A 57,671-nucleotide genomic window follows, 5' to 3' on the forward strand; every position below is an offset into this window, starting at 1 on the left:
CAACATCCTGGTTGTCTAAGCAACTCCACATCCTTTTCCACTTAACGTATACTTTGGGACCTTAGCTGGCGGTCTGGGCTGTTTCCCTTTCGACTACGGATCTTATCACTCGCAGTCTGACTCCCAAGGACAAGTCTTTGGCATTCGGAGTTTGACTGAATTCGGTAACCCGGTAGGGGCCCCTAGTCCAATCAGTGCTCTACCTCCAAGACTCTTACCTTGAGGCTAGCCCTAAAGCTATTTCGGAGAGAACCAGCTATCTCCAGGTTCGATTGGCATTTCACCCCTACCCACACCTCATCCCCGCACTTTTCAACGTGCGTGGGTTCGGGCCTCCATTCAGTGTTACCTGAACTTCACCCTGGACATGGGTAGATCACCTGGTTTCGGGTCTACGACCACGTACTCATGCGCCCTATTCAGACTCGCTTTCGCTGCGGCTCCGTCTTTTCAAACTTAACCTTGCACGGGATCGTAACTCGCCGGTTCATTCTACAAAAGGCACGCCATCACCCGTTAACGGGCTCTGACTACTTGTAGGCACACGGTTTCAGGATCTATTTCACTCCCCTTCCGGGGTGCTTTTCACCTTTCCCTCACGGTACTGGTTCACTATCGGTCACTAGGAAGTATTTAGCCTTGGGAGATGGTCCTCCCGGATTCCGACGGAATTTCACGTGTTCCGCCGTACTCAGGATCCACTCAGGAGAGAACGAAGTTTTGACTACAGGGCTGTTACCTCCTATGGCGGGCCTTTCCAGACCTCTTCATCTACCTCGTTCTTTTGTAACTCCGTACAGAGTGTCCTACAACCCCAAGAGGCAAGCCTCTTGGTTTGGGCTGTTCCCGTTTCGCTCGCCGCTACTCAGGGAATCGCATTTGCTTTCTCTTCCTCCGGGTACTTAGATGTTTCAGTTCCCCGGGTCTGCCTTCTCATATCCTATGAATTCAGATATGGATACTGCTCCATTACGAGCAGTGGGTTTCCCCATTCGGAAATCTCCGGATCAAAGCTTGCTTACAGCTCCCCGAAGCATATCGGTGTTCGTCCCGTCCTTCATCGGCTCCTAGTGCCAAGGCATCCACCGTGCGCCCTTTCTAACTTAACCATTAAAAAGAATCACTACAGAAAATTCTTGTGAATGTCTACTTTTCGTTATCTAGTTTTCAAAGAACACGTTTTGAAGGAATGATCCTTCAAAACTAAACAAGATCTAAACGCACCTGTCTATAAGACCGGTAAGGTCTTATATTCCGTATAATATCCTTAGAAAGGAGGTGATCCAGCCGCACCTTCCGATACGGCTACCTTGTTACGACTTCACCCCAATCATCTGTCCCACCTTCGGCGGCTGGCTCCAAAAGGTTACCTCACCGACTTCGGGTGTTACAAACTCTCGTGGTGTGACGGGCGGTGTGTACAAGGCCCGGGAACGTATTCACCGCGGCATGCTGATCCGCGATTACTAGCGATTCCAGCTTCACGCAGTCGAGTTGCAGACTGCGATCCGAACTGAGAACAGATTTGTGGGATTGGCTGAGCCTCGCGGCTTCGCTGCCCTTTGTTCTGTCCATTGTAGCACGTGTGTAGCCCAGGTCATAAGGGGCATGATGATTTGACGTCATCCCCACCTTCCTCCGGTTTGTCACCGGCAGTCACCTTAGAGTGCCCAACTGAATGCTGGCAACTAAGATCAAGGGTTGCGCTCGTTGCGGGACTTAACCCAACATCTCACGACACGAGCTGACGACAACCATGCACCACCTGTCACTCTGCCCCCGAAGGGGAAGCCCTATCTCTAGGGGTGTCAGAGGATGTCAAGACCTGGTAAGGTTCTTCGCGTTGCTTCGAATTAAACCACATGCTCCACCGCTTGTGCGGGCCCCCGTCAATTCCTTTGAGTTTCAGTCTTGCGACCGTACTCCCCAGGCGGAGTGCTTAATGCGTTTGCTGCAGCACTAAAGGGCGGAAACCCTCTAACACTTAGCACTCATCGTTTACGGCGTGGACTACCAGGGTATCTAATCCTGTTCGCTCCCCACGCTTTCGCGCCTCAGCGTCAGTTACAGACCAGAGAGTCGCCTTCGCCACTGGTGTTCCTCCACATCTCTACGCATTTCACCGCTACACGTGGAATTCCACTCTCCTCTTCTGCACTCAAGTTCCCCAGTTTCCAATGACCCTCCCCGGTTGAGCCGGGGGCTTTCACATCAGACTTAAGAAACCGCCTGCGCGCGCTTTACGCCCAATAATTCCGGACAACGCTTGCCACCTACGTATTACCGCGGCTGCTGGCACGTAGTTAGCCGTGGCTTTCTGGTTAGGTACCGTCAAGGTACCGCCCTATTCGAACGGTACTTGTTCTTCCCTAACAACAGAGCTTTACGATCCGAAAACCTTCATCACTCACGCGGCGTTGCTCCGTCAGACTTTCGTCCATTGCGGAAGATTCCCTACTGCTGCCTCCCGTAGGAGTCTGGGCCGTGTCTCAGTCCCAGTGTGGCCGATCACCCTCTCAGGTCGGCTACGCATCGTCGCCTTGGTGAGCCATTACCTCACCAACTAGCTAATGCGCCGCGGGTCCATCTGTAAACGGCAGCCGAAGCCGCCTTTTATGATTGAACCATGCGGTTCAATCAAGCATCCGGTATTAGCCCCGGTTTCCCGGAGTTATCCCAGTCTTACAGGCAGGTTACCCACGTGTTACTCACCCGTCCGCCGCTAACCTAAGGGAGCAAGCTCCCGTCGGTCCGCTCGACTTGCATGTATTAGGCACGCCGCCAGCGTTCGTCCTGAGCCAGGATCAAACTCTCCATGAAGTTTGATAATGACTACGCACATTCGCATGTGCGATTTATTTAATGAATTAACAGGTACGTTTGTCTTGTTTAGTTTTCAAAGATCATTTCCGCCTCTCAAAGAAGCGACTTTACTAATATAACATTCTAGTAAAGTGAATGTCAACAACTTTTTTCAATCTTATTTTAAATGCTGTTTTATAAAGCCGTCTTTTTAGGGACGGATATTAATATAACATCTATTTTTATTTTGCACAATAGTTTTTTTGAAAAAATAATAATCCAGATAAACGAAATCGCAAAATCTGACTTCACCGGGTCCTTGTATCAAACTTTTAACTTTCCACAACTCTGGCCGAATGCCGTTTATGCAGCCTGATGGGAAAGTTTTATCAACAGAGTCTCAATCCACTTTTCCGCTTCCTTCTATTGGATAGGCTTTTCGGACTTCTGTTTTGCAGAGTGCAACATCAGAGAGCTGAATGGAACAGCAGTCTTCCTGCAAGCTCCGCTTTGAGGAATCAAAACAGCAAAGCGCTGACGATATTGATCATGAGTTTCCTCTCATCGCCTCTTTTAAAGAGGTATGACCAAATGGCACATTGTTCAAGGAACGCCGTCTTCGTATAAAACAATAGAGAAAACAGCTGCTCCGCGCATGATGTTTTCGGTTGATTCTGGGGGTGAAGCTCTAATGAATGCAGCACTGTATGCGATCAGCACATCGTCCATTTTTTAAAACCTTTAGGTGTGCGATGAAAAAGATCACCATCATGACCATGGTGAATATCAATGACAGTGATCCCATTTTTCTTTTACACACCTGTACCCTTAAACGTGTTGCGTCCCCAAAAAATCACATATCGTTCAACTATTTTTTAACTTGGCTGTCGATTGTCTGACAATCAGTTCAGGTTTGTAAACAGTGGAATGCTCAAGCTGGTCTGCATTCCGGCCCTCTACTTTGGCGATCATCCATTTGGCCGCTTCGATTCCCAATTGCATTTTCGGATGGGTGACTGATGTCAGCTTCACTTCAGAGGCCTGGCTTAAATGTGAATCATCGTACCCGACAATCGATATGTCTTCAGGTACTTTCAAGCCAAATTCCCTTACCACATCAAGTACCATAAGAGCAACTTCGTCATTGTAGCAGAAAATCGCTGTCGGCCGTTCGGAAGAAGACAGCCGCTTTCTTACTTCGGATACCGTCTTTTCTTTTTTGTTTTCTGTCGTGTATGTAACGACCATCTCAGGATAAAATGACAAGCCGTTTTCTCTAAAGGCGCGGATAAAACCTTTCATTCTGTTGACACCCTGCATGTCATCCTGTTTAAAAAACCCAAAAACTCTTTCATGGCCGAGCTTGATTAAATGCTCAGTGGCGATAAAGCCGCCATGCTCATCATCCAAAATGAAATGCGGCGGATTTAATTCCTGATAAAACTGATTAATCATCAAATATGGAATATGGTGCTGTTCGAGCGTCAAATAATAGTTTAAGTTCGGATTAAAGCTTCCGGTTTTCGTCGGCTCTACAATCAGTCCGTCAATTTTTTTATCAAGCATATTCACGAGGCACTGTTTTTCTTTTTCAATATCATTATTTGTACTTGCCACGATCAGCGTATATCCTTCGCTCGACAGCGAAGATTCAATTCCCCTTATAATAGAAGGAAAGATGTAGTCGGACAGATATGTCGTGATGACTCCGATCATTTTATTTCTTTCCCTTCCTTTTTCCGAAAGCTGAAGACGGTGCGAACAATACGTCCCTGACCCCTGCTCTCTGTAAAGAAGGCCTTCATGGACCAGGTCGCCGATGGCCTGCCGAATCGTATGCCTGCTGACATCGAATATTTTCATCAATTCATTTTCAGAATGAATTTTTTCTCCAGGCTTAACCTTTCCCTCGTATATCCATGACTTAATTTGATTTTTGACCATGCTGTATTTTGTATGCTCACTCATCAGATCAACCCTTTACTGCATCTTGTACGTACGAATAAGTTCTATTATAAAGGAAAAGCCGATAGCATTGCTACATATTGGAGAAATTAAGCAATTTTTTTTGAAAATGAAGCTTGTCGTCCGTTTCGTTTTTTAGTATAGTAGAATATAACTAAATAACCGATGACCACAAGGGGAGCCTTCAGGCTGAGAGTGAACGAACCGTTCTGACCCTTTGAACCTGTTAGTTAACGCTGGCGTAGGGATGTGGCAAAGTCATTCTAACTTGCATCCAAAGCAGTGCGTGGAAAACTTTCCTACTCCTTCCCCGCATTGCTTTTTTTATTGGGAAAGAAGTCCAGTATCCCTTTGTTCATCAAAAGTGAGGGTAATCATGAATCAATCAAAACAACTTGTACGTCTTATTGAAATTGCGATCATGACCGGAATTGCCATCATATTGGATATGGTGTCCGGAATGTTCTTAAAAATGCCCCAAGGCGGTTCAATTGCCGTCATGATGATTCCGATTTTTTTGATCTCCTTTAGATGGGGGTTGAAGGCGGGGCTGACAACTGGATTTTTAGCCGGATTGCTCCAGTTTGTAAGCGGGGGGCTTTACATTGCTCATCCCCTGCAGTTTCTCCTTGATTATTTTATCGCGCCCACGGCCGCTGGAATCGGCGGGGCATTTGCCGTTCCGATCCGTAAAGCGTCCAGCGAGAAAAAAAAGGGCAAACTTGCTTCATATGTTACACTTGCCGTTTTTATTGGAAGCGGGCTGAAGTTTCTCTCCCATCTGATCAGCGGCGCCGTCTTCTTCGGACACTATGCGCCTCAAGGCACACCTGTCTGGATTTATTCATTAGTATACAATGGAACATACATGCTTCCATCTTTCATCATTTGCACAATCGTACTGTGCCTGCTGCTGCTCACGGCTCCAAGGCTCTTGGGCAGGCAGATGGAAATGAGATAAATATAAAAAACAGCGGATTGACATGGGCTTCCGCTGTTTTTTATCCTTTTATTAAATCTGCCACCAATACATACCGCTCCGGTGCAGCCCCAATGAAATCAAAGGGATAGCAGGTCGATACGGTCAACGTCGCTCTCGGCTTCGGGACAATAACCGTCCGGTCATCCGCATCTACGATTCGAACCTTTTTCACTTTGTATGTAAAAGTTCCATAGACAGCTTCAACAATTAACCGATCCCCTTTGCCCACTTCTCCGAGCTTTCTAAAAACCGTATCGCGGTGGCCTGATAAAACCGAATTGTCCTCTTCCCCAGGTAAAACAGAGCCGGCGAAATGGCCCACACCTTTTTGCAATTCATCTTCATCTGTCCCATGATAAATCGGAAGCCTTGCATTGATTTTCGGAATCACGAGATCGCCGATTTTTTCACCGGTTTCAAAAGTTTGATCTATTGCGATCTTTTCTTTTTTCGCCGTTTGAACGGGCGGTTTTTCAGTTGTTTTCTCTTCTTTCACCTGCTGAAATGAAAAAAGGGCGTAGCCATGTAAAAGCTTAAACACATTCGTTGTTATAAAATATAATCCAGCAGCTACCATAACAATGGCGAAAAGCCAAATGACCTTTTTTCGCAATGTCTTAATCTCGTTTCACTCCTTACAAAAAACGCCCATTCTAAACAAGATGAGAATGGGAAGTTACATTTAAGCCGCTTTGCGAAGCCTTCTGATCAAGAAAAATCCGCCTAGCATCAGAACAACACCAAGAAGTGACCATTCCGCATAGTGTCCGGCCGTTTTTGGCAGCTTTGCACCTTTAACCGTCTTTTTCACGTGAGATGTTTTTGTTTCATGTTTGACAGCAGTTTTAGTTTGCTTCACTTTTGCCCCTGTATCATGTATTAAATCCGATCCAATCATTTCAGGTGTCAGCAAAACATCCAAAATGAAATGGCCTTGCAAGTCATAAACTTCCACAAGGAGGCTTGCTCCCTTCAGATCGTCCGCACTGACCAGCGTCGTCAAAGTCACCGCTTTTTTCTTTCCGTCTTTGACGAGGTAATATTTTGTCTTCACTTCAAGCGTCTTCTGAACGTCATTCAAAACTGAAAGCATTTCAGCGATGTCTTGAGCCGACAGCTCTGACACCGACTCGAAAGCAGCGACCGCTTCAAGCCGCTCTCCAAGCGCCATCAGATCATTTTCAAAGTTTGGATTTTTGTCCCGCACATTGCGGAGGTGATCGACGAGCTTCTCCCACTCTAGGTCATCCACACCCAGTTCTTGAAATAAATTTCCGATCTCCAGATCGTCTTCTTCATATGTCACCATAAATAGAGCATCGTCCAATTCATACTCAAACACAAATACGTCGAGAATGTTTTGACCGCTTTCCATATAGCCATTTTCAACGAAAAGATCAACCGCTTCTTTTTCACTTAATCCGTATTCTTTTAAATATGATGCCAAAAGCTTTTCGGTCAGCCTTTCTCCCAAAAAGTCTCTTAACTCTTCTACTGAATCAAAATCTCTCAAACTTTCATCATATGTATCTTGTAAATAGGCTTCCATTTCTTTTTCTGTTATTCCTATTTCTTCAAGATACTCATTAAGCTCAGCCTGTTTCGGTGCGGCAAAAGCTTCTGCTGCAGGTGCTAAAAACAGGACGCAGACCAGCAGCGACACCAGCCTCTTTTTCATTGGATATCACCCCTAAATTTATCTTTCCTTTTGATTATAATGGAATTTTTTAAAAAAACATGTATTGTAATAGAAGTTTTTTTCATCTATAATATTCTGTCCTTTTGGCACTTTAAAAAGAGGCATAATGTTTGCTTCTATTGAATGTAATATAGTAAAGCGAGTTGGGAGGTATGAAAGTGAATCCTTATTATATGATGCTCTTATGTTATATCCTATCCATCATCCATTTTTTAATAGGCTATCGGGAAGCCCTGAAAATAAGCGGAGCTGACGGACTAGTCAACGGAACCGCAATGATCTCCTGTATTCCGCTCGGCGTGGTTTTTGCTTTTTTCGCGCACTTTTTTTGGAAAATGACAATTTAAAATCGGGCCTATTCAAAAATAAATTTTTGACACACGAAAATGAACAAACTTGGATTTCAGCGTTATTCACAGACGGCGTCAGTTTATGCTATGATTAATAGAACTTCAATTTACAAAAAATTCACAAAAGATTGGAGGGAAGAGAATGGCCAAAGCAGTGGCTTCGCAGGAAGTCGCCAACATGCTGAACGACTGGTACATACGGATGAAAAAACGAGACATTTCAGGTTCGATTGAAATGAAAGATGACATAGATAAAGCCATTGAGGAAATGGAAGAAGATCAGGACGTCCTTCTCTACTATCAAATGCTGGATTTTCGCTTAAGGCTCCTTCTTGAGGATATCTCCCAAACTTCCACCGAAAAATTGGAAGCGATCAGTTTTCATGACAAAGACCCGAAAAGCACAGATGACAAGCTGAATTATTATTTTTATCTGTTCAAAGGAATCTATGAAGACTATAAGCAAAACCACACAGAAGCGCTTAATTTTTTCAGAATAGCAGAAAAAAGGCTTGGAGCGATTCAAAATGAGATTGAGAAAGCTGAATTTCATTATAAAATCGGGGTGCTGTACTATAATTTAAAAGCGACATGGCTGTCGATTCATCACATTCATATTGCGTCCGGCATCTTCCAAGGGTATGGCGGATATGCCAAAAGAGTCATCAACTGCAAAATGTTGATAGGGCTTAATTATATTGACCAATTTAAGTTTTCAGAAAGTGAAGCTTTATTAAAGGAAGCGATCGAAAAAACCGAAAAAATCGGCGACCAGTTTCTTTTGCCTTGCACTTATTACAATATGGGCTTTTTGAAAAGCAAGGAAGACAAGCACGAAGAAGCGCTAAAGTATTACAGAAAAGCTTTTGCCATCAAAGATTTTGAAACGAAAACCAAGTATGCTTACCTTCTTTGCGTTTATGAAAACGTCAGATCTCTCCTGAAAACCAATGCATACGATCAAGCTTTTAAATGGATCGATGTGGGCTTTAAAAAAGCTCAAGAAATGAACAGTGAAATTTTCGTTTTGAAATTCAATATTTTATATACATTACATTCAAACCTTCAGAATAAAATGGAAATAATCAAGGACTTTGTTCACCAGTTAGAAAATAAAAAAGCTTGGGTAGATCTGGAGGAATTGCTGATGGACGTGGCGAATTATTACCGGGAGAAGAAGTTATATGATGAAGCCATCTATTTTTACATTAAAACAGATAAGGCGAGCAAACTCGCCGGAAGAGGAGGAGAATAGAATGAAAAAGCTTTTATTGGCAGCATTTGTTTTAGGAGCAGTATTCACCTATTCTTTAGCAGATCATGGAGCAGAAGCGGCTTCTAACAGTGAGCAGGTGCAGCTGGCATCCCGCGGATCTGGCGCCTGATACATGTCACCAATCAAAATACCCATTCAGCAGATGGCTGGATGGGTATTTTCATCCATGTCATAAAAAACGTATTTTCAGGAGTGAGTGATATGAAAAAGAAAGTGCTCCTCACAGGCTTTGATCCTTTTGGCGGAGAATCCGTCAATCCATCTTGGGAAGCTGTTAAACGGCTTAACGGAGAGAGAGTTGAAGACATTTTAATCGCCGCCGAGCAGATTCCGACCGTTTTTCATCAATCAGCAGACATTTTGGAAAAAGCGATCGCGAAACATTGTCCTGATATTGTCATTTGCGTGGGACAAGCAGGCGGGCGGCCCCATATGACACCGGAACGCATAGCAATTAATATCGATGATGCCCGCATTCCCGATAATGACGGCCAAGAGCCGATTGATGAACAAATTGCGGCAGCCGGGCCAGCCGCTTACTGGTCAGCTCTTCCGATAAAGCGCATCGTTAAAAACATGAAGGAGAGCGGCATTCCGGCATCTGTCTCCAACTCAGCCGGAACCTTCGTGTGCAATCATTTATTTTATCGGTTAATGCACTACATAGACCGTTCTTCATCAAGCATGCGCGGAGGATTCATCCACATTCCTTTTCTGCCTGAGCAAACGGTCGATAAAAAAGAGCCAAGCCTCAGTTTGGAAACAATCGTAAAAGGATTGCGCATTGCCGCATTAACGGCTGCCAATCATGAAACAGACATCCGCGAAACCGGAGGCTCGCTTAGCTGACACCCAAAAACAGCAGCGGCCCCAGCCTCCGTTACTGCTTTAGAAAGATCCTCCCCTCGTCGATCAAGATCTTCTTTTTACCCTGCCCTAAAAACGAAGCACCCTGCGGCGTGTTTTTCGCAAAAAAACGTAAACACTAAAAGAAAAACAGCCTAAAGGGTGAGCAGCATGCAGAAATCTTATGCCGTTTTCGGACTCGGCCAGTTCGGCGGCAGCCTTGTCAAAGCATTCCATGAAAAAGGAACAGAAGTCATCGGCATCGATAAATCTGAAGAGAAAGTAAATGAATATTCGGCCTATGCCACCTATACCGTTTGCGCCAATGCAGTTGATGAAAACACATTAAAGCAAATCGGCATTCGAAACATTGACCACGCGTTCGTTTCATTTGGAGACGATATCGAGGCCAGTATTTTAACTTCGCTTTTGCTGATTGAAATGGGCGTTCCACAAGTATGGTCAAAAGCACAGAATGATTACCACCAAAAAGTCCTTCATAAAATTGGCGTCAATCGGATCATTCATCCTGAAAAAGATATGGCAAGGCGAATTGCAAGCCATATTACTTCTGAAAAGATGATCGATTTCGTTGAGCTTTCGCCAAACTACAGCATCGTCGAAATTATTGCCACGAAAAAACTGGATGGCAGAAGTTTAGGAGATGTTGATGTCCGTGCAAATTTCGGGTGCAATATCGTGGCAATCAAACGGCAGGGCCATTTTATCATTGCCCCCAGTGCAGATGACATCATTTATGAAAAAGACGTTTTAATTGTGATTGGGCAAAATAAAGATATTGAAGCCTTTGAAAAAAAGGGTGATTAAACATGAAATTCAAACAGATTCAACTGAGCCCTTCTCAATTGCTTGTATTGGTTTTCTTATTTTTTATATTGTTAGGAACCCTTTTATTGAAGCTGCCTTTCGCAACACCTGAGAGCGTGAATTGGATTGACACGCTTTTTACCGCGACATCAGCCATGACCGTAACCGGTTTAGTCGTCGTTGATACCGCCGCGGATTTTACGGTGTTCGGCCAGGCCATCATTCTCATTCTGATCCAGATCGGCGGCCTGGGGATTATGTCGTTTGCAGTGCTCATTTTTATCATGCTGGGGAAAAAAATCGGTCTTAAGGAACGGCTGCTGATTCAGCAGTCCCTCAATCAGACTTCACTCGGCGGAATCATTCAATTAATCCGAAATTTATTTATTTACTCATTTATTATCGAAATGATGGCGATGGTGGTGTTAGCGTTTAGATGGGTTCCTGAATACGGATGGAAACATGGCGTATACTACAGCCTTTTTCACTCGGTATCCGCTTTTAACAACGCCGGATTTTCCGTTTGGCCGGACAGTTTGATGCGGTATGAAGGCGATCCGCTTGTCAATATTGTCATCACATCTTTATTTATCATCGGAGGAATAGGCTTTACCGTATTATCTGATTTATGGCATAAACGAAATTTGAAAAATTTAAGCCTTCATTCAAAATTAATGATATACGGAACTTTTATTATCAATATATCAGCCATGATCATGATCTTTCTGCTTGAATACCAAAATACGCTGGGGCCGCTGCCGTTAAATGAAAAACTTTTGGGAGCCTATTTTCAAGCCGTTACGCCAAGAACTGCCGGATTTAACACGTTAGACATTGGGAGTTTGCGTGAAAGCACGATCACGCTGATGCTGCTGCTTATGTTTGTCGGAGCGGGAAGCGCTTCAACTGGAGGAGGGATCAAGCTGACGACATTTCTGGTCATTCTCCTCTCAGTGATCACTTTCTTAAAAGGAAAAAAACATATTTCAATCGCGAGAAAAACGCTGAAAGACAAATTGATCATTCGTTCCCTCGCGATTTCGACCATCAGCGTGTTATTGATTTTAACAGCCGTTTTCATTTTAAATATGACAGAACCCAAACCCTTTTTGGATATATTGTTTGAGGTCGTTTCCGCCTTTGGCACGGTGGGGCTGTCGATGGGCATAACGGCTGACTTGTCGCCTCTTGGAAAGGTGATCATGATCTTTATTATGTTTTTAGGGAAGCTCGGGCCTTTGACATTGGCGTTTTCACTGGCCAGGCCCGAGCAGAAGAACATCCGGTATTCAAGCGAAGATATTCTGACCGGATAAAACGGCCTTCAGATCGTTCTTTTCGTCCCGCCGTTATGCGGCACCGCGATTTTTCGGGGCATGCTTTGCGAATCATGAAACAAATAATGCCCGCAAAGGGAAAAATAAAAAGCAGCCATAACGGCTGCTTTCCAATACTTCAGTTGACAGTAACAATAATAAAGTTTTATAATGAGCAAACGTTTAAACATTCGAACGAATCAAACTTAGGAGAGATATTATGAGTCAGCACACAATAAACATATTACGAGAATGTACGCCTATTTTCTCTATTTTGCGGGATAGTAATCGTCAAGAAATATTGGTGTTACTTTATGATGAAGGAGAAATGTCAGTCAGTCAGATATCAGATCGTCTCTCTCTTTCTAGACCAGCAATTTCACACCATTTAAAGCACCTCTTAGACGCAAAAATAGTTACTGTTCAAAAACGTGCTACTGAAAGATATTATGCCCTTTCTCTTGAACATTCTATTATGTTATTAAAAAAACTAATTGAATCGTTGGAAACCGATAACCAGTTGAAAAAATAATCAACAAATATATAGTAAAAATGATAAAAGTAGTATTTCTCAATGCTACTTTTTTTTGAAAAGTGTATACAAAATAGGTTAATTGACAAAAATCAAAGTATATATTAATATCATATAAGCATTATGTTCGAATGTTCGAACATTTAAATATTCGGATGAATTATAAACTAATTTTTAGGAGGAAACAAAATGATATACAGTAAACAAAGAGAATGGTTTGAGATTCAACAGTATTTACCAAAAAAGTACCACTTTACAAAAAAATATCAACCATCAGAAGAATGGTGGAACTGGAAAGGACACAAGGTTCACTTAGATTGCTTCCGTAATCAAAAAGCTCCTGTTAAAGTAATTTTATTCCATGGAGTGGGTACAAATGGTAGGCAGATGTCCATGATTTTAGGTGGCCCTCTTTCAAAAGACGGCTTTGAAACTATTGCTATTGACATGCCTACTTATGGAGTAACAGAAGTAAGAAAAGGTGCAGTTGTAAAATACGAGGACTGGGTTGATTTAGCATGTGATTATATCGACTATGAATTACAACGGGATGACAGACCAATCGTACTCTATGGCTTAAGCGCAGGTGGTATGGAAACCTACCATGTTGCTGCTAAAAATAAGAAAGTTAAAGGGATCATTGGTATGACATTCTTGGATCAAAGAATTAAACAAGTACGTGATGAAACAGCTAGAAACCTCTTTATGAGTCGCGTTGGAATTCCAATGGCAGGAATTACTTGTAAAATAGGACTTGGAAGCTTCAAGATGAAGATGAGTACAGCTTCTAAAATGAGCGCACTATGTAATGATAAGAATGTGATGAAAGTATTTAATCGTGATAAAACTTCTGCTGCAAATAAAGCAAGTATGGAATTCATAAATAGTTACTCTATTTACCAGCCAGCAATGGAACCAGAAGATTTTGATGTATGCCCTATTCTTTTAACACAACCAGAGAAAGATAGATGGACACCATTACACTTGAGTACACTTTTTTTAGATAGAATTAAAAAAGTAGATGTAGAAGTTGTACATTTAGAAAATGGAGGACACTATCCAGTTGAACAACCCGCGTTGGACCAGATGCATGATGCAATCTTAGGATTCATCCATAAGGTTACAAAATAACCTTATGGATTGTACTAAAAGGTTATGTGAAGAAATGTACTTAAACTGGGTGCTAGAATTCAATAAGAGCGAGCTAGCTTCAACAGCCTTTGATCTTCCACAATCGGGCGCTTTAATTGAGCAACAGAAAAAGCCTAATTTCTCAAGAAATTGGGCTTTTTAATATTGGAATTTCCTTAATGTTGTAAATCCGCATTTTCCTAACGCTGCCCCATGCTTATCAAGCTAACACTGAGGAATTCTTAGGGCGGAGCCATTTCTGCAAGATAACTCATGAATACTACAAAAGAAAGGTATGCCAATTTTTTCTTAAGCATATCTGAATATGATATAAAAACCGAACGCTTTTTGGTTATTTTTCCAGGCTTCATTATGGTAAAGTTAAAACAGGAGGGGATATTCATGAGCATTTTTAATGAGGCGAGAAAAGAACTTTGGAACGAGATTCAAGGCCTGCCGGATAACGATATCAATAAAAGGCCGGCAGAAAACGAATGGAGCATTCAAGAAGTGCTTGACCATTTGAAAAAAATCGATTTGATGGCGGCTCAGATGTTTAAAGAACAAATCCAGCACGCACCGATTAAAACAATAGAAGAAAAACCGGTCAAAGCCTCGGAAGACAGGAGTACAAAACGAAAAGCGCCCCCTTTTATAGAGCCGGAAAGGAAAAGTACGGATGTATTAACCATTAAGGCTGAACTGGACAATGTCAGACAACAGCTGACCTCGGTCATCGCCGCATTTCAAGAGGAGGATTTTCAGAGAGTCCTGCCTCATCCAATCTTTAAAGAGTTGACGGTCAGACAGTGGATCGATTTTATCGGCCATCATGAAAAAAGACATATCCAACAGATTCAAGACATTAAACAGAAAATATCATAATGGAATGCCGGAGACCCGTTTCCCGGGTCTCCCATCCGATTATGCAAACGATCTGGCATCTCTCACGGCGTTAGGTGAGTATGACCAAACTTCGGCTTGATCGCCTTGATTAATGAGACCCGGCCGTTCGACGACACAGACGATGCCTCTTCTCCCCATGGCATGACGGACAAAGCGGGACGCAAGCTTCGGCTTGTCCGGAAATTGTTCCTGAATGACCTCACCGGGCTGGATGCACGGTTCATTCTCGCCTTCGCATAAAAGAGCGGCACCGCTCGGAAAAATCAATCGGCTTCCTTCCCTCAGCGATGACAGATGAGGCAGGCCGCTCAATGCGATATTGGCTCCGAGCCATTCGGGAAGAACGGCGGGAACATTGAGCTTTTCGGCAACCGCCAGGCATTCTTCGACTGAGACAATCGAAATCTGCCTCCTGTTGAAAATTTCCGTTCCCCTTTTATACATCGGTTCCCGGGCTCCCGCTTTCTTTGTCAGGCCAAAATGCAGATCGCCCGGAATTCCTCCGTAATCGATTGAAATTTTCTCCTTTTTATCGGTCACAAATGATTGTGTTTCCGCTATGTATACATTCTCCGCTGCAGCAGTCCATCTTTTCCACATTCAGTCCATCCCCTTTATGAAATATGTGATTTATTTTACAACGCTTCCCTTTTTTTCTCAAATTAAGAAAACCCGCTGTGCGAGAAACACAGCGGGCCAAATCATTTTTTCTTATACAGTTTTCGGCGTCAAGTCAAAGCAGCGGTTGTAAATCCAATTGTACGCTTTTTCGTTCAGGTCTCTTGGATTTCCGACTGTTTGCGGATCTTTCATCGCTTCTTTTGAGAGGCGCTCAACCATGTCAGGCGATACACCTTGTTCTTCAAGGCTAGGAATCTCTAAATCTTCCACAAGCTGATACATCCAGTTTACTGAAGCTTTAGCCGCTTCTACTGTTGACATGCCGCTTGTGTCGATGCCGAATGCTTTTGCAATCCGCGCGAATTTTTCAGGATAGCCTTTCCAGTTGTATTCCATAACAGGGCCCATCATTGCCGCAACACATTGGCCGTGTGCAACAGGGATGATTCCGCCGAGTGTCTGACTCATCGCATGAGCCGCACCTGCTGATTCACTTCCGTAAGAAAGACCTGCAAGCATGGCAGCTTGAGCCATTCCATATCTTGCTTCAAGATCTTCTCCGTCAGCAAACGCTCTGCGGATATAATGTGCACCGTATTCAATCGCAAGCAACGCTACAGCGTCAGTGATCGGCTGAGCAAATTTCATTGTGTAGCATTCGATTGCGTGAGCCAATGCGTCCACACCTGTCATCGCTGTTACATGCGGAGGCATTGATACATGCAATTCAGGATCGATGACTGTCAGGTGAGCAGCGATCAGCGGGCCGCCCGTATTGAATTTAAATTCGCGCTCTTCATCTGTGATAACCGCCCATTGGGTCACTTCTGAACCAGTTCCGGCAGTCGTCGGAATGGTTGTAAGCGGAGGAATCCGGTTTTCAAGCGGTTTTTTTCCTTCTGCCGCTTCATAATCAAGGACTGAGCCTTCGTGAGTCGCTTCAACTCCGATCGCTTTCGCCGTATCCATTGAGCTTCCGCCGCCGACTGCTACAAGTCCGTTGCAGTTTTCTTCTGCAAAAAGCTTTGAGCCTTCAGCTACAAGACGTACAGGCGGGTTCGGTTCTACTTTATTAAAGACGACAACTTCAACGCCAGCTTCCTGTAAAGATTCAACGACAGGATTTGTCACACCCGCTTTGTAGATGCCAGGGTCTGTGACAAGCAGCGCTTTTGTGACGCCAAGATTTTTCACTTCATCTCCCACATGTTTAACGGCTCCGATGCCGTGCTTAATGACAGTTGGGATTTCAAACGTGTGGAATTTGTTCATTGCTTCTACTTTCATATTTAAAGTCATCAATTTCTCCTCCTTCTTATGCTTTAAACCAATTGACGGCTGCTGGTTTTGTATTGCGGTAGACATGCTTTACTTCCGTGTATTCTTCAAGACCCATGCGGCCAAGCTCGCGGCCGATGCCGGATTGCTTATATCCGCCCCATGGCGCCTGAGCGAAATAAGGGTGGAAGTCATTGATCCAAACTGTTCCCATCCGCAGTTTGGCAGCGACGCGTTCCGCTTTTTCGATGTCTTTTGACCAAACAGCGCCGGCAAGGCCATAGATCGTGTCGTTCGCAAGCGCGGCAGCCTCTTCTTCTGTGCTGAATGTTTCTACAGTTAGGACAGGCCCAAATACTTCTTCTTGCACGATTCTCATATCAGATGTACATCCTGAGAAGATTGTCGGCAGGTAGAAGAAACCGTTTGCGAGCTCCGGATCTTCCGGACGCTTTCCGCCTGTTTCAAGTTTTGCGCCCTCTTCCAGACCGATTTCCACATATTTTTCGACTTTGCTTCGGTGTTCAGCGGAAATGAGCGGACCGCTCTGCGTATCTTCGTGGAACCCATTGCCAAGCTTGATATTTTTCGCCCGTTTCACAAGCTCTGCCAAGAATTCATCATGGATGGATTCTTCAACAAGCAGGCGGGCCCCCGCAGAACAAACTTGACCGGCGTGGAAGAACACCGCGTTCAGCGCCTGATCAACCGCTACATCAAAATCGGCGTCTTTAAACACAATATTCGGATTTTTGCCGCCAAGCTCAAGGGCGATTTTTTTGACATTCGTACTTGCCGCCTGCATGATTTTCTTTCCGGTTTCAATTCCGCCGGTGAAAGAAATCAAATCGACATCTGTATTTCTGGCAAGCTCATCACCTACTGTAGCTCCAGATCCGAGCACAAGGTTGGCAACACCTTTTGGCACGCCCGCTTCTTCCATCAGTTTGAAGATTTTAATCGTTGTAAGCGGTGTAATTTCACTTGGCTTTACAACGATTGTATTACCTGCTGCTAAAGCGGGAGCTATTTTCCAGCTTGCTTGCAGGAGCGGATAGTTCCAAGGTGTGATTTGCCCGCAGACTCCGACAGGCTCTCTGACGATTTCGCTTTTTGAATCCGGAATCGGTGAAGAAATCACTTCACCGCCATCTTTATCAGCAAGCCCTGCATAATACTGAAACACGTTTGCGATATCATCCATATCGGCTCTGCTTTCTTCAACCGTTTTGCCAGTATCAAGCGATTCCAGTTCTGCCAGTTCTTCATGATCGCGTCTGATCAGCTCTGCGATCTTTAATACAATGTTGCCGCGTTCAAGTCCTGGTGTATTCGCCCACTCGCCGTCGTCAAATGCGCGGCGTGCAGCAGCAATCGCCTTAACAGCGTCTTCTCTGTCTCCTTCACTGACGGTTTCAATGTGTTCTTGATTATAAGGATTGATAATCTTGCGAGTCTCGCCTTTTTCGGCGCTCACCCATTTTCCGTCAATGAAAAATGTTTGACTCATAAAAAGCAGCCTCCTCATTACGCAAAGTTTGTTAAATAAAAATTTAACGTTTTGAACACTTTGAATTTATCATGCGCATTTTTCCATGTCAAAGGAAATCCGGCTGATTATTTTTTTTGAATTTTATGTGAACGCACTGCTCACATGGGCTGAGCCTGTTTTTAAAAAAAATTTGATTTTGACATTTAAATTTCTTTCGTTAACATAAAGAACATACAGAAATAACTTAACAAACTTAACGCGGATTTCAGATCAAATCCTGGAAACTGGGGAATTGATCGATATTGCTGATGTTCCGCTCCTTTGAAAGGAGGCAAGTTATGGACGAGACCCGTAATCTTTCTGCAAAAGAAGCGATCGCTCAAGCAAAAGATTTAGTCATTGATTCGATTGCAGAAACAATGGATCTGTATGGGATCACCCGAAGTGCGGGTATTCTTTACGGAACAATGTACCTTTCAGATGAAATGACGCTGGACGAAATGCGGGAAGAGCTGCAGATGAGCAAGCCCAGCATGAGCACGAGCGTGAAAAAGCTTCAGGACTTAAATGTCGTCAAAAAGACATTTCATAGAGGAAGAAGAAAACACAGCTTTGTTGCTGAGAAAGATTTCTTCAAGTTTTTCACAAGCTTTTTCCCGCAAAAATGGGAAAGAGAAGTAAAAGTCAATCTCATAGCCATTCAAGACGCTCAAATAGCGATGGAGGACATCATCGAAAACGATGCTGTAGATCAAAGCTTAAAAGAAGAAGCGAGAACTCTTTATGACCAGCTCGAACATTCAAAGCCATACTATGACTGGTTGCTGAGACTCGCCAAGTCTGTCCAATCCGGAGAGATTTTTGAGTTTATTCCAATTGAAAATAAGAAATAAAAAGGTTTTATCCGCTCTGAAGTGTGCTCATTTTTCTATACTTCCCAGAGTGGCGCAAAACCTTTTTCAAATTTTAATTTAAAGAAAATTCAAAAAATTTCGGAGGCGATGTGCATACATGAATTATACTGATAAGAAAAAAAACTTGGTTAAATTAGGGATATTCGCACTATTTGTGGGAGGCATCCTGGCATATATCGGCTTTTCCAATGCCGATATTCATTGGGGCGGCTTTATTTCAATGATGATTTTCTTTGCTTTCACTTATTATTTGGGCGCTTTTTACGCAGCAAAGAAATCAAATTCGTTTTCCGATATGGTCGTTGCCAAAAGAAGCATGCCATTTTTCATCGGAATGGTGACAATGGCGGCAACATGGGTCGGCGGCGGCTATATAAACGGAACTGCTGAATCAGCCTACAGCAATGGCATTGTCTGGGCTCAAGCACCATGGGGCTACGCTTTAAGCCTGATCATCGGCGGTATTTTCTTCGCGAGAAAGATGCGCCGCTATGAATTTATGACCATTATCGATCCTCTCGAACAGCGCTTCGGTAAGCGGATGGCAGGGGTTTTATATATACCGGCGCTGTTAGGAGAATTGTTTTGGAGTGCCGCGATTTTAACAGCGTTAGGCACGACATTCGGAATGATTCTGAATATCGATTTCCAGACTTCGATTATTCTCTCGGCAATGATCGCCATCGCCTATACGGTTGCCGGAGGAATGTGGGCAGTCGCCTTCACAGATGTATTTCAAATGATCATCATTTTACTCGGACTCATTTTAGTGGTTCCATTCGTCTTATCAAATGTCGGTTCATTGGATGTCGTATGGGCCAATTACAGGCACGATTTCGGCAGCAGCGCCAATCTGTTTCCGCCTTTGGACGGCTGGAAAAACCCGGATTGGGGAAACCTCTTTTGGAACTGGTGGGATAATGCGCTCCTCTTAATTTTCGGAGGTATTGCATGGCAGGTTTACTTTCAGCGTGTCCTTTCAGCAAAATCAGAAAACGCTGCCATGTGGCAGTCGGTTATTGCCGGCGTCATCTGCATCATCGCAGCCATTCCGTGCGTGATCATCGGAGCTGCCGCAAACAGTGCAGATTGGAGCCTATTCGGGACGACCGCTCCAGAAAACCCGGCGATGATTTTGCCGCAGGCGCTTGCTTATTTAACACCGGGAATCATTGCAGGGATCGGTTTGGGTGCAATCGCGGCAGCCGTCATGTCAAGCATGGACTCGTCCATTTTGTCGGCATCTTCAATGGCCGCATGGAATATTTACCGTCCGCTGATCAAGCCAAAAGCCACCCAAAAACAGCTGCAAAAAGTCGTCAAACGATCAATCATTTTGTTCGGGGCAGGAGCAGCCATCATTGCGCTAAATGTAAAAAGCGTTTATACATTGTGGTATTTGGCTTCAGATTTAGTCTATTGTATTTTATTTCCCCAGTTAACAATGGCCCTCTTTTATAAAAGAGCAAACTTATACGGGTCAATTGCTGGATTTGCAGTTGCAGTCATTCTGAGGCTCGGCGGCGGGGAACCTGCTTTCGGCATTCCTCCATTTCTGCCGTATCCGATGATGGAAGACGGTGTCGTCCTCTTTCCATTCCGGACACTGGCTGCAGTCACAGCATTTATGACGATCTTCGTTGTGTCTGAACTGACACAGCGCAAATGCCCTCCTAAACAGCTAGTACTCCCCCAAGAGAAAAAGAAAGAAGATCAAGCAGCTTAAGTAAAAAGGAAAAACGCCCGGAACCGGGCGTTTTTCCTTTTTAAAATGATACGCAAAGAGAAAGGCCGCCCTTCCTCTTTAAGGCATTATTTTTTAATGGCATGAATGTAGTGAATGGTTTCAAAGGCTGCTAGATAATCATTTCGATCTTTAAAATAAAGTTCATGAATTTCAGCCGGTGATAAATGTTCGACAATCAGCAAACCGGATTTTTCCAGCATTTTCTCCATTTCATGATAAGAATAGCACGATTTCATTGGTTCTCCGCTTGCTGCTGCCATTTTCACCATGTTTTCTACCCTATTGGAGATCCCTTTTTCTTTAAACAGGTTTTCGTCTGCATAATCAAAAACGATCGAGCTTCCTGAAGGAACGTCATCCATTACATGCTGCATCAATCTTGCATTTTCTTCTTTCGTTAAATAATAAGAAACGCCTAAAAGACTAAAGAATGTTTTTTTGCTGCAATGAAACCCTTTATCTATTAAATCTTGATAAGAAAAATTGTTGGTGAAATCCTTGGAAATCAAATGAAGATGACTCGGGATTTCAAAATGAGCTTCATCCAGCCTTTTCTTTTTAAATTCCTGTGTCGCAGGATGGTCAATTTCAAATATATCCAAGATGTTCTTCAATTCCGGATGCCGAAAACAAAATGTATCCAGACCGGCTCCAAGAATAACATATTGTTCTGCTCCTAATTGAATTTCATGATGCAATACTTTTTCCAGGTAAGCAGCACGCGCCAGAGGGGTTGGAGAAAGTTGAATCTGTGTAATCCATTTTAATATTTCTTCTTTATCCCACTTGAATTTTTCCGCGATATCTTTGTTGAAGAACTGTATGCCTTGAATCATATTCTCTTTGATGTCATGAAACTCATGCTGTGAAATGAAATCTTTGGCTATATGGTCATCAAAGATTTTAGGTTCATCGAATTGGCTATGATAAGCTCTGCCAAAAGCCGATATTAATGAAGTTAAACTGGACTCATCTTTTTTCAATGTAAAACACTCCTCATAGAGCAAAAAAATAAGATTCCCCCGGCCAGGAGAATCTTATTCTATAACAAAATATCTAATTAGTAAATTTTAGCATAAATAATTTTTTTTGTCAAGTTTAAAGCATGAAACTGTAACATAAAAGATCTGATCGAGAAAGCCGCTCTGAGCACCCCGAATTCCAAAAATGAGAATGTCTATTAGCCCTTAATAAGCAGACTTCATTACGAGTTTTTTCATTATTTTTCCTATTTCATTAACCGGGACAGACAGCAGTCGTTTCTCAAGCTCACCTAGCAACATATGATAAATGAGCAGACTGAAAGGAATATTTCACACCAAAGAGGAGTGTTGATATATGAATTTACACCAAATCAAAGGAGACTATGATGCTATATTCGGATTAGGGCATCTTTGTTTAACAGCCCTTCAACTTACAAAAAATAATTTAAGGCCTTATGCCGGACCTTTAGATTGGGTCGGAACCCGTTATCTGACAGACCTTAACCGCCTGTTAAAAAATCGTTTTTCTCATTTTATGGAACCCATAAACCTCAGAGTAACAGGCTACTCGACTGGAGTCTATAATAAAGAACGCTACATCTCATTAACAGATGATTATTATTCCATCGACTCTGCCCATGATTTTAAAGCAGACAAAAACACAATGGATGAAATTGTCACTTATCCAGAAGTAAAAGAGAAATTCAATAGAAGAATTAATAGATTTTTAGATAAAATGGCGACAGCCAACCGAATCCTTTTTGTCAGAACCAGCGGAACGTTTAAAGAAGCTCAGGAGCTTGAATCTGTATTGTCAGGTTTGGTCCAAAACGATTTCAGTGTTTTGCTTATCAATCATTCCGATGTAAACGGAATCGTTGAACAAAATTGGCCATTAAAAAGAGTATGCGCGGTCGAGCTTCCGGAAAAAGAAATATGGGAATCTAATGACCGATTGTGGCGGGAAATGCTTACTGGCGTGAATTATGTTCCGTATCTAACGAAAATGGGATAGATTCTATATGGGTGAGGATTCAGGCTCAAATTTTGAAATATGGTTTGGCCGCATATGGCCAATTTACTTAAAGAGAAACCCTTGACTTATCAAGGGTTGAGCATAGTGGCCTTGAACCGCTTCCTCTACACTGCCGGTTGTAGATGATGCCTTCTGAACGATAATGATGATTGTTGGCGCCAACAATTTTCTATTTATTTCATCGAACACAAAGAGAAAACCCCCCTTGAGAAATCAAGGGGTTCATCCAAAGATGGGCTGACATCGCGCCGCCCATTCCGCTGTTTATCGCATTCTTAAGAAAAACTTGGTATAAGCGGATTTGCGCAAAACCCCATCAAGGGATTATTTCGCGTGATTTCACTTTTTTTATGCTTTTCGTGATTTACTTGTGATCATCAGAACAAGCTCAACCGCTGCCTTCGTCAGGAAAGCGCTTTCAGATATGCTTAAATGGGCAACTTCCTACCTCTTGGGAGGGTGCTCAGCCGCGGTTACATACGGACATGTACTTGCTTCACAGTATTTGTTTCATCCTCTTTCACCATTGATTGATAATCTTTCTCCCAAAAATCAGCATCTTTTATCCCCAGTTTTTTTGGGTCAAAGACAGGGTCTTTCCCTTCTTTTTTTTGATCCTCATAATCTCTTAGCACTTTTAGAGCTGTTTTCGTCATGAATAAAATGGCTATTAAATTTAACCATGCCATGCTTCCCATCCCGAGATCTCCGAGAGCCCAAACGATTTTCCCTGATTGCACACTGCCATAAAAAACCGTCACGAGCAATATCAGTTTCAACATATGCAAAATCCATTCAAAGGATTTCTCTCGATTGCGATTAATAAAAGCTAAACAAGTTTCAGCTTTATAGTAATATGACATTAGAGTTGTAAAACCAAAGAAGAATAACGCAATAGCTAAAAAAGCAGTGCCAAAACCAGGAATGACTGATTCTACAGCGAGTTGGGTATACACAGAAGGATCCTCTCCAGCGGCAGCATTTGAAGTAATGAAGGCGCCGCCATCTGGCGAAACATTATACATCCCTGTTATAAGTATGGTAAAAGCCGTCGCTGAACAAATAACTAAAGTCGTGAGATAGACGGAAAAGGCTTGTACTAATCCTTGTTTTGCCGGATGTGACACTTCAGCCGCTCCAGCTTCAAAGGTCTCGCTGCCAATTCCGGCCGCATGTGAAAAAGCACCACGCTGTACTCCCCAGGTAATCGCTGACCCCACAACGCCTCCAAACACCGAATCAGCGCCAAACGCACTTTTTAAGATGAGCATGATGACACCGGGTAAATGTACTAGATTAAAACCTACTATGACAAGACATATTAGGACATAAATTATAGCCATCGTAGGAACCACTGTTTCGGCAACCCTTCCCAATCTTTTGACTCCGCCAAAAATAATAATGGCAAGAATGATAGCCAATATCCCTCCTGTGAAGGCTGTAGAGATGCCAAATGCTTGATGAACTGAAACTGCAATTGTGTTGGCCTGCAGGGTTGGCCATAAGACTGCCATAACAATGATTGTTACAAAAGCGAATAAATTTGCGGTTTTTCTCATCTTCAGCCCTTTTTCAATATAAAAGGGGACTCCTCCGCGATACTCTCCTCTAATTTTACTTTTATACACCTGTGTCAGTGTAATTTCAATAAACGAGGAAACAGCGCCAAGCAGTCCCATCATCCATATCCAAAAAACAGCGCCGGGTCCTCCGAAGGCAATAGCTGTTGCTACACCAGCAATGGTTCCGGTTCCAACACGACTTCCCAAAGACATTGATAACGCTTTAAATGGAGATAATCCCGCTTCTGAATCTTTTCCTTTAAACGTTAGAACCACCATATCTTTTAGGTGCCTGATTTGCAGAAAGCGTGTCGCTACTGTGTAAAATATCCCGATGATCAGAAAAAAAAATACTAAAGCCGGACTCCATATATAGCTATTTAAAGAATCCACAACATTTTGTATCATCTGTGTTAGCCCCTTTGTCCATCTTAACAGATGCTTATTTTCCGTCTCCCATTTTTCCCTTTGCTTGTTTGGTGTTTAGATTGAATATCCACTCATCACAATAGTTCAACCTATTATGCCTTCCTACTATGAGAATGGGTACCCCATTATTTCATTCGACCTATCCAACAATTCATATTTGGAAAATTCGCAAAAATTTCAAGTTTGTCTTCCCGGCCATTCGAAGATTCATCGATCGAATGATCATCTCAGGGACAAAATATTCGCTTTATCCCTGAGCACCATTCAACGTCGTCGTCCATTAATACGGACGAATAGCTGATGCTGATTTTTGATGGAACTTCTCTAAATAAAACTTTATTTTTACTAGTGAATATCCAGAATGGCTTCGTTTAGTAAACGTAATAGCTTTGTCCCGTTTGAGCTCCTAAAATACTTTTTCTAAACGCTAAACCCACACGCTTCGAAGAAACAGGTTCAAATCCTTGAAACAATGGACCATATTTCTCAATAGAGTCTTCCAGCATACTTGGACTCACATGGTTAATGCGAATACCTCTCGGCAATTCAATTGCCGCAGATTGAACAAAAGCACGAATCCCGCCGTTTGCCATAGCTGCAGAAGCTGCTTTTTCAATGGGATCATCCATTAAAATACCTGTTGTCAAAGTGATACTGCCCTTATCACGTATGTACTTCAATCCAAGCAGAATCAAATGAATCTGCCCAAGCAGCTTGCTGTTTACCGCAATGAGATTTTGTTCTGGTGTCATCTCATCGACAAAACCGAAGTGTGCAGCGCCTGCTGCGCTCGCGACGGCATCCACTTGTCCTACTTGCTCAAACATTCTAGAAATACTTGCTGGAGAGGTGATGTCTACCTCTACATCTGAATTCGATCGGCTTGCTGTAATGATCTCGACATCATGGCTCAGTTCTTTATATACTGCTGAACCAATCGTTCCATTTGCTCCTACAAGTAACAACTTCAATTGTTTTCCCTCCTAAATCCTCTCTGTTCATCAATTTTTCTTTAAGTTTAACTTCCTTCATATGATTTGTATAATTGTTCACGGGCCTTAGGGATATTCGGCTGAAATTGGATAAGCGCCTCAGCTCTTGTCTTCCTTACGAAGTGTATGGCCTGATGAATGAGTTCATCCAGCTCACCAGTACGATTGCTTATTTCAGCCGCAATGGTTAAGCCTGCGACTTTCCCTTGAGCCATTGCTACTTTAGCGCTCTCAACACCGGTAATGTTTCCTGCGACATAAAGATGAGGAATGTTCGTTTGCATGTTCTCACTGTGCACCGGTATGTGTCCGCCCAATTCAGGTACATATTGAAAGGAGCAGCCTATAATAGATGCTAATTCAGCCATTGGCGTCAGCCCGCCTGAAATACAAACAACGTCTGCTTCAACTATTTTTTCAGTCCCGGGAATCGGCGCACCAGACGCAGTTACTTTGGTTGTTCGCACTCCGGTTACTTGCTTATCTCCTAGTATTTCTAAAGCGGCCGTTTTCACTTTAATAGGAATACCAAACATTTTGATACCTGAAGCCGGGTAACATTTCGCAACAAGGGATGGCGGAAGAAGTTTTCCCGCCTTTCCTAACTGTCTTAATAACGCGTTTGGGGCAAGGTGAGTTAATTTTGCAAGCGATTTCAACACACTTGTTGGCTCTCCCGCTTCATTTGAAACGAGGCTTGACTTAGGGATCATGATTTCTTTCACATCTACTCCGCAAAGCCTCAGCTCGTTTGCAATAGCCATCGACAAGACATTTGCGCCAATAATCACACACGATTGACCAGGTTTCACTCGGTAAACATTCCCCATGACTTGTGCCGCGCCAATCGAAATAACTCCAGGCAGCGTCCATCCAGCAATCGGAATGGGCGTCTCACTGGCACCAGTGGCAAGCAGCAGCGCCTTCGACTTCAGGACTCCATTTGATGTATGAACACGCCAGCCAGCTTCGCGTTTTTCAATATCGTAAACAGATGTTTCACACTGTATATCAACACCCGCTGTTAAAGCGCGAATATGCAGCTTTTCTGATTCTGAAATTCCGTTCCACCATTCTCCATTAGGCTCTTGATGCAGCTGTCCGAGCAGCCTCCCGCCAACGCGGGGAAATTCATCAATGACACGAACATTTAAGCCCTGCTCAGCAGCTTCAATGGCGGCGCTCAAGCCAGCCGGACCCGCCCCCACGATCAACAGATCCCTCATGCTACTCACCCCCTTTTTTGCAGCCAGCTACAGAATGAATGACCATTCCTTGTTTTACTGGAGTCAAACAAGCTCGAACAACCTTGCTGTTTTCCAGCTGCACTCTGCACTCAAAGCAATGACCAATATTGCAATAAATGCCCCTGCCTGTTCCACTTACCTCATGTTGACGGAGTGTCCGTACTCCAGCCGCTAACATCGCTGAAGCAATCGTATCTCCTTCATAGGCTTCGTATGCTTCTCCATTAAAATAAAACGTAAAGGGCTGTTGTTTTTCCAAAGACCCAAGAACAGGATGATGTTCAACTCTCATTGTCATGAACGTTCCCCCCTAGTACTCCAAATGTGACTGGACGAACTGGAGGCCGATAACTAAGCTGAATGTCATTCTTTATCATCTCCTGATTCAATTCTTTTGCTATTTGGTCAATTGTGCACCGGCAGGTTCTTCCTCCACAAAACCCCATGCCTGCTCTAGTGCGTAATTTCACTTCTCGAGATGAACATTTGTATCGCTCTATTGTATCTTTAATCAACTTTAAGGAAACTTCTTCACACCTGCATACAATGGTATTCATTTCATCCATGTCACGAATCCTCCTGTTTAAATGAATCCCATATATGGTTTTTGAGCAGTTGCCATGTGGACCCATCGAATCATTGTAATAAAATCAAACACTGGCAATCCAACTGCCTGTTGAATCTCTGATGCATAAGGAGGAAGATCGCTGCACTCTAGCAAAATGGCTCCAATGTTAGGATTTTCATTGACTAACTCTTTTGCCGCTTGGACAACTTCCTGACGAACAAGCCCATTATTAAATCTTCCTCTGCTTTCCGTAATTGCTGAGAACTCTGGCAAATCCCCCAAATTTTTAACGACTACATCATCTTCATTATCAATACCGCAGCTTCTATACAATGAGGAAGTAATGCCATTGCTGTCAGCTGTCAGCATACCGACTTGCTGCCCATCTTTTAGACCAGTTTTAATCCATGGCAATTGAATGACGCTAGACATGAAAACAGGAATGTTCACGGCATCCGCCACTTCTTTTTGAAAGTTCCCAAAAAATCCGCATGCACCGCAAATCGCTTTTGCTCCCTCTGCCTCTAATTGTTTAGCAGCAGCTACCACATCATCTGCAAGAGTAGGATCTCCCACGTGGATACGCTCCTGTGTACAATGTGGGACAACTTTTAAAACCACCGGAAAGTCGTATGTTGATAGATTTGCCACATTTCCAGGCAAGGTAGGATACCAGCATTCATCTAAAAATAAGATTCCAACGGAATACCCTGATACATACTGCCCTTTTTTCATTTCAATGGTGGCATCCGAGTTTGATTGAATAAATCCATAATGTGAATTGTTGTACGTGTTCAGCGTCATTAACATTCCTCCGCCTGGGATTTGTTGTTGGAACAAGGAAGAATACCCTTATGGATATTCTTCCCTAAATATGTTTAAACGGGATTTACTTCATAGCCCAATTGTAAAAGTGTTTCTTTCATTTTAGAGGTCAGCTCCTCAGAGGCTGGCACTAATGGTGCTCGAACTTCTCCCCCATTGAGCCCTATTAAATCCAAACCTGCTTTGACAGGACCCGGCACAGGCTCAGCTTCCACATAGTCATAGAGAGGAAGAAGTCTTTGGTTCAAGGCAATTGCGCTATTTATATCTCCTTCTTCTTTAAAGAGGTTATACATTTTTACAATTTCCTTTGGCACCAAGTTATGAATAATACCTGTCGCACCGTGTCCGCCTACAGCCAACGTCGGCAGGATTAAATGTTCAAAACCTGTAAGGACAGAGAAATTTTTCTGGTCTTTCGTCAGTCCGATGACTTTACATGTATGTTCTTGATCTGTTGTGTTTTTCACGCCGACAATACCTTCCACTTGGCTCAATTCAGCAATCAATTCAGGTGAAAGCTCCACATTTGTAGCCGCTGGGTAGTGATAGATGACAATGCCGATTCCAGACTCGGCAGCCAGTGTTTTATAATAGTTTTTGATACCTTCTTCACTCGTCTTCATATAATACGGTGTAACGACCAGCGCACAATCAGCTCCAATTTCCGCTGCATATTTTGTCAGTTCAAGTGTATCCTCTGTTCGATGCGCACTTGTTCCGGCCATAATTGGAGCACGTCCATTGGCATATTCCACGGCCGCTTTTAGTACGCTTTTTCTTTCTTCCATAGACATAAGAGAGTATTCTCCCGTGCTTCCTCCCGCCAGCAAACAGTGCATTCCGCCAGCAATTAAATGATCAATTAGATTTTTATATGCTTCAAAATCAACATTTCCTTCCTTGTTAAAAGGGGTAGGCATTGCTGGAATCATACCGACTGGATTATACATTTTCATTCCTCCAATTTTGTTTTTGTTTAAACAGTTTGTTCTAATGAGGCGTTTTTGTACCTAGAAAAATTCAATCGATCGATATTAAAATCTGTTTCTTGGTTTGAGATTAACTGCGTAACCATTTTTCCTGTGATAGGAGCCATACTGATGCCGTCTCCCTCATGACCGCTTGCAATATAGAAGCCCGGGACTTCTTCCACTTCAGAAACGATCGGAAGATGATCCACCACCCAAGGACGTATTCCAGCGTAGGCTCTGATACAATTAATATCTTTTAATATTGGCAAAAAGCGTGTAGCACGTTCAGCAATGCCCCTCATCACATCATGTTCTGAACGGATATCATACCCTTTAAAGGCTCGATGCCCGCCAACCAAAAAATTATTTGCTTCCGTTGGTTCAATGGTAAATGCAATATTGTGGTCTTCTACCAATTGACTGACGTTACGTTTATAATGAATGTCTTCGAACTTTGACAACATGTAGCCGAACTCATGAACTTTCTGACTGACTACTTTTTTTGTCTTTTCCGTTATTAAAATCAGCCCTTTGCGAGGACGAATGGGGATATCAATTCCGACCATGTCCCCGATCTTGCTGGCCCATACGCCTGCACAATTCACAATTCTTTTCGTATGGATCGTCGTTCTATCTGTTTTGACCGACTCCACTCGACCGTCTGGCGCTTGAATAATCTCCCTTACTTCATGGTTTGTAAAAAGCGTTAATCCGTGTTTTTTAGCCTCTTCAATAAACGCATAACAGACAAGATAAGGATTCATGGTTGAATCCACTTCAGTCCATATACCGCCCTTTAAGTCACGAGCTAAATGAGGTTCAATATCCGGGAGCTCTTGCTGGTCAACCATACGCATGTCGTAGCCGGCCGCGACCTGCTGGGCTACATAACCCCGTGCAATTTCAAGCTCTTGATCTGTTTCACATACATAAAGGCTGCCTCTTGAGAAGAATTCAAAATCAAAAGAAAATTCTTTAGCCAGCTCTTTATAAAGCTGAATACTTTTAAAACCAATAGCCGTATCAATTCCAGGCTTTTTATCGCAAATGAGAGCAACCGCATCACAACGGCTTGAAGTTCCATTCGCGATATCACCTTTCTCAACCAGCGCTACACTGTATCCTTCTTTCGAGAGATAATAAGCAACACTTGAGCCAATGATGCCAGCGCCAATGACGACAATATCAAAACTGTTCAAGATGGTACCTCCCCAGAATAGCCGCTTTGTATCTTTAAGCTATTCTTTGTATGCTCCAGATGGTTGAACATTCAAAGCAATATTTACTTGTTTCTTATATAGATATTCTTCAAATCCGTACGTACCAAGATCGCCGCCAATACCACTTTGCTTATAGCCGCTCCATGGGGCTTCATTAAACGTAGGATGATACGTATTAACCCATGTAATTCCCGCTTGAAGTTCGCGAATCACGCGTTGTGCTTTTGCCCCATCGTTTGTAAAGACCGCTGCTGCCAAACCGAAATCAGTTCCATTGGCTAATTCAATGGCTTCCTCTTCTGTTTCAAATACTTGTATGACGAGAACAGGACCAAATATCTCCTCCTGTACAATTCTCATATTCGGCGTCGTATCTGTGAAAATGGTTGGCGCTACATAATTTCCGCTGGCCAGTTCGCCGCTGGTAAGCCGGTTGCCGCCGCACAAAAGCGTTGCGCCTTCTTCTTTTCCAATTTGGATGTAATTGAGCACAGTATCCATATGATCTTTGGATATTAACGGTCCCATTTCAGACGTCTCTTCCCAACCAGGGCCAACCTGAATGTTTTTCGCGCGTGCAACAAGTTCCGGGACAAATGTATCGTAAATCGACTTCTCAATGATAAGACGCGAGCCAGCTGAACATACTTGCCCTTGCCCAGCAAATATAGCTAACAGTGCATAGTCAACCGCTGTTTCAAAATCTGCATCGGCAAACACAATGTTTGGTGATTTTCCTCCCAGCTCTAAGCCGACTTTTTTTATTGTATCTGCAGCATCTTTCATAATTTGCTTTCCTGTAGATGTACCACCGGTAAAAGAAATTTTATCAACATCCGGGTGTGTAACTAATGTGTTGCCTATAATAGATCCAGAACCGAGTACTAAATTGGCTACACCCTTTGGAAAACCTACTTCATCAATGATTTCAAATAACCGGATTAAAGTGAGCGGTGTTTGAGTGGCTGGTTTCACAACCACTGTACAGCCGGCAGCCAGGGCAGCAGACATTTTTTGCGCCGCCATAACAAGCGGAAAATTCCATGGTACAATTTGCGCAACAACACCTATCGGTTCACGAATAACCATAGCTTGAATGTCGTCAGGCACTTCATATGTCTGACCATGGGGCTGCATCGCAAGCCCGGCATAATATTGAAATTGGTGAATCGCATCCTCAACATCTACTAATGAATCACTGTAGAGCTTTCCATTGTTCAATGTTTCAAGCTTAGCAATCTCTTCTTTCTGTTCTTCTAGTTTTCTAGAAACCTTCAGCAGCAGGTCTGCTCTTGTACGAGCATAAGTCTGTTTCCAACCGTTTTTGTAAAAGGCGTCTTTTGCAGCTTGAACAGCTTGATTGGCTTCATCTGCGCCGCCCTCTGTAACCGTTGCAATCACCCTGTTATTGGCAGGATTCAAAATTTCTCTCGTTCGTCCTGTTGAACTTTCGATCCACTCGCCGTTAATGTACATCTTTTGCGTTTCCTTTTTGTTTTTAAGGACCGCTTCAAATGTTTCTGAAGTACGAATCATTGTTCCACCTCCGGGATTTAAATGACTTGAAGACTTTCCTTCACTGTTTTCACAATAAATTGATAATCATCTTCTGTGAGATTGAGAGGCGGAGCAAGCTGCAAGATATTGTTATAACCTGCGACGGTATCGCCATTCTTCCCAATGAGCAAACCTTTCTCCTTGCAAGCCTTCATAACCGCATTGATTTTCTCCAATTCAATCGGTTCCTTCGTTTCCTTATTTTTGACCAATTCAATTCCCAATAACAGGCCTTTTCCCCGCACATCACCAACATGGTCATGTTGTAAGAGAACCTGGAAGTCTTGAAGCATCCTTTCTCCTAAAACTTTGGACCGCTCAAACAATCCTTCTTGCTCCATAATTTCAATATTCTTTAGCGCAACCGCACAAGAAGCAGGACTTCCGCCGTAAGTATTCACATGTCTAAAACGATTGTTTGTTTTCTCGCCGCTAAAGACTTCAAAGACTTCTCTGCGCACAGCTGTCGCTGATAATGGCATATACCCGCTTGTGATTCCTTTTGCCATTGTAATGATGTCCGGTTTTACACCATAGTTCATAAAACCAAAAGGCTTTCCTGTTCTTCCAAAGCCGCAAATCACTTCATCCACAATCAGCAGCGCACCATGATGCTCGCAAATTCCCTTCACTCTCTTCAAATAATTCTCCGGCGGCATTAATACTCCGCCTCCCGTAATAATTGGCTCCATGATGGCGCCTGCGATCGTTTCACTCAACTCCCAAGTCATGAGCTGATCGATCGCTTCTGCACTTTCCAACGTATTGGAATCTTCAGGCTTTCGATATAAGTCTGGCGGGGATACATGTAAAAAACCTTGGCCCAGCGGTTCATATTTATATTTTCTTTGCGCTTGGCCTGTAGCTGCCAATGCCCCCATCGTATTGCCGTGGTAAGCTCTGTAGCGGGAAACAAACTTGAAACGGTTTGCTTCTCCTTTTTGCTGATGGTACTGCCTTGCGATTTTAAAGGCCGTTTCATTTGCTTCTGAGCCGCTGTTCGAGAAAAAGAATACATAATCATCATCCAAATACTGATTTAGCTTCTCTGCTAATTTGATAGCCGGACCATGACTGTGGGATAGTGGAAAATAAGGCAGTTTCTCAAGCTGGTCATAAGCTGCCTGTGCGAGTTCCTTTCGCCCATATCCGACATTCACGCACCATAATCCTGACATACCGTCTAAATATTGATTTCCTTCCGCATCTGTAATCCAGGCGCCCTCGGCGGATTCCGCTATTAATAAACCAGGGTCTGGAACAGCGCCTTTCATCGCATGCCACACATATTTAGAATCTTTTAACCTTAACTCCTCTGTGTTGGGAATTGCTTCTTTCTGCAATTGAAAGACCTCATTTCTTATATCAATTTTCTTCCCAGTAAGAACGATTAGAAGGCCATAACTTTAGTAACGCGCAGTCACCATTTTCTTCCTTGTAAAAAAGTTCACTCCATCTTTCCCATTGGCATGGAGATCGCCATAAAATGAATGTTTATAGCCAGAAAACGGGAAAAATGCCATTGGTGCCGGGACGCCCAAATTAATGCCAAGCATTCCTGAATCGATTTCTTCTCTAAATTCACGAATTGCTTTGGCACTGTTTGTATATAAACATGCTCCGTTTGCAAATTCAGAACGATTGGCTACTTCAATCGCTTCTGCAAGAGTATTCACTCGAACAATTGATAAAACAGGAGCAAAGATTTCTTCTTTCCAAATCTTCATGTTTGTCTCAACGTGATCAAATATTGTCGCCCCAACAAAATAGCCTTTGTCATCTTTTACATCTTGTCTTCCGTCTCTTACAAGTTTGGCACCCTCTGCTTCTCCTGCGGATATATAAGACTGTGCGCGCTCTTTTTGCTCTTTGCGAATGACCGGTCCCAAAAACACATCTTTATTTAAACCATCACCCATCACAATATCGTCTGCACCTTTTTTCAAACGGTTTACGAGAGAATCCGCGACATCTCCTACAGCAACAACAACGGATGCTGCCATGCAGCGCTGGCCTGCCGAACCGAATGCTGCACCTAAAATATTTTTCACTGCCACATCAAGGTCGGCGTCTTCTAAAACGATACTGTGATTTTTCGCTCCCGCTAACGCTTGAACGCGTTTTCCGTTCTTTGCTGCCGTCTTATAAATGTACTCCGCTACAGGCTGTGAACCGACAAATGAAACCGCTTTAATTAATTCGTGCTCCAATAGACCGTTCACAACATCATGAGCTCCGTGGACAATATTTAATACGCCATCCGGCAATCCGGCTTCTTTGAATAATTCCGCTAAGCGATTAGCTAGCATTGGCGTACGTTCTGAAGGCTTTAAAACAAATGTATTCCCGCATGCAATAGCTAATGGAAACATCCAGCAAGGCACCATCATAGGGAAGTTAAATGGGGCAATTCCTCCAACTGCGCCCAAGGGGTACCGGTACATCCCTGATTCAACCCCGGTTGCTATGTCAGGCAATTGCTCTCCCATCATTAAGGATGGGGCGCCAGCAGCAAACTCAACACATTCAATTCCTCTCTGCACTTCGCCATAAGCATCAGAGAACGTTTTTCCATTTTCCAAGGAAATCAATTCTGCTAACTCATCCCAGTGTTTCACTAATAATTGTTGATATGTAAATAGAATTCTAGCCCTTTTGGGAACGGCAACCCTTTTCCACTCTGCAAATGCCTTATTCGCTTCTTGGACAGCATAATCAACATCACTTTGTCCGGAAATTGGAACTTTGGCAATCACTTCTCCATTGGCTGGATTATAAACATCCTCATATTGTTGCTTTTCAGGATCTATCCACTTGCCAGAAATGAAATTTTTTACATGTTTAATATCTGTTAGTGTATTCATATAATCCCTCCGAAAAATTTTGTTCGACTCAGGTTCAGTTTATTCAGTAAATTATTAATAGTAAAATAAAAATAAAATATGCTCGACATATCATTTTTTTATGGGGGCAAAAGTGCTATATCACTTCAGGCGCTATGAAACTTATAATAAAGTTGGATAACTTCAGCAAAGCAGAATTGGATAACAAATATTTGATCCATCCCAATTCTTCACCAAGATCAACAAGAAAAAGGCCCTGCGATCATCTTTCACAGAGCAGAAGGTGTTCAATGTTTATGATCTTAATGGTAGGCATGGCCTTCCTTGGAACGTAAACATCGAATATGGTCGTTAAGAACTTGCCGGAGCTGACAAAGAACAAGGGGAAAAAATGCGCTTATGTCTCAAGCTTTAGTAACGAACCTGCCATTCGCCTTGCTGCTAAAGGAGCAGAAAGTGGAGAACAGCATAACTCATTTAGCGTTTGTCTCGTTTAATTTTGGAATAAGACAACCTTTACCCAAAGCGTTTTATTGTGCCTTCCTTTTTTCTTCTTCTTGAATGTATTCTTTCTCCCAAAAATCCGCATGTTTTATCCCCAATTTTAATGGGTCAAAAACAGGATCTTTTCCTGCCTTTTTCTGTTCATTGAAATCTTTTAATACTTTTAAAGCCGGTTTGAATAAAAGTATTAATACCAGTATATTTAAATAAGCCATACCACCCAGACCTATATCTCCTAGAGTCCAAGCAATGCTCGATGCAACAGCTGTCCCCGTGAAGACAAAAACCAAAATCAGAAATTTCAGAATTTTTACCGCGGTGCTTGTTCCTTGTTTCCACTTACGTGTAATAAAGGCCAAACTTGTTTCGCTTTTGTAATAATAGGAAATCATTGTGGTAAAGCAAAAGAAAAATAAAGAAATCACTAGAAAGGTATAACCAAAACCAGGCAGGACTTGATCAATGGATAGTTGAACATATACGGCACCGGCTTCTACTCCTGGAATATTAGTGACTAGCTGACCGCTGTTCTCATTGTTTACATTAAACATGCCTGTCATTAAGATCATAAATGCGGATGCTGAACATATAACCCAAGTATCAAAATAAACAGCTAGAGATTGGACAAGTCCCTGTTTGGCCGGGTGTGATACTTCCGCAGCAGCACCCTCATACGTTTCTCCTCCGGAACCTGCAGCATTTGAGAAGAACCCACGCTGTACCCCCCAAGCAATAGCAGATCCAATAATGCCGCCAAAGGTTGCATCCGCACCAAATGCGCTGGAAATAATTAACGAAAAGACATCGGGTATAGCTGAGGCATTTGCAAATAAAACGATGAAACACACAATCATATAACCAATAGCCATGATTGGTACCAATAGTTCTGCTGTCTTAGCAATTCTCTTAACTCCTCCGAAAATCACCAATGAAAAGAGAATGACTAAGAAAGCACCAATAAACATTGGATGAATACCAAATGCCGCTTTCACTGAAACAGCTATTGTATTCGACTGAATATTCATTAGAAAAAAACCATTAGCTACTATTGTAAGAGCAGCGTATACTAAAGCATATTTTTTAAATCCTAAACCTTTTTCAATATAAAAAGGAGGGCCGCCACGGTATTCGCCATCAATTTTACTTTTGTAAATTTGGGCCAAAGTCGTTTCAATAAAGGAAGTGGCTGCACCGAAAAAAGCCATCACCCACATCCAAAAAACCGCACCAGGTCCTCCAAGAGCAATTGCAGTAGCAACACCCGCTATGTTTCCTGTCCCAATTCTGCTTCCTAATGATAATGATATAGCTTGAAAAGAGGATACACCGCTTTTTGAAGTTTCTCGATTAAACATATAATGAAACATGTCTTTTAAGTGCGTCACTTGAACACATCGAGTAGCTATGGTGAATCCCAGCCCCGTTGCTAGAAAACAATAAATAAAGTATTGGTTCCATACCAAACCACTAACCCAATTTAAAAAACTTTCCATAATAGCCTCCAGTCGTCAACTCAATGAGGCAGTTCGATGCATTGAGTTCATTTTTTATTTTAGGTCCTGTCCCCTCTAACTTCATGTTCTTAAACAAATAAGGTGGCTTATCGTGAATTTTGACTCTCTTCCCCATTATGATTCATAATGGTTATATCTTCTTCCGTTATATTTGTTTGATGTTTAGCGCTGTCGAAAATGAAATCCGCAACTCTATCTGGATTCATATCACTCTCCATTTGCTCTTTTGATAGGTTCAATTTCTATAAATTTGTTCTTCCTGAACTTTTGTATTCTATTGCTAATGCTTCAGAAAATCCAAGAACTTCAAATTTACTGTCAATGTAAACGCTTTCAAATTCTTTTTACTTCTTTTCCTGAATTCGATATAATATTGATAATACACCCTTTTTTCTGTTTAACCATTACCTTTAGTTCCTTTTAAGTTTGTGTCAATCATCTGATGAATATCATTCTCTGCTAAATCGTTATTAATCTAGTAATCAATCGAACCATGCTCGTTTAAGCGTTTTTCCATCACATCTTCAAGATTTGATTCGTGATGTCAAGTTCATAAATCGAAGATCGATCACTTCACTGAGAAGCTGTCTCCATAAGTGTTGCTTTTGTTCGCACGCGTAAACATACATCGTAGCCCTTTTGCGAGTATTTTATGGCCAATGATTTTCCCAACCCGCTACCAGCACCTGTGACGCAACTATTTCCTTAGACATCATTCATCGCCTCCTTCTTCAAGGGGCTGAAGCATTGTTTTTTGTTAGCACATTCATATAATCCCTCCCCAAAAAAATTTGTTTGACTAGTGTTCAGTTTATTCAGTAAATTATTAATAGTAAAATAAAAATAAAATATGCTTGACATACAATTTTTTTATGAAAGGAAATGTGCCATGTCACTTCAACGTTATGAAATTTTCAATAAAGTTGTACAGCTTCAGAATATCAGCAAAGCGGCATCAGAGCTTCATCTCACACAACCGGGAATAAGCAATGCAATTAAAACGCTTGAGGAAGATTTAGGTTTAAAACTCTTGGTTCGAAACCGAACAGGGATATCTTTGACAAGGGAAGGAGAAAAAATATACGATTACTCTTTAAAGATATCAAAGCTAAATGATGCATTATTTCAGGAAGCTTCAGCTTTGAGAGGATTAGGCACAGGGGTTATCAATGTAGGATCTTTTGCAAGTGTAACAGCAAACTGGATGCCTTTCATTATTAAACGTTTTAATGAGAAATATCCAGGCATAACCGTTAAAATTTACGAGGATGATTATTTCAACTTAGAAAAAGCGGTCCTATCAGGTGAATTAGACTGTTGTTTCAATACATATGTTAGTACAAAAGGCATTTCCTTTACCCCATTAGTAAAAGACAAATTATATTGTATTGTTTCTCTTAAGAACCAGCTAAGCAAACATAACAAAATAAAACCTAGCCAATTAGAAGAATTCCCTTTAATTAAACCTAAAAAAGGATGGGATAACGAGGTTGCTGCATTTTTTAAAGAACATAACATTCAACAAAAGGTTCGATATGAAGTTTCGGATGACCATTCCATTCTGGCACTGGTCGAAGCTAATCTAGGAATTAATATTCGGCCTGAATTGGTACTTAAGGGCGCCCGCAACAAAATAAAGGCGATTGAACTGGAGAAAAATACATATCGTACAATAGGAATCTGTACAATGCCTCAAGTATCTCACGCAACAAAAGTGTTCGTAGAAACAGTTAAAGAGCTATATCCAAAGATGAATGAATAGCACATATCTTTATCCTTTTTCGACTATCGTCTATAGAACATATCGTTTTCTATCCCTCTCCCATAGCTATTACACCAGTATACTTACCATAATCAAATAAGCCTAAAAGGAGCGTTTCCAGGCAGCCTATATCCGTTCTGCGATGTTCCATTTTTAATGCTACCAAACAAGTTCATCAATCGTCTTTTCTAAATGTAAACCCTGATTTGAACGATCATATACCGTTTGTTAAGACAATAGAAAATGTAAACGGTATCACTTACGCAGACGATAAAACAGAAGAAGAAAAACACATTGACTAAAAGGAATCGGTGCCATGCTAAACACGGTATAGCTGCCCGAAATCGTCGAACCAACCGCATCGGCGAAAGCGCAGTGAAACAAGCTTCTGCGGCTGGGACTGTAATGCACATCTCTTGAACTCCTACAGACACCCTTTCGTTATCAGGTTTAAAATGAGCATACGACCCATAAGAGCCGCTTTCTGCCGGCTCTTTTCTATATTATTTGTTTCGTTAAAACCCTGGCTATATTCGCAAAGAAAATCCCCTTGAGAAGTCAAGTGGCTCTTCCACGGGTAGGCTGACATCATACCGCCCATTCCGCCTATCAATTTCGCTGTTTATCGTATCCTTTCAGAACCTTGATATACTGGGTTGGTAACATTTCATCAAAGGGTCATTTCTCACATTTCGTGATTTTTCTCCCCAGTTTGGATCATTTTTTAAAATCAACGTATTCCCTTTAGCTTCCAAACAGACTTAAAGCCCTGACCTCTTCCTTACCATGTAAATTTGAAATTGATAAGACGCTTCATTCCCTCTTTGTTATTTGTTTGTAAATTTACATTTAAAATAGTCAAAATTTTCTTACATCAAACGAAGAATTATTATACACTTATTAGTGTTAAAACTTTCTGATTGGAGGAGGATGAACAATGACTGTTGAAAATTACGGTGTTTTAAAAGGGATTGTACACGATACGAAAAGAGAGGTAGATTTTGATACTCCCCATTATCAAGTCGATGTCATTGGCGAGAATGACACACATTACAGATGTGCCATTAATGTGATGTCGAGCTCAGCCCAGTCAGAAGTGCTGTATTATGCGGATGATCATTTTAATGCCAGTGAAATCACCCATTTGCAAAATCTGCAAAATGGCTATACTTCCCTTCATGAAGATGCGGAAAATCATCGGATTGCCCTTGATTATGTAAGAGGCCATCTTTTTGACCCTGCTAAAATGATACCTCTGCCACATGAAGTGACCGGCGAAAATAATGATTTGAACGATTTTATTGAAAAATATATGACCAAAGCTAAAAAAGAAAGGGCACCTGTCTATATTTACGGCTCAAAATTCGGCCCTGAAAATCAAAAAGATAAAATATTTGGATTCGAACCAACCAATGGTATGCATAACATCCACATGAATCAGGGGAATTCAGGCAGGTGGAAAAAGGACAACGGGATCTATCACGACGGGGGTATATTCATCCAATTTCATGATGATTGGGTTGCGATTTTCTTAGCTTTCTTAACACAATCATGGTGCACCGATAAAAAAGGCGATCCAATCAAGTTTTGTGGTTTTACAGAGCCTCATAAAGAGTATGAATAAGTGGTTTTCTCTGCGGCTGAAAGCATTTGTAACTAAACACACCCTATTATAGGACTTCTAAAATAATTTCTGCTTCTGCCGGCCAGGCTTCAAAGGGGTTTTTTAGCACAAGGCGAGTTTCTTTCACAATAAAAAAACCCCTTGATATATCAAGGGATTCAGATATGGAGCATAGCGGGCTCGAACCGCTGACCTCTACACTGCCAGTGTAGCGCTCTCCCAGCTGAGCTAATGCCCCGTTTATTTGAGACATGATTTATTATAGACGGAATTCGGGATAAAAGCAAGGAGTTTTTTGCTTCATTTTTATATTTATATTTACAGATATAAACGAGATTGTAAAAATTGAATAAGCGACACTAAACGAACAAATATTGATTCGTTTAGTGTCTACGTTCCTTACTGCTTAAGACCAGGATCTTTAAATCTGCAGACTACTGCCACTTTTTTTGTACAATTCTAAGGTATTCTCTATCCTCCAAGATTAGCTGCGATGGGGAGGTGAATTCAGATAAAACAAGTTCTCTTTTTTTAGAAATCTCCATATCTTCCTCTCCTGCCCAAGCCGTATACCATTCAATAGAAAAACTATTTTTCATTACATCTTTAATATATGAAAATAGTATTTTTAGACACATTAAATCTTCTTCAGAATGTACAGGTCTATTCATTGCAAATGTACCTATGTGTGTGTGAACTTGTACTTGATATGGCAGCTTCATATGGATGGAAGCTGCTTCTATATTTTCAATATAAATGCCCGCTGCATTTGCTCCTGATCTAACTGGGTGCCCTTTACGTGATCTGATTGAAGTTTCTCCAAAAAACCCACCTTCTAAAGGAATCTTTGCAGAGAGATAATAAAATTGAGTCATTTCCTTTTTCCCTTCTGTTTCTCAGCCTCAATCTCCCGCTCAATCCGCTGAATCGAAATCCTGTATCTTCGATTTCGATGTTTTGTGGGCGAGGACGATGGGGTTTTTATTGATATCATAATTTGGCTTGTGATTTCATCCCATGGTGCTTGCATTATATGTACAATTCTAAGAACTTCTTTAAAATTTTATGGCGAATATAAAAGAATAAACGCATAGAGTTTTCCATGCGTTCACGGTTCATTTGTTTGAACGATTTCTCTAAAAGGTCAAACAGGGCTTGATTTTCAGGTCAGTTTTTCATTAATTGTTAAAATAGTCATTTACTATTTTATCTAATTTATCATTTCCTTTTTCATTCTCAGAAAGATATTCAATAAAAAAATCATCTATTCTATCATCTTTAAAACAACTAATATAGAAAAATAATGTTTCTAAACTTTGATTATTAATTATCCACTCATGCAAATGTTTGCGACCTAGCTTAATCGCATCCTCTATAAAATGATCATCCTTTACTTCTATCAACAAATCTAATATGAAATCTCTCTCATCTTCATTCTCTCCTTGCAATATTTCATGCATTTCATCTTTACTCATTTCTAATTTATATATATCCTTTTTCGCCCTCCAAAAATCATCTAAGGAAGTACCCTCTTCATCATATAACATTGACCAAAATCCATCATAAGAAATGAATTTATGAATAAACTTATGCGTATCTTCTGCTATTTTCTTTTCAACATAATTAGTATTTTTATTCGAAATAATTTCAAAATATTTTGCTTCATATGGAATTACGCTTCCGTAATCATCCTGTATTCTAAATGAGATATACTTTTTTTCTTTAAATTTATTTTTAAATTCACCTTCATACACTGAATAAATTTTGTTTTTTGTTATATCAGGTACTCTATTGTCTTTTTCTATACACTTAACTCTCATTTTTTCACCTCATTTTAGCAGGTACAAAATTTTCATCTAAATCTACGATCCAAAATAAATCTTTCTGGTCTTTCCTAAGATCTCTTGGTTTTGGTACTTTAAGTTTACTATCAAATGAACTTATTTCACCAGTCTTAAAATTTTGATAGAAATGAATCTTCCCTTCTCCAAATTCTGTTTGGTATGAGTATCTTGATTCCATTTTCCACCAGTCGCTGATATTGGAACCATCCTTAGTCAATATATCAACTGCTTTTTGATCCCACAAATCGGCTCCATTAATAATTTTATTTGAATTGCTAATGATATCGTCCTTTAATAATTCTTTTTTATATTGTAAATACGCATATAAATCATTAGGAACTTTGTTATATACTTTGGAATTACCCGAAACACTCGACTCACTAGTTCCTTTCCCAACACCTCTCCCAGCCTCAATCTCCCGCTCAATCCTCGAAATCGAATCCTGTATCTTCGATTTCGATGCTTTGTGGGCGTCGTTGACGCTTCCATGGAAGTCGGTGCCTTTGCGGGCGAGGACGCTGCCCTGGGCTTCTGCGCCGCGGGCGATGTCGGTGAGGGCGTCTGTGCTTTTGGCGAACTGTTTTTTGATAGCGAAGCCTGCGTCATTGAGTTTGTCTTGCGCTTTCAGTCCGCCCGCCCGCATGCGGTTTGTCCAGATCGAGCTGCTTTCTTTAAATGATTGTATCACATGTTCCGTTTTGCCTGATACTTTGCCGATTGTTGCCGAGCCTTGGAGGGCTTTGGCTCCGCTCAGCCCTGGAATGACCTCTAGAGTGCCGGTTATGCCGCTGATTACCTGTTCATCTGTTGACAGTTTTCGTCGCGTCCCCCAGTCTTGTCCCGTCACTGAGTTGGAGACGGAAAGCCCGCCGACTGCTGCTCCGGCATAGAAGCCGGCCGGCGCGCAAAAGATCGTAAGCACGACAACGCCGCCGCCAAGGATCAGATCACGCCACAATTCCTGACCCTTTTGGACGTCTGTGATCGATTCGTACTCAAAGCCGCGGGCGGAAACGATTGCTTTGGAGTAGTCTTCATAGGTCAATTCGATTTCCGGGTGTTCTGCCTTAAATGCTTTATATTCTTCATTCAGCACATGGTCAAACGCTTTTGAATCTTTGAAAATATCGTCCACGGTAATTTCCCTTTTGTCCTCTTGGACGGCCTGCTTGTTCATGCCGTAGCCGACATAGGTTGTCTCTTTGGAGCCGATGCGGTTTTTTGTCTTGTAGTTGCGGATGGACATGGCTTCCATCTTATCCGCAAAAGCGTCCATTTTTTTGTGGAAAGGATCGTCAATGTGGTCTGCTACTAAACTGCCGGCTTTCAGACAAAAGTCAGACAGTTTCTGATAATCCTTGAACAGCTCATCGATCTTGCTTTTTTTGCTGGAATGGCTAAAGCCGATCGCTCTGTCACTGTCTTTGTCTTTTATTTTAGATTCGATATCTTCCAAGAGGTCATTGAGCTTTAAAAGGCTTGATTTCGCTCCCCCTCCGTACTTTCCGCCCGTTAACGCATCCAGGCCGTCTTTCATGCCTTGCCATTCTTCCGGGCTGAATTTCACATCCATCAGATGATCGCCTCGTTTCTATTTCTGGATCTGGTAGAGTTTTTGGAGCTCCTTATCTGTTTCATACATTTTTTCCATCGCATAGTTGACAATCTGGGCGGCCATCGAGTAATTATCAAACAGCTCCATCGTTTTTCCGAGGATTTCCGGGTAGCTTTCAACCGTTTTCAGGGCTTTGCCAGCTTTATAAAAATCAGACTCTGCGAGTTTTTTAATTTCCGGCTGGACTCCCTCTATGTAAATCTCACAAATGTTTTTCAGTTTATTTGAAATGGTGATCATTTCTTCAAACTCAACGTGTATGTTTGTGCCGCCGCCTCCTGCTCCGCCTTCGGCATTCATACCATCGCCCTCCCTGCTCTGAAATTAATATGTAGCGCATCATAAATCCGGTTGTTCATGATGTAGAGACTGATCCATTCGTATCGGTCATTTAACGGATCAACGCAGATAAAGTCTTCACCCTTTGTGAAATACAAGTTGGTTGTCTGAAAACCGGGGTCTGTCAGACTTTGAACTGCAGAAAACCTGAATGTTTCAACAGCCAGGATCTCTTTTTCGTCAAGGTCCATCGCCCTTACTTCCGCTTTTTCGCCGGGATTCATCGGTTTTGTCAAAAAGGTCCGGTCTTTTTCCCGCGGCTCTCTCATTAAAAAGGAAACTTTTGAAATGAGCGACAAATAAACTTCCCGTTTTTCCAGATAGTCAAATGTGTAGACTTTGCCCGGGCCTATTTCCGTAAGAACGATGACGCGCTCTTCGTCGTCTGGAAGAAAGGCGCACATGACATTATTGAAGCGTACATATTCTTTGCTTTCTTGATATTGTTTCAGCATTTCCGTCATGAAAAAAGCAGCACGGGTCAGCTTGCCTTCTTTTGTAAGGATTCCTTTTTCGATCAGGCCATCCAAAGCTTTCACCGCACAGTCAGGCTCGGTCAAAGCGAGCTGTTCGCGTTCGGGTAGGCCGAATATGTAGGATACCCCGGCCGCTCCGGCTAAAACATAAAGTTCCGCCGCTGTGAGCGTATCTATTTTCACCAGCATGTCGTTCCCCTTCCATGTTATAGGTTTTGAATTTCTTTCACTTCGCTGAGCTTAGAGAAATCGTCGATGCTTTTCTCTAACGCGTTCAGCGCAGATGTATGATCTTCCAATGCATCTTTCATATCTGCATTTAAATCAATGATCAATTCAAGATAACTGAGGAAAGCATCGCGCGTTTTCCCGCTCCATTTTCCGCTTTCGACATATAACTTTAATTCTTTTGCCTTGTTTAGCGAGTCACTGACGTGTTTTTCGATTGCTTTTGCATGGGAAAGCGCCTTAATCGTTCCATTATGGGACAATTTCACAGCTTCTCCGCTTACTTTCGACTCGGCCGTATGATAGTTGTAATATCCGTATCCGTCCATCGTGTTAGCTGCCCCTCCTCTACGCCTTTTTCTCTTCAGCTTCTGCTTTTGCTTTATAATGCTCCCATTTGCTTTTGGCCTTCGTTTTTGCGCTTTGAATATCATCGAGCATATCGTCAAAATGCTTGATCAAATCCTTTAGGTCGGCATCCTTTTCATGGCGCGCATTTTCAAATTCATGAGAAGGGATTTTCATATCCGGGAGATTGTTTGTTTTATAAGCTTTTTTTGTCGCTTTTGCATCTGATAATTTTGTTTTAACTTCACTTTCTTTATCAGATAAAAAGTCGTATAAATTTTTATAATCATCCCGTTTACGTTCATTTTCAGTGTAAGAAATGTGCAAAAAGTTACCTGCTGAGTCCCAAAAACTTTCACTCACGGCAGTGTCCCCTTTCCATTCTACTAGTCAATAAAAACTATTTTCCTCTAGTGGATTATATTGTAATATAATAATATTACAGGAAGGTCCTATTTGAATGAATAGGTTAAATGAATCGTTTTTTGTGTGAAAACATGAAATATACGAGCTGATCAGTCTATTTTCTAAGGAAAAAGAATTAGCCCTATACTCCCTCATCACTCCCAATGGGGTCTTATTCTTAGTCGTGTCAAGATAGCAAAAGACATGTTTTTCACTTTCACAAAGCAGAAAATCGATTTCAAGTTCAGCCGACACACCGCTTCAAATCATTTCCTGAGAAATATTTTCTTTCGAAGAAAATTACAGTATAATGGAAATATTCGATTGACACAGTGAAAGGAGAAAAGCCCCATGCGTGATCATAAAGGGTGCATCAAGTGCGGTAGCACGGATGCAGGACAGAAAGAAATTGCAACGACCGGAACCGGTCTCTCCAAAGTGTTTGACGTGCAGAATAACCGTTTTCTCGTCGTATATTGCAAAAACTGCGGGTATTCGGAGCTGTACAATAAAAAAGCTTCGACTGCCGGAAACATTCTTGACTTGTTCTTTGGAGGATAACAGTCAGAAAGGAGAATCCAGCCATGATGGAGAAATACGGATTATGCATCGCCCTATTTATTTTGGCATTATGTGTTCACTCCAATATCATCGTTGAGAGCCCGCTGCTTCAGACGATCATTAAAATGGTTTCTTTATTTATAATGGCTGCGGCAGCTCTTGCAGCATTTATTAAAAGCATCAGGCAGCCGGAATAAAAAGGGATGAAAAAGCGGGGAAAACCTTATTCCCCGCTTTGTGATTCAACCAGATCGACGATCCATTCCTTCACATCGATGAGCCGTTTATATTTCGGTGCCGAGTCGGTTCCGGTTATGATCATCGGTATGAGAGAATCCTGTTTGTGCAAAGCTCCGTGGCTTGCGCCGCCAACGTGTGTCGGCGAGCCCTCGCCGATAAATTCGTATCCTGGCTTCGCATTGACGATCAAATAATCGCCTTTATGGGAAAAGAATGATGTGTAGAGCCTTTCCAGGGCATCCGGGAACTGACCGCAGGCAATTTTGTTCTTATTGACTGTTAAGTCCAAAAGCCGGATATCCCCTTCCAGTGTCCATGATTGCCCATATTCATCTGTGGCAGCGCCGCCGGGTTTAAATGTAAGCTTCCCTTCCCGTCCGCCCGACGTGACCTCAATTGCATTCATTTCATTTTTCCAGCTGATAATATCGATTCTCTCGTCTTTATTCAGAACATCCGCTATCTGATTCAGCGGAATCTTTGCTTTATCGAGAGGGTAGACAAAAGCCATTCTTTCATTGACGGCGAGAACGATTTGATCATCGGGCTTAACCCCTCGTTTTAATTTGACGATTTGATATGAATCCAAAAGGCCTCTTAAATCAATCAATGCTTCTTTTTTATGTTGGCTGATCCATGCCTGTCCATTATCCCCTAAAGTGATCCAAATATGATGTTTTAATGCCTCTTCCCATGACTGAAAGCTGTTTAAAATCCTTTGCACATGCCTGTCGGCTTTAGCCACCCCCTTCACATCGAACCTTCCGTGTTTATGAACATGCTGATCGAGATCGGGAAAATAGACGAGGGCAAGCGGAGGAACAAGATTCGACTTGATCAGATGGTTCAATTCATGGACCGAAAATCGATCATTAAAACCGAATTTTTTTAAAAGAGAGAGGTTAGCAGAACTTAATTTAGAAAAACCGCCGTATGAAAACAGCTGAGGAGCATCGATTTTCAGTTTCTGATTCAGCCCCATAATCCATGAGAAAAGCATTGGAACATGCAAATAGCCGTCCTGGCTTCCCCTGTGCATGAGCGCATTGATTGAGCACGTTTCATGCCCTTTCTCAGCCAGCTCTTCATGAAGTGTTTTCACCTGTTTGCTTAAATGGACCTGATTCAAATTGTAAAAGACGTCTTTTGAAGATTGTTTGATCCCTAATTTCAGCAGTTCTCTAATATGGCTTCCATAATTGATGATCCGGTTCTCCTCTTTGTTGTACCATACAAGCCCCGGCACTTTATGCTTGTCACTGTTGACCCCTGTCAGCAATGTGCTGTCAACATTGACCGACATGGTCGGAAACGGGCTGACAACCTCCGGTACATAACGTCCGTTTTCAAGCAAAAATTGCAGGGCCGGAGCTTGTCCGCTTTTAACGGCTTCTTTCAAAGGCTCGTCCATCAAAGAATCGATCAGCAGCATGATGACAGATTTCTTCTGACTCTCAGATGTCATGGGTCTTTCTCCTTTCTTATACGTGAGCATTCCCCAAATCTAACCGGTTATGAATCATCCTGTCGAGTATTTCACTGATATCCAAGTCTGACTTTTCTTGCAAATATTGATTGACATTGGTCTGATAGCGGCTAAGACCTTCTTTGGAGCGCAAAAAGGCTAGCAGCTGTTCTTCAATCGGCTGTTCTTTTTGATGCTTTAATTCGATGATTAGATTTCTTTTCTTCAGCATGTTTAAATTCATTTCCTCTTGCCCTGGCAGTGCATGATAAATGAAGGCAGGCAGCTGTTTTTCAATGCATTCGCTGATCGTGACACCGCCGGGCTTTGTGATAATTCCTGAGGCCTGTGCGTATAGGCGGTTCATCTCAGCTTTGTTTTCAATGTAAGGAAGGGCTTTAATCAAAGGATTGTTCAAACTTTTGACATAACGGTAGAGCTTTCGGTTTTTCCCGCATAATATTTGGTATACGACATCTCCTTCAGGCGAGAGCGCCCGAACGAGCTTAAAGATGCCGCCCACCCCCATGCTGCCGCCGGTGATCACCATGTTGTACAATGGTTTGTTTTGCTCATCCCGGACGGATTTTTCTGCCGTTTTATAAGAGCGGTGAACCGGTATCCCGGTTAGAAAAATCTTCTCTTCAGCAACTCCTTCAGCGATCAGCTGTTCTTTAATATCTTTGATCGGTGCAAAGTGATAATCAATATGCTCTCTTCCCCAGATTTGGTTTACGAAGAAATCGGTGTAGACATTGACGACTTTCATACCTGGATATTGGGCTTTTAGCTTGTTCAATAAATAGGAAGGCAATGCATGCGTGCAAAACACGATATCCGGTTTTTTTTCTTCAATGATCTGCTGCATGTTTTTTAAAAAGATCAGTTCATACATGATGTAGCGCTTTTTTGTTTCATGGCTGCCGCAAGCAAGAAGGTGATAGACGGAGCTGTATATTTTCGGAAAATATTGAATCCACTTTAAATATGCCGCGGAGGAAACTTTTTCGAGCCGCCGATAGGCATGAGAAAAAATATCAATTTTTTCACAGCGGTGAGATTTCAGGATCAGTTCTGCCTGAAGCGAATCGGCAACATGATGATGACCGGTTGAAATGCTAAGAAAAGGAAATATCAGAATCGTTGTCATCTCTATCCTCCATTCGAGAAGAAAAATGTTTTCCATTTATATTTTTAAATAATCCAGCCAAAATATAAGTGAATTTTTGAAATAAAAGGAAGGTGACGACTTGAGAAGCTGTTTTTTGTCAATTTGGAGCGTGATTGACCCGTTTTATTATTTTTTTTCAAGACTGACACTCATCGATAAAACGCACTCAAGCATTTTTCGCGTCCGTTTGACGAAGTATAAAGGGATCGATGTGGTATTAAGCGATGGAACGGTTATTAAAAAGAACGATGTTCTCATCAAAATTCATCTGCATAATATTAAACTGATCAAAGAGCTTCAAAATATTGAGAGCGCTGTCAGAAGGGGTATTCTCACTTATCAAAAGGCTTTTGTTTCGATGCCGATCTTAGCGGAATATGTAAGAAATCATCAGCAGACAGATCAAATCAAAGGGATTATCGGGATTACAACACTGCATAAAGGTGTTGAAAGACTCGGCTTTGAAGCGGTTGAGCCTGCAAGCCAGTTTTACAGAATATTCAAGAAGCTGACTCAAATACCGATTTTATATTTAACAACAAAGCAATTTTCTCTTCGTAAAATCCCGCCTTCTCAATATTTGTTTATCTCGAAAGAAAAATTGTTCAATTCCTATCTTCCGAAATAAAAAAAAAGAGACTGATGCGCGTCATACAGCAGCAGCCTCTTTTTTATGAAATATGATGGAATGTCACTTCAGGCCGGCTTCCGATGCGAATGTTGGCTCCGGTCTGACCCAATCCCTCACTGATATAAAACGGTTTGTCATGATGATAATGAAGTCCTTTGATCATATTCATTCGCACAAGCTTTCCCATCTTCACAAGATGATAAGGCTTCGGCCAATGAATCTGTCCTCCGTGAAAATGTCCTGACAGGAGATAGTCAAAGTGAAATTCCTTCATATCGAGCACAACATTCGGATCATGCGTCAAGACGAGATTGTAGCCGTCTTTCAATCCTTCATAAGAATCTGTGACATTGCTTCTTTTCGTACTGTGGTCATCAATGCCGATAATGTTTAATGTCCCGCCTTCCACTTCAATGGAAACATGCTTGTTCTGCAGAGTGACACATCTGTTTTCCTCTAAAACACTTTTAAGTTTTTGAAAGTGTTCGCCTTTCAGTACGTAGTCATGGTTTCCGAACACGGCATACATTCCGTATGTCGGGTTAAGCTGCCGCAAGGCTTTCAAGTAGTGAACTAGCTTTGGAATGTTTCGTTTTCGGTCAAGAAAATCTCCTGTTAAAGCAATGAGATCCACTTGTTTCTGATCTGCAAGGTCAAGAATCTGTTTCGGTGAAATCGAAATGTTTTCTAAATGAAGATCTGAAAGGTGAAGTATATTCAGCTTCTTCCTGAAAGGTTGTGCTTTTGTCCGATCGATCGAAATCGTGTTGACTTTTACATCTCTCGTGTTGTGATTCGCTTTATATAAAATAGGTACCAAGCCTAATATAAACAATACAAGTACAATAACAAACATTTCATATCTCCTCCCTCTTACTAGTATAGTAAGCTTGGAGGGTGTTTTACAGTGGGAAATAATAGAATATCAATCTATTTACCCATACAAAAACCGATTTCCAAAGAAAATCGGTTTTAAAGAAACAAAATGAACAGGAGAATTCCTAAAATGATCCGATAGATTGCAAACGGAACAAGTTTAATTTTATTGATCAATCTGAGAAAGAAACGAACGACAAAAAGAGCTACGATAAAAGCGCTGATAAATCCCGCAATAAAAAACGGAAAAAGATCTGCACTAAGGAATGCCCAGTTTTTAATCAAAGAAAGCAGGCTTGCTCCCATCATGATCGGAATGGCCATGATGAATGTGAAGTCCGCGGCTGCCCTGTGATTTAACCCGAGAATGACGCCGCCCGAAATCGTCGAGCCTGACCGGGAAAATCCTGGCCACAGCGCCAAACATTGAAACAGCCCCATGCCGAGCGCCTGTTTGTATGTCATCTGGTCAACTGAGTCTGTCGTATCATTTCGCTTGTTAACCCAGTCAGCGACCAGCATCAAGACCGCTCCGGCGATGAGCCCGATCGCTACAGTACGGACGGAGAACAGGTATTGGTCAATGTAATCTTCAAATAAAAATCCAAGCACTGCGGCGGGAACGAGCCCGACCGCGATTTGGGCGAGCGATAGACGGCTTCCTTGTTTCTGCGCTTCCGTGATGTTTTTCTTCATTCCAAGCAAATTGAGTATCCGATCTTTGAAAACGATGGCCACGGCAAGAATCGAACCGAGCTGGATGACAACTTTAAAAGTATTTGCCGCTTCCGGTGTAAGCAGCTCTTTTGATTTCAGCAGCAGGTCATCCACAATGATCATATGCCCTGTTGATGAGACGGGCGCATATTCAGTCAGCCCTTCAACTATTCCTAAAATGACGGCCACCATGATATCCCAAATATTCATATGTCATTCCCTTCACTTGGCACGCTTCTTGGTGCGAAATTAAAACTTGTCCTCTTATCACCTATTTATATTTAGTTAGAATCGGTTTATGCAGGTGAATTATGACCTGTCTTCTCCTGTTCTGTCATAAAGGTGTGAACGCTGTTTAAACCATTCAAACAAGTGAATGACAACGACTTTGATGACAGCGTACCCGGGAATGGCGAGAATGACTCCGATGACGCCGAACAGCTTGGCGGCCGTTAATAAAACAAAGATGATCGTCACCGGATGGATATGCAGATTTTTCCCCATGATCTGCGGTGAAATAAATTTGCCTTCAAACAGCTGAACAACGGTCCAGACAATGATCAGCTTCACAAGCATAAATGGAGATGTAACCAAAGCGATAATAATCGCCGGCGTGATTGCAATCGTCGGTCCGAGATACGGCACGATGCTCGTACAAGCGGCAACAAGCGCTAAAAGAGAGGCATATTCAAGACCGATGATCATATATCCGATAAATAAAAGACAGCCGATGCAAAAGCTGACGATGATCTGTCCCCTGATATATGAACTTAAACGGTTATTCATCTCAGACATGACGACATACGTCTGTTCTCTTAAACGGACAGGGACAAATTTTAAAATAAACAATGGCAGCTTTTTGCCGTCCTTCAGCAAGTAAAAAAGGACGAAAGGCACGGTCACAATTGAAATCACGACTTCTGTAACGGCCCCTATAAAAGTTCCCACACCTGTAAACGTACTGTTTAAAATGGTTGTCGCCTGATCAGATATTCTGCCGGCCAAATCTGTCAGGTTAATGTTCAGCGTCTGCTGAACCTGATTGAAAAACCGGCTTCCGATCATCTGTTTGATTTGATCCTCGACAATATGGACATACCTTGGAAAATTGTCGACGAGGCTCATAATCTGTTCCCTCAGCAATGGGATAACCGAGACGATCGAGATGGTAATCAGACCGATTATCACAATGTAGAGAAGAAGAATTGAATAAATTCTTTTCACTTTTTTCCGTTCTAAAAAATCAACAATCGGATTTAGCAGATAATAGACAACGCCAGTCAGTACAATCGGCAAAGCGACTGTCTCAATGAGAACAATAACAGGAGTGAAGATAAATGATGCTTGTGTAAATACGAGTATGTTTAATCCGATGAGCAGCAGGACAAGCAAAAACAACACAAATTTATTGTCTAAAAAAAACCTTTTAAATCTGCCGCCCCACATATGCAAAGAGTCCATGGCGTTCCTCCAAAACGTGTCTTTTTATAAATTGTACACTATTACTCCTGTACTGAAAAATAAAAACCGCGCTTTTTGGTCTTTTTTTCCGCTTTTTCATTCGGTGATGATATACGATACGATCGAGGTCTCTGACTTTTGTCTTCCTGCCTCAGAACAAAACACGGTATAATATTCATATATCATTGCGAAGGGGGAAATGAAACATGGTACGGTTCGGTGTAGTGGGAACGAATTGGATTACAGACCGCTTTCTTGAAGCAGCCGGAATGACGGACGATTTTCAATTAGCCGCCGTGTATTCAAGGACGGAGGAGCGCGGCCGGGAATTCGCACAAAAATACGGAGTCACAGCTGTTTTTACTCATATTGAAGACATGGCAAAAAGCGATTGTATTGATGCTGTTTACATCGCAAGCCCCAACTCTTTACATAAAGAACAAGCGGTTGCATTGATGAAAAACGGAAAGCACGTTTTATGCGAAAAACCGCTGGCATCTCATACAAGAGAGGCTGAGGAAATGGTGAAAACCGCTCAGGCTCACCGGGTTGCTTTTATGGAAGCCATGAAAACCACGTTTCTCCCGAATTTTAAAAACATCATCCGCCATTTGCCGAGAATCGGAAAAATCCGCCGCTTGACGGCCAGCTATTGCCAATATTCCTCACGCTATGACGCCTATAAAAACGGCACTGTTTTAAATGCGTTTAATCCCGCTTTTTCAAACGGCTCTCTGATGGACATCGGCGTCTATTGCGTTCATCCGGCGGTCGTTCTGTTCGGGAAACCGCTTGAAGTCAAGGCGAACGGGCTGATTCTTGAGTCAGGAACAGATGGTGAAGGAACGGTGCTCTTAACATATGAAGAGCATGAAGCCGTCTTGATGCACTCCAAAATTTCCAACTCATACATGCCGGCGGAAATTCAAGGAGAAGACGGCTCAATTGTCATCGATAAAATCCACCGGCCTGAAAAAGTCGAGATCCGCTTCCGCGATGGCAGCATCGAAGATATTACAATTCCTGATGAAAAGCCGGCGATGTTTTATGAAATAGAGGAATTTATCAATTTAATCAAACAAGGCCGGATTGAATCGTCTGATAATACGTTTGAACGCTCTCTCACCACATTAGCGGTCATGGATGAAGCGCGCCAACAGATCGGCCTCGTTTTTCCCGCCGACCGGCAGTAAACGAAAGAGCCGCCCTTTCGATCAATGGGCGGCTCTTTCGTCTTAATATTGTGCCAACAGATCGGCAAATGCTTTAACATAGATTGGCAGGTCGGGCGGGCGGCGGCTTGAGACGATATGACCGTCAACCACTGCAGGTTCATTCACCCATTTGGCACCGGCATTTTCCATGTCATCCTTGATTCCCGGCGTGCTCGTCACCTTTCTGCCTTCCAATATACCGGCAGAAATCAGCACCCATCCGGCATGGCAGATTTGTCCGATCGGCTTGCGCTTTTCGTTGAACGTGCGGATGATCTGAAGCACTTCAGGATATCTTCTTAGTTTGTCAGGCGCCCAGCCGCCCGGAACCAAAACCGCATCGTATTCATCGATGTTTATGTTTTTCATATCATAATCCGAGACAGCAGGCACGCCGTATTTCCCCCTGTATTCATGGTCTGCTTGTTCACCGATTAAATGGACGATCGCTCCTTCTTCCCTCAGCCTTAAAATCGGATACCAGAGCTCTAAATCTTCAAATTCTTCGCTGACGAGAGCAATAACTTTCTTCCCTTCTAATCTCATCATGTGATCCCTCCTATACCATCAGTGTACGATAAACTGAAGCCGCTTAAAAAGCAAAAAGGCGGTTTATACCTATACCCTTTCCTTTCAGCCATAAAACATGCCGACCTTCGTCCCATACATAAAGGGCCGCCGGGGGCAATGCCGGCAGCCTTTCGTTTAGTCGATTTTAAATTTTTTCGTTAAATCGCGGAGCTCCTCTGCCATTTGTTCGAGTGTTGCTGAGGATGAGCTGATCTCTTCCATGGAAGCCATCTGTTCTTCCGCCGAGGCGGCGATATCCTGAATGCTGCCTGAGCTTTCTCTGGATACATCGGCAATCTCTTCTACTGCGCCGGCTACTTCCTGTGACCCTTGCGACAGCTGTTCAACAGCCGAATTCATCGTCTGCAGCTTTCCTGCGATTTCGTTTGTCATATCATAAATTTGTTTAAAGCTTGTATCTGTTTCATCAGTGATGCTGAGTCCAGACTGTACTTCACGGTTGACGTTCTGGAACATATCAAGCGATTTTCCGATTTCATTGACGATTTCCTGAATGAGGCCTTCTATTTCTTTTGCAGATGATGCGGATTGTTCTGCCAGTTTGCGCACTTCTTCAGCAACAACTGAAAATCCCCGCCCCGCTTCACCGGCCCTTGCGGCTTCAATCGCGGCATTCAGCGCCAGCAAATTCGTCTGATCTGCGATTCCGTTGATGACACGCAGGATGGCCGTGATATCTTTTGATTTGCCTTCAAGTCCTTTAACGACGGATTCCGCCTGTTTGACTGATTGATCGATTGAGTTCATTTGGCCGACTGTTTTTTGCACCAGCTCTCCGCCTGTTTCGGCAATGTCCGTTGACTGAGCGGATGATTCTGTAATTGCCGCAGAGACTTTGGACATTTCCAGCAAACGGCTGTTCATGTCAGTCAGCTGCTGGGCGCTTGTTTCGACTTTCTCATTTTGGCTTTCGTTTCCGTTTGAAAATTGCTCAATCGCCGATGTAATATGCTCGGTCGCCTTGCTTGTCTGATCTGCGCTTGCCGTCAGCTGTTCTGATGAAGAGGCTACATTTTCAACAGATGTCTGAATGACGCTGATCAAAGAGCGCAGAGACTCGGCCATTTCGTTAAAGCTTGTACCAAGCTGTCCCAGCTCATCTTTGGAGCGGACATTGATCTTTTGCGTCAGATCTCCGCCGCTGATATTTTTCGCTGAAGAAACAAGCTCGCTTAACGGTCTTGTGATTGATCTGATCATAAAGACCATCAGGATGAGACCCAGAACGATGCTTATGACCAGCGTGATGAGAGCGGCATGAAGGACGGGCTGTGAAGCTTCTGTGACTTCATCAATATACATCGTTCCGCCGATTTTCCAGCCGGTTTGTTTGTTTGTGGCAAAAGCCATTTGCTTTTCGCCGTCTAATTGATATTTAAATGTGCCTTTTTCCTTGGCATATACTTCTTCAGACCAATTGCCTTCAACATCTGAGCCCGCTTCATTTTTCGGATGGGCTACGAACTTTTTATCAGCACTTGTGATAAAAGCATAGCCACTTTTGCCGATTTTGACGCGTTCGGTCGCTTTAATCAGCTCATCGATTTTCATGTTGATGGCCACAACGCCGGATCCGTCCTCATTTTGCTTGGCGATCGTAATGACCATCGTACCGGTTGAAGCCGTCTTGTAAGGATTTGTGATGACCACTTCACCTTGATGTTCAACAGCCTTCTTATACCAATCTCTTTCAACCGGATTATAGTCGCTCGGCATTTCTTGAAATGGATAGCGGACGAACCCCCCGTCTTTTGACCCCGTAAAAATACCCTCGACATCTGGATGAAGCTTGGCATACTGCTCAAATTTTTCTTTGATAGAAGCGTTTCCTTTCTCTTTGTATGTACTCTCCTTCATTAAGCTGCTGAAATGGGAGGCTGCGTTCGCTTTCTGGCTGATATTCTGGTCGATGATTTCATTCAGCTGCTCAACATTCTCACGCGCACTGCTTATGATTTCCGTATCAAGGGTGCTGCTGGCCGTTTGATATGCGCTGTAAGAAAGAACAATGATAGGAACAGTTAAAATGAATAAGAATGATAGAATTAATTTTTTGGCAATCGAAGGATGTTTCATCCAATTGATCATTTTTGGCATTGTCTTGTTGACCCCTTTTCTTTTATATCTTTAATATCGGCTCATTTAAAAAGTTTTTATATGCATTTTTTAACTTTTTATAGTACAAAACAGCTAAAAAACACCCAGATCAAATCTGGGTGTTTTGGTTTTATTCAATCTTGAATTTCTTTGTCAGATCACGGAGTTCTTCAGCCAGTTCAGCCAATGTTGTCGAGGAGGCACTGATCTCTTCCATTGAGGCAAGCTGTTCCTCTGCTGAAGCGGCGATATCCTGAATGCTTGCGGAGCTTTCTCTGGAAACGTCTGCAATCTCTTCAACAGCGCCTGATACTTCTTGTGATCCTCGCGAAAGCTGCTCGACTGCGCCATTCATCGTTTGCAGCTTACCGGCGATATCATTTGTCATTTCGTATATTGTCCTGAAGCTTGACTCTGTTTCATCGGTAATTTGAAGTCCTGACTGCACTTCATGGTTGACCGATTTAAACATGTTCAGAGAGTTGGCAATTTCTCTGACGATTTCTTGAATTAAGTTTTCGATCTCTTTCGCCGAATCGGCTGACTGGGCGGCCAGCTTCCGTACTTCTTCAGCGACGACTGAGAAACCCCTGCCCGATTCTCCGGCGCGGGCCGCTTCGATCGCGGCATTCAGCGCAAGCAAGTTCGTTTGGTCGGCGATCCCGTTAATGACGCGCAAAATACTTGTGATGTCTTTTGATTTGCCTTCAAGCTCTTTGACGACCGCTTCCGCTTGCTTAACAGAACGATCGATTGAATTCATCTGTCCGACGGTCTTTTGAACAAGTTCTTCTCCTTTTCCGGCAATTTCCGTTGATTTTAATGAGGCATCGGTAATGGCTGCTGACGTTTTGGACATATCGGCTAGTCCGTTGTTCATGTCATTCAGCTGATGTGAGCTTGCTTCCACTTTTTCTTTCTGGCTTTCATTTCCGTCAGAAAATTGTTCGATCGCCATTGTAATATGCTCGGTCGCTTGGCTTGTCTGCGCCGCGCTTGCGTGGAGCTCTTCAGATGAAGAGGCCACATTGTCGACGGATGTTTGAATAACGCTGATCAGCGATCTG

At 42.4% G+C, this 57,671-nt stretch carries 53 protein-coding genes, 1 tRNA gene, 2 rRNA genes and 1 riboswitch (2 of these 57 only partly in view); of the genes, 19 read left to right on the forward strand and 37 right to left on the reverse strand.

Features of this window, described 5'->3' with window-relative positions:
• The 3 genes from RBH91_RS17175 to RBH91_RS17185 form a co-directional block, all read right to left on the reverse strand.
• Positions 1–1,109, reverse strand: a 23S ribosomal RNA gene (locus RBH91_RS17175) (it extends 1,822 nt beyond the left edge of the window).
• Between the two features lie 162 nt (positions 1,110–1,271).
• Positions 1,272–2,820: ribosomal RNA gene (locus RBH91_RS17180) — 16S ribosomal RNA — on the reverse strand.
• Together the 16S and 23S rRNA genes form the textbook arrangement of a ribosomal RNA operon.
• Positions 2,821–3,666: 846 nt before the next feature.
• Positions 3,667–4,770, reverse strand: coding sequence for a GntR family transcriptional regulator (locus tag RBH91_RS17185; protein ID WP_076762087.1), 1,104 nt, complete (start codon positions 4,768–4,770; stop codon positions 3,667–3,669).
• A gap of 161 nt (positions 4,771–4,931) precedes the next feature.
• Positions 4,932–5,032: riboswitch (TPP riboswitch) on the forward strand.
• Positions 5,033–5,143: 111 nt separating this feature from the next.
• Here RBH91_RS17185 and thiT point away from each other — a divergent pair.
• On the forward strand, positions 5,144–5,728 hold the full coding sequence (thiT, locus tag RBH91_RS17190; RefSeq protein WP_076762088.1) for an energy-coupled thiamine transporter ThiT: 585 nt from the start codon (positions 5,144–5,146) through the stop codon (positions 5,726–5,728).
• Positions 5,729–5,768: 40 nt separating this feature from the next.
• On the opposite strand, the gene RBH91_RS17195 is transcribed toward thiT, so the two are convergent.
• Positions 5,769–6,326 (reverse strand): class D sortase, encoded by a 558-nt coding sequence (locus RBH91_RS17195; RefSeq protein ID WP_307894783.1) that lies wholly within the window; start codon positions 6,324–6,326, stop codon positions 5,769–5,771.
• 105 nt (positions 6,327–6,431) lie between these two features.
• Positions 6,432–7,427 (reverse strand): processed acidic surface protein, encoded by a 996-nt coding sequence (locus RBH91_RS17200; RefSeq protein WP_307892324.1) that lies wholly within the window; start codon positions 7,425–7,427, stop codon positions 6,432–6,434.
• Between the two features lie 173 nt (positions 7,428–7,600).
• On the opposite strand from RBH91_RS17200, the gene RBH91_RS17205 reads away from it, so the two are divergent.
• The 9 genes from RBH91_RS17205 (at position 7,601) to RBH91_RS17245 (ending at position 14,612) form a co-directional block, all read left to right on the forward strand.
• A complete protein-coding gene (locus RBH91_RS17205; protein ID WP_239693682.1) occupies positions 7,601–7,795 on the forward strand; it encodes a hypothetical protein in 195 nt (64 codons plus the stop codon).
• Positions 7,796–7,940: 145 nt separating this feature from the next.
• Entirely contained in the window at positions 7,941–9,053 is a 1,113-nt protein-coding gene (locus tag RBH91_RS17210; RefSeq protein ID WP_307892325.1) for a response regulator aspartate phosphatase, read from the forward strand.
• Between the two features lies 1 nt (position 9,054).
• Positions 9,055–9,183 (forward strand): hypothetical protein, encoded by a 129-nt coding sequence (locus tag RBH91_RS17215; RefSeq protein ID WP_275667343.1) that lies wholly within the window; start codon positions 9,055–9,057, stop codon positions 9,181–9,183.
• Positions 9,184–9,275: 92 nt separating this feature from the next.
• Entirely contained in the window at positions 9,276–9,923 is a 648-nt protein-coding gene (gene pcp / locus RBH91_RS17220; RefSeq protein ID WP_307892326.1) for a pyroglutamyl-peptidase I, read from the forward strand.
• A 168-nt stretch (positions 9,924–10,091) separates the two neighbouring features.
• A complete protein-coding gene (locus RBH91_RS17225) occupies positions 10,092–10,748 on the forward strand; it encodes a potassium channel family protein (RefSeq protein ID WP_076762093.1) in 657 nt (218 codons plus the stop codon).
• Between the two features lie 2 nt (positions 10,749–10,750).
• Positions 10,751–12,064, forward strand: a complete 1,314-nt coding sequence (locus tag RBH91_RS17230) for a TrkH family potassium uptake protein (RefSeq protein WP_307892327.1) — start codon at positions 10,751–10,753, stop codon at positions 12,062–12,064.
• Positions 12,065–12,284: 220 nt separating this feature from the next.
• Positions 12,285–12,596 (forward strand): ArsR/SmtB family transcription factor, encoded by a 312-nt coding sequence (locus RBH91_RS17235; protein WP_307892328.1) that lies wholly within the window; start codon positions 12,285–12,287, stop codon positions 12,594–12,596.
• Between the two features lie 189 nt (positions 12,597–12,785).
• The gene (locus tag RBH91_RS17240; RefSeq protein WP_307892329.1) at positions 12,786–13,727 is read left to right on the forward strand and encodes an alpha/beta hydrolase; all 942 of its coding nucleotides are present in this window, start codon (positions 12,786–12,788) and stop codon (positions 13,725–13,727) included.
• A gap of 402 nt (positions 13,728–14,129) precedes the next feature.
• Positions 14,130–14,612: a DinB family protein gene (locus RBH91_RS17245; RefSeq protein ID WP_076762095.1), complete on the forward strand. Its 483-nt coding sequence runs from the start codon at positions 14,130–14,132 to the stop codon at positions 14,610–14,612.
• 39 nt (positions 14,613–14,651) lie between these two features.
• Here RBH91_RS17245 and RBH91_RS17250 read toward each other — a convergent pair whose 3' ends face one another.
• From RBH91_RS17250 to betB, 3 genes are all read right to left on the reverse strand, one after another.
• Positions 14,652–15,233, reverse strand: coding sequence for an MOSC domain-containing protein (locus RBH91_RS17250; protein WP_307892330.1), 582 nt, complete (start codon positions 15,231–15,233; stop codon positions 14,652–14,654).
• 111 nt (positions 15,234–15,344) lie between these two features.
• Positions 15,345–16,553, reverse strand: a complete 1,209-nt coding sequence (locus RBH91_RS17255; RefSeq protein ID WP_148956317.1) for a choline dehydrogenase — start codon at positions 16,551–16,553, stop codon at positions 15,345–15,347.
• Between the two features lie 16 nt (positions 16,554–16,569).
• Complete coding sequence (gene betB, locus RBH91_RS17260; RefSeq protein WP_307892331.1) at positions 16,570–18,042, reverse strand: betaine-aldehyde dehydrogenase; 1,473 nt, start codon at positions 18,040–18,042, stop codon at positions 16,570–16,572.
• 320 nt (positions 18,043–18,362) lie between these two features.
• Here betB and cudC point away from each other — a divergent pair, with 320 nt between their 5' ends.
• Both cudC and RBH91_RS17270 read left to right on the forward strand, forming a co-directional pair.
• Positions 18,363–18,917, forward strand: a complete 555-nt coding sequence (gene cudC, locus RBH91_RS17265; protein ID WP_307892332.1) for a choline uptake/conversion transcriptional regulator CudC — start codon at positions 18,363–18,365, stop codon at positions 18,915–18,917.
• Positions 18,918–19,035: 118 nt separating this feature from the next.
• Positions 19,036–20,664, forward strand: a complete 1,629-nt coding sequence (locus tag RBH91_RS17270) for a high affinity choline transporter 1 (RefSeq protein WP_307892333.1) — start codon at positions 19,036–19,038, stop codon at positions 20,662–20,664.
• 86 nt (positions 20,665–20,750) lie between these two features.
• Here the strand turns inward: RBH91_RS17270 and RBH91_RS17275 are convergent, their stop codons facing one another.
• Entirely contained in the window at positions 20,751–21,668 is a 918-nt protein-coding gene (locus RBH91_RS17275) for a class I SAM-dependent methyltransferase (protein ID WP_307892334.1), read from the reverse strand.
• 355 nt (positions 21,669–22,023) lie between these two features.
• Between RBH91_RS17275 and RBH91_RS17280 the strand changes: the two genes are divergently transcribed.
• Positions 22,024–22,683 (forward strand): DUF1796 family putative cysteine peptidase, encoded by a 660-nt coding sequence (locus RBH91_RS17280; protein WP_307892335.1) that lies wholly within the window; start codon positions 22,024–22,026, stop codon positions 22,681–22,683.
• 494 nt (positions 22,684–23,177) lie between these two features.
• Here RBH91_RS17280 and RBH91_RS17285 read toward each other — a convergent pair whose 3' ends face one another.
• The 12 genes from RBH91_RS17285 to RBH91_RS17340 all read right to left on the reverse strand — a co-directional run bounded on the left by RBH91_RS17285 (position 23,178) and on the right by RBH91_RS17340 (position 36,918).
• A complete protein-coding gene (locus RBH91_RS17285) occupies positions 23,178–24,674 on the reverse strand; it encodes an alanine/glycine:cation symporter family protein (protein WP_404802449.1) in 1,497 nt (498 codons plus the stop codon).
• 392 nt (positions 24,675–25,066) lie between these two features.
• The gene (locus tag RBH91_RS17290) at positions 25,067–25,666 is read right to left on the reverse strand and encodes a short chain dehydrogenase (protein WP_076762103.1); all 600 of its coding nucleotides are present in this window, start codon (positions 25,664–25,666) and stop codon (positions 25,067–25,069) included.
• 47 nt (positions 25,667–25,713) lie between these two features.
• Positions 25,714–26,913 carry an NAD(P)/FAD-dependent oxidoreductase gene (locus tag RBH91_RS17295; RefSeq protein WP_307892336.1) on the reverse strand — a complete coding sequence of 400 codons (1,200 nt, stop codon included), beginning with the start codon at positions 26,911–26,913 and terminating at the stop codon, positions 25,714–25,716.
• A gap of 1 nt (position 26,914) precedes the next feature.
• Positions 26,915–27,232 carry a (2Fe-2S)-binding protein gene (locus RBH91_RS17300; protein ID WP_076762105.1) on the reverse strand — a complete coding sequence of 106 codons (318 nt, stop codon included), beginning with the start codon at positions 27,230–27,232 and terminating at the stop codon, positions 26,915–26,917.
• Positions 27,216–27,500, reverse strand: coding sequence for a (2Fe-2S)-binding protein (locus RBH91_RS17305; RefSeq protein WP_076762106.1), 285 nt, complete (start codon positions 27,498–27,500; stop codon positions 27,216–27,218). Before RBH91_RS17305 ends, RBH91_RS17300 begins: the two co-directional genes overlap by 17 nt.
• 17 nt (positions 27,501–27,517) lie before the next feature.
• Entirely contained in the window at positions 27,518–28,306 is a 789-nt protein-coding gene (locus tag RBH91_RS17310; protein WP_076762107.1) for an aspartate/glutamate racemase family protein, read from the reverse strand.
• A 74-nt stretch (positions 28,307–28,380) separates the two neighbouring features.
• Positions 28,381–29,280, reverse strand: a complete 900-nt coding sequence (gene dapA, locus RBH91_RS17315; RefSeq protein WP_307892337.1) for a 4-hydroxy-tetrahydrodipicolinate synthase — start codon at positions 29,278–29,280, stop codon at positions 28,381–28,383.
• Positions 29,281–29,306: 26 nt separating this feature from the next.
• Positions 29,307–30,500 (reverse strand): NAD(P)/FAD-dependent oxidoreductase, encoded by a 1,194-nt coding sequence (locus tag RBH91_RS17320; RefSeq protein ID WP_192855987.1) that lies wholly within the window; start codon positions 30,498–30,500, stop codon positions 29,307–29,309.
• Positions 30,501–30,539: 39 nt separating this feature from the next.
• Entirely contained in the window at positions 30,540–32,057 is a 1,518-nt protein-coding gene (locus RBH91_RS17325) for an aldehyde dehydrogenase family protein (RefSeq protein WP_307892338.1), read from the reverse strand.
• A 17-nt stretch (positions 32,058–32,074) separates the two neighbouring features.
• Positions 32,075–33,421: an aspartate aminotransferase family protein gene (locus RBH91_RS17330; RefSeq protein WP_076762111.1), complete on the reverse strand. Its 1,347-nt coding sequence runs from the start codon at positions 33,419–33,421 to the stop codon at positions 32,075–32,077.
• A 63-nt stretch (positions 33,422–33,484) separates the two neighbouring features.
• Entirely contained in the window at positions 33,485–34,942 is a 1,458-nt protein-coding gene (locus RBH91_RS17335) for a CoA-acylating methylmalonate-semialdehyde dehydrogenase (RefSeq protein ID WP_076762112.1), read from the reverse strand.
• Between the two features lie 509 nt (positions 34,943–35,451).
• Positions 35,452–36,918 carry an alanine/glycine:cation symporter family protein gene (locus tag RBH91_RS17340; RefSeq protein WP_307892339.1) on the reverse strand — a complete coding sequence of 489 codons (1,467 nt, stop codon included), beginning with the start codon at positions 36,916–36,918 and terminating at the stop codon, positions 35,452–35,454.
• Positions 36,919–37,828: 910 nt separating this feature from the next.
• Between RBH91_RS17340 and RBH91_RS17345 the strand changes: the two genes are divergently transcribed.
• Positions 37,829–38,701, forward strand: a complete 873-nt coding sequence (locus RBH91_RS17345) for a LysR family transcriptional regulator (protein ID WP_076762114.1) — start codon at positions 37,829–37,831, stop codon at positions 38,699–38,701.
• A 937-nt stretch (positions 38,702–39,638) separates the two neighbouring features.
• Positions 39,639–40,325 carry a DUF2278 family protein gene (locus RBH91_RS17350; RefSeq protein ID WP_307892340.1) on the forward strand — a complete coding sequence of 229 codons (687 nt, stop codon included), beginning with the start codon at positions 39,639–39,641 and terminating at the stop codon, positions 40,323–40,325.
• Between the two features lie 165 nt (positions 40,326–40,490).
• Here the strand turns inward: RBH91_RS17350 and RBH91_RS17355 are convergent.
• The 8 genes from RBH91_RS17355 to RBH91_RS17390 form a co-directional block, all read right to left on the reverse strand.
• Positions 40,491–40,563, reverse strand: a tRNA-Ala gene (locus RBH91_RS17355).
• 196 nt (positions 40,564–40,759) lie between these two features.
• Positions 40,760–41,200: a hypothetical protein gene (locus RBH91_RS17360; protein ID WP_239693685.1), complete on the reverse strand. Its 441-nt coding sequence runs from the start codon at positions 41,198–41,200 to the stop codon at positions 40,760–40,762.
• A gap of 303 nt (positions 41,201–41,503) precedes the next feature.
• Entirely contained in the window at positions 41,504–42,145 is a 642-nt protein-coding gene (locus RBH91_RS17365; RefSeq protein WP_076762117.1) for a hypothetical protein, read from the reverse strand.
• A 4-nt stretch (positions 42,146–42,149) separates the two neighbouring features.
• A complete protein-coding gene (locus RBH91_RS17370) occupies positions 42,150–43,742 on the reverse strand; it encodes a hypothetical protein (RefSeq protein WP_307892341.1) in 1,593 nt (530 codons plus the stop codon).
• Between the two features lie 18 nt (positions 43,743–43,760).
• Positions 43,761–44,084: a hypothetical protein gene (locus RBH91_RS17375; RefSeq protein WP_307892342.1), complete on the reverse strand. Its 324-nt coding sequence runs from the start codon at positions 44,082–44,084 to the stop codon at positions 43,761–43,763.
• Positions 44,081–44,788 (reverse strand): DUF5081 family protein, encoded by a 708-nt coding sequence (locus RBH91_RS17380; RefSeq protein WP_307892343.1) that lies wholly within the window; start codon positions 44,786–44,788, stop codon positions 44,081–44,083. Before RBH91_RS17380 ends, RBH91_RS17375 begins: the two co-directional genes overlap by 4 nt.
• Before the next feature lie 17 nt (positions 44,789–44,805).
• Positions 44,806–45,156 carry a WXG100 family type VII secretion target gene (locus RBH91_RS17385; RefSeq protein ID WP_307892344.1) on the reverse strand — a complete coding sequence of 117 codons (351 nt, stop codon included), beginning with the start codon at positions 45,154–45,156 and terminating at the stop codon, positions 44,806–44,808.
• Between the two features lie 19 nt (positions 45,157–45,175).
• Entirely contained in the window at positions 45,176–45,538 is a 363-nt protein-coding gene (locus RBH91_RS17390) for a hypothetical protein (protein ID WP_076762121.1), read from the reverse strand.
• A 393-nt stretch (positions 45,539–45,931) separates the two neighbouring features.
• On the opposite strand from RBH91_RS17390, the gene RBH91_RS17395 reads away from it, so the two are divergent.
• Both RBH91_RS17395 and RBH91_RS17400 read left to right on the forward strand, forming a co-directional pair.
• Positions 45,932–46,141, forward strand: a complete 210-nt coding sequence (locus RBH91_RS17395) for a zinc ribbon domain-containing protein (RefSeq protein ID WP_148956389.1) — start codon at positions 45,932–45,934, stop codon at positions 46,139–46,141.
• A gap of 23 nt (positions 46,142–46,164) precedes the next feature.
• On the forward strand, positions 46,165–46,338 hold the full coding sequence (locus tag RBH91_RS17400; protein WP_164470251.1) for a hypothetical protein: 174 nt from the start codon (positions 46,165–46,167) through the stop codon (positions 46,336–46,338).
• 26 nt (positions 46,339–46,364) lie between these two features.
• Here RBH91_RS17400 and RBH91_RS17405 read toward each other — a convergent pair whose 3' ends face one another.
• Positions 46,365–47,846, reverse strand: coding sequence for an alkaline phosphatase family protein (locus RBH91_RS17405; protein ID WP_307892345.1), 1,482 nt, complete (start codon positions 47,844–47,846; stop codon positions 46,365–46,367).
• A 16-nt stretch (positions 47,847–47,862) separates the two neighbouring features.
• Positions 47,863–48,996 (reverse strand): MGDG synthase family glycosyltransferase, encoded by a 1,134-nt coding sequence (locus RBH91_RS17410; RefSeq protein WP_307892346.1) that lies wholly within the window; start codon positions 48,994–48,996, stop codon positions 47,863–47,865.
• A 100-nt stretch (positions 48,997–49,096) separates the two neighbouring features.
• On the opposite strand from RBH91_RS17410, the gene RBH91_RS17415 reads away from it, so the two are divergent.
• Positions 49,097–49,645 (forward strand): YkoP family protein, encoded by a 549-nt coding sequence (locus tag RBH91_RS17415; RefSeq protein ID WP_076762125.1) that lies wholly within the window; start codon positions 49,097–49,099, stop codon positions 49,643–49,645.
• Between the two features lie 43 nt (positions 49,646–49,688).
• Here the strand turns inward: RBH91_RS17415 and RBH91_RS17420 are convergent, their stop codons facing one another.
• From RBH91_RS17420 to RBH91_RS17430, 3 genes are all read right to left on the reverse strand, one after another.
• Positions 49,689–50,504, reverse strand: a complete 816-nt coding sequence (locus tag RBH91_RS17420; protein WP_307892347.1) for a metallophosphoesterase — start codon at positions 50,502–50,504, stop codon at positions 49,689–49,691.
• A gap of 116 nt (positions 50,505–50,620) precedes the next feature.
• Entirely contained in the window at positions 50,621–51,451 is an 831-nt protein-coding gene (locus RBH91_RS17425; RefSeq protein ID WP_307892348.1) for an undecaprenyl-diphosphate phosphatase, read from the reverse strand.
• Positions 51,452–51,550: 99 nt separating this feature from the next.
• Positions 51,551–52,702, reverse strand: a complete 1,152-nt coding sequence (locus RBH91_RS17430; protein ID WP_076762128.1) for an AI-2E family transporter — start codon at positions 52,700–52,702, stop codon at positions 51,551–51,553.
• Between the two features lie 206 nt (positions 52,703–52,908).
• Between RBH91_RS17430 and RBH91_RS17435 the strand changes: the two genes are divergently transcribed.
• On the forward strand, positions 52,909–53,895 hold the full coding sequence (locus RBH91_RS17435) for a Gfo/Idh/MocA family protein (protein WP_076762129.1): 987 nt from the start codon (positions 52,909–52,911) through the stop codon (positions 53,893–53,895).
• 42 nt (positions 53,896–53,937) lie between these two features.
• On the opposite strand, the gene RBH91_RS17440 is transcribed toward RBH91_RS17435, so the two are convergent.
• The 3 genes from RBH91_RS17440 to tlpB (RBH91_RS17450) all read right to left on the reverse strand — a co-directional run.
• Entirely contained in the window at positions 53,938–54,462 is a 525-nt protein-coding gene (locus tag RBH91_RS17440) for a type 1 glutamine amidotransferase domain-containing protein (RefSeq protein WP_307894784.1), read from the reverse strand.
• 159 nt (positions 54,463–54,621) lie between these two features.
• The gene (gene tlpB, locus RBH91_RS17445; protein ID WP_307892349.1) at positions 54,622–56,604 is read right to left on the reverse strand and encodes a methyl-accepting chemotaxis protein; all 1,983 of its coding nucleotides are present in this window, start codon (positions 56,602–56,604) and stop codon (positions 54,622–54,624) included.
• 130 nt (positions 56,605–56,734) lie between these two features.
• Positions 56,735–57,671, reverse strand: the final stretch of a protein-coding gene (gene tlpB, locus RBH91_RS17450) for a methyl-accepting chemotaxis protein (RefSeq protein ID WP_449727718.1). It continues 1,106 nt past the right edge of the window; only the last 937 of its 2,043 coding nucleotides appear in the window; its start codon lies beyond the right edge, outside the window; its stop codon occupies positions 56,735–56,737.

This window comes from Bacillus swezeyi, assembly GCF_030908325.1.
Classification (GTDB): domain Bacteria; phylum Bacillota; class Bacilli; order Bacillales; family Bacillaceae; genus Bacillus; species Bacillus swezeyi.

Excerpts from the sequence above, each read along its gene's own strand:
- RBH91_RS17185 (WP_076762087.1), bottom strand. The coding sequence starts at position 4,770 with ATGAGTGAGCATACAAAATACAGCATGGTCAAAAATCAAATTAAGTCA.
- thiT (WP_076762088.1), top strand. The coding sequence starts at position 5,144 with ATGAATCAATCAAAACAACTTGTACGTCTTATTGAAATTGCGATCATG.
- RBH91_RS17195 (WP_307894783.1), bottom strand. The coding sequence starts at position 6,326 with ATGGTAGCTGCTGGATTATATTTTATAACAACGAATGTGTTTAAGCTT.
- RBH91_RS17200 (WP_307892324.1), bottom strand. The coding sequence starts at position 7,427 with ATGAAAAAGAGGCTGGTGTCGCTGCTGGTCTGCGTCCTGTTTTTAGCA.
- RBH91_RS17205 (WP_239693682.1), top strand. The coding sequence starts at position 7,601 with ATGAAAGTGAATCCTTATTATATGATGCTCTTATGTTATATCCTATCC.
- RBH91_RS17210 (WP_307892325.1), top strand. The coding sequence starts at position 7,941 with ATGGCCAAAGCAGTGGCTTCGCAGGAAGTCGCCAACATGCTGAACGAC.
- RBH91_RS17215 (WP_275667343.1), top strand. The coding sequence starts at position 9,055 with ATGAAAAAGCTTTTATTGGCAGCATTTGTTTTAGGAGCAGTATTCACC.
- pcp (WP_307892326.1), top strand. The coding sequence starts at position 9,276 with ATGAAAAAGAAAGTGCTCCTCACAGGCTTTGATCCTTTTGGCGGAGAA.
- RBH91_RS17225 (WP_076762093.1), top strand. The coding sequence starts at position 10,092 with ATGCAGAAATCTTATGCCGTTTTCGGACTCGGCCAGTTCGGCGGCAGC.
- RBH91_RS17230 (WP_307892327.1), top strand. The coding sequence starts at position 10,751 with ATGAAATTCAAACAGATTCAACTGAGCCCTTCTCAATTGCTTGTATTG.
- RBH91_RS17235 (WP_307892328.1), top strand. The coding sequence starts at position 12,285 with ATGAGTCAGCACACAATAAACATATTACGAGAATGTACGCCTATTTTC.
- RBH91_RS17240 (WP_307892329.1), top strand. The coding sequence starts at position 12,786 with ATGATATACAGTAAACAAAGAGAATGGTTTGAGATTCAACAGTATTTA.
- RBH91_RS17245 (WP_076762095.1), top strand. The coding sequence starts at position 14,130 with ATGAGCATTTTTAATGAGGCGAGAAAAGAACTTTGGAACGAGATTCAA.
- RBH91_RS17250 (WP_307892330.1), bottom strand. The coding sequence starts at position 15,233 with ATGTGGAAAAGATGGACTGCTGCAGCGGAGAATGTATACATAGCGGAA.
- RBH91_RS17255 (WP_148956317.1), bottom strand. The coding sequence starts at position 16,553 with ATGACTTTAAATATGAAAGTAGAAGCAATGAACAAATTCCACACGTTT.
- betB (WP_307892331.1), bottom strand. The coding sequence starts at position 18,042 with ATGAGTCAAACATTTTTCATTGACGGAAAATGGGTGAGCGCCGAAAAA.
- cudC (WP_307892332.1), top strand. The coding sequence starts at position 18,363 with ATGGACGAGACCCGTAATCTTTCTGCAAAAGAAGCGATCGCTCAAGCA.
- RBH91_RS17270 (WP_307892333.1), top strand. The coding sequence starts at position 19,036 with ATGAATTATACTGATAAGAAAAAAAACTTGGTTAAATTAGGGATATTC.
- RBH91_RS17280 (WP_307892335.1), top strand. The coding sequence starts at position 22,024 with ATGAATTTACACCAAATCAAAGGAGACTATGATGCTATATTCGGATTA.
- RBH91_RS17285 (WP_404802449.1), bottom strand. The coding sequence starts at position 24,674 with ATGATACAAAATGTTGTGGATTCTTTAAATAGCTATATATGGAGTCCG.
- RBH91_RS17295 (WP_307892336.1), bottom strand. The coding sequence starts at position 26,913 with ATGAGGGATCTGTTGATCGTGGGGGCGGGTCCGGCTGGCTTGAGCGCC.
- RBH91_RS17300 (WP_076762105.1), bottom strand. The coding sequence starts at position 27,232 with ATGACAATGAGAGTTGAACATCATCCTGTTCTTGGGTCTTTGGAAAAA.
- RBH91_RS17305 (WP_076762106.1), bottom strand. The coding sequence starts at position 27,500 with ATGGATGAAATGAATACCATTGTATGCAGGTGTGAAGAAGTTTCCTTA.
- RBH91_RS17310 (WP_076762107.1), bottom strand. The coding sequence starts at position 28,306 with ATGACGCTGAACACGTACAACAATTCACATTATGGATTTATTCAATCA.
- dapA (WP_307892337.1), bottom strand. The coding sequence starts at position 29,280 with ATGTATAATCCAGTCGGTATGATTCCAGCAATGCCTACCCCTTTTAAC.
- RBH91_RS17325 (WP_307892338.1), bottom strand. The coding sequence starts at position 32,057 with ATGATTCGTACTTCAGAAACATTTGAAGCGGTCCTTAAAAACAAAAAG.
- RBH91_RS17335 (WP_076762112.1), bottom strand. The coding sequence starts at position 34,942 with ATGAATACACTAACAGATATTAAACATGTAAAAAATTTCATTTCTGGC.
- RBH91_RS17340 (WP_307892339.1), bottom strand. The coding sequence starts at position 36,918 with ATGGAAAGTTTTTTAAATTGGGTTAGTGGTTTGGTATGGAACCAATAC.
- RBH91_RS17345 (WP_076762114.1), top strand. The coding sequence starts at position 37,829 with ATGTCACTTCAACGTTATGAAATTTTCAATAAAGTTGTACAGCTTCAG.
- RBH91_RS17350 (WP_307892340.1), top strand. The coding sequence starts at position 39,639 with ATGACTGTTGAAAATTACGGTGTTTTAAAAGGGATTGTACACGATACG.
- RBH91_RS17360 (WP_239693685.1), bottom strand. The coding sequence starts at position 41,200 with ATGACTCAATTTTATTATCTCTCTGCAAAGATTCCTTTAGAAGGTGGG.
- RBH91_RS17365 (WP_076762117.1), bottom strand. The coding sequence starts at position 42,145 with ATGAGAGTTAAGTGTATAGAAAAAGACAATAGAGTACCTGATATAACA.
- RBH91_RS17370 (WP_307892341.1), bottom strand. The coding sequence starts at position 43,742 with ATGGATGTGAAATTCAGCCCGGAAGAATGGCAAGGCATGAAAGACGGC.
- RBH91_RS17375 (WP_307892342.1), bottom strand. The coding sequence starts at position 44,084 with ATGAATGCCGAAGGCGGAGCAGGAGGCGGCGGCACAAACATACACGTT.
- RBH91_RS17380 (WP_307892343.1), bottom strand. The coding sequence starts at position 44,788 with ATGCTGGTGAAAATAGATACGCTCACAGCGGCGGAACTTTATGTTTTA.
- RBH91_RS17385 (WP_307892344.1), bottom strand. The coding sequence starts at position 45,156 with ATGGACGGATACGGATATTACAACTATCATACGGCCGAGTCGAAAGTA.
- RBH91_RS17395 (WP_148956389.1), top strand. The coding sequence starts at position 45,932 with ATGCGTGATCATAAAGGGTGCATCAAGTGCGGTAGCACGGATGCAGGA.
- RBH91_RS17400 (WP_164470251.1), top strand. The coding sequence starts at position 46,165 with ATGATGGAGAAATACGGATTATGCATCGCCCTATTTATTTTGGCATTA.
- RBH91_RS17405 (WP_307892345.1), bottom strand. The coding sequence starts at position 47,846 with ATGACATCTGAGAGTCAGAAGAAATCTGTCATCATGCTGCTGATCGAT.
- RBH91_RS17410 (WP_307892346.1), bottom strand. The coding sequence starts at position 48,996 with ATGACAACGATTCTGATATTTCCTTTTCTTAGCATTTCAACCGGTCAT.
- RBH91_RS17420 (WP_307892347.1), bottom strand. The coding sequence starts at position 50,504 with ATGTTTGTTATTGTACTTGTATTGTTTATATTAGGCTTGGTACCTATT.
- RBH91_RS17425 (WP_307892348.1), bottom strand. The coding sequence starts at position 51,451 with ATGAATATTTGGGATATCATGGTGGCCGTCATTTTAGGAATAGTTGAA.
- RBH91_RS17430 (WP_076762128.1), bottom strand. The coding sequence starts at position 52,702 with ATGGACTCTTTGCATATGTGGGGCGGCAGATTTAAAAGGTTTTTTTTA.
- RBH91_RS17435 (WP_076762129.1), top strand. The coding sequence starts at position 52,909 with ATGGTACGGTTCGGTGTAGTGGGAACGAATTGGATTACAGACCGCTTT.
- RBH91_RS17440 (WP_307894784.1), bottom strand. The coding sequence starts at position 54,462 with ATGAGATTAGAAGGGAAGAAAGTTATTGCTCTCGTCAGCGAAGAATTT.
- tlpB (WP_307892349.1), bottom strand. The coding sequence starts at position 56,604 with ATGCCAAAAATGATCAATTGGATGAAACATCCTTCGATTGCCAAAAAA.